The sequence below is a fragment of the Gilvimarinus agarilyticus genome (genome assembly GCF_000832015.1).
Classification (GTDB): Bacteria; Pseudomonadota; Gammaproteobacteria; order Pseudomonadales; family Cellvibrionaceae; genus Gilvimarinus; species Gilvimarinus agarilyticus.
The window spans coordinates 1,135,206-1,192,876 of record NZ_JXCJ01000001.1; the positions used below are offsets into that span (position 1 = coordinate 1,135,206).

A 57,671-nucleotide genomic window follows, 5' to 3' on the forward strand; every position below is an offset into this window, starting at 1 on the left:
AAATTGCTGATTAAAGGACGACTTGTGTATCTCTACACAAAAGTCCGGCGAATTTATCATGTCGTAACAAATCAGTCGCTTGTGTTATATGGTCAAGCGACTAAGCGCACACGGTGGATGCCTTGGCAGCTGGAGGCGATGAAGGACGTAGGAGCCTGCGAAAAGGTACGGGGAGCCGGCAAACATGCTTTGATCCGTACATGTCCGAATGGGGAAACCCACCTAGCATAAGTTAGGTATCGTGCACTGAATACATAGGTGTACGAGGCGAACGAGGGGAACTGAAACATCTAAGTACCCTTAGGAAAAGAAATCAACCGAGATTCCGTTAGTAGCGGCGAGCGAACGCGGATTAGCCCTTAAGCAACTTATGTCTTAGTGGAAGGCTCTGGAAAGTGCCGCGATACAGGGTGATAGCCCCGTACACGAAAAGTCATTTGTTGTGAAATCGAGTAGGTCGGGACACGTGTTATCTTGACTGAATATGGGGGGACCATCCTCCAAGGCTAAATACTCCCAGCTGACCGATAGTGAACCAGTACCGTGAGGGAAAGGCGAAAAGAACCCCTGTGAGGGGAGTGAAATAGAACCTGAAACCGTGTGCGTACAAGCAGTAGGAGCAGACTTGTTCTGTGACTGCGTACCTTTTGTATAATGGGTCAGCGACTTATTGTCAGTAGCAAGGTTAACCGTTTAGGGGAGCCGTAGGGAAACCGAGTCTTAATAGGGCGCTCAGTTGCTGGCAATAGACCCGAAACCCGGCGATCTATCCATGGGCAGGTTGAAGGTTAGGTAACACTGACTGGAGGACCGAACTCACTAACGTTGAAAAGTTAGGAGATGACCTGTGGATCGGAGTGAAAGGCTAATCAAGCCGGGAGATAGCTGGTTCTCCCCGAAAACTATTTAGGTAGTGCGTCATGTCTCACCCACGGGGGTAGAGCACTGTTTGGGCTAGGGGGTCATCCCGACTTACCAACCCCATGCAAACTCCGAATACCGTGGAGTGCAATCATGGCAGACAGACAGCGGGTGCTAACGTCCGTTGTCAAGAGGGCAACAACCCAGACCGCCAGCTAAGGTCCCAAATGTTAGTTAAGTGGGAAACGATGTGGGAAGGCTCAGACAGCTAGGAGGTTGGCTTAGAAGCAGCCACCCTTTAAAGAAAGCGTAATAGCTCACTAGTCGAGTCGGCCTGCGCGGAAGATGTAACGGGGCTAAAACTAGCAACCGAAGCTGCGGATGCTTTCGAGCATGGTAGGGGAGCGTTCTGTAAGCCGTTGAAGGTGTGTTGAGAAGCATGCTGGAGGTATCAGAAGTGCGAATGCTGACATGAGTAACGATAATGGGAGTGAAAAACTCCCACGCCGGAAGATCAAGGTTTCCTATTCAACGTTAATCGGAATAGGGTTAGTCGGCCCCTAAGGCGAGGCAGAAATGCGTAGTCGATGGGAAACAGGTTAACATTCCTGTACTTGTTATTACTGCGATGGAGGGACGGAGTAGGCTAGGCCAGCACGGCGTTGGTTGTCCGTGTTTAAGGTAGTAGGCTGAGAGTTTAGGTAAATCCGGACTCTTAAGGCTGAGAACTGATGACGAGTCTCATTATTGAGACGAAGTGGTTGATGCCATGCTTCCAGGAAAAGCTTCTAAGCTTCAGGTAGTAACGAACCGTACTGTAAACCGACACAGGTGATCAGGTAGAGAATACCAAGGCGCTTGAGAGAACTTGGGTGAAGGAACTAGGCAAAATGGTACCGTAACTTCGGGAGAAGGTACGCCGGCCTTGGTGATGGGACTTGCTCCCTAAGCTGAAGTCGGTCGAAGTGATCAGGTGGCTGCGACTGTTTATTAAAAACATAGTACTGTGCAAACACGTAAGTGGACGTATACGGTATGACGCCTGCCCGGTGCCGGAAGGTTAATTGATGGGGTTAGCTTCGGCGAAGCTCTTGATCGAAGCCCCGGTAAACGGCGGCCGTAACTATAACGGTCCTAAGGTAGCGAAATTCCTTGTCGGGTAAGTTCCGACCTGCACGAATGGCGTAACGATGGCCACGCTGTCTCCACCCAAGACTCAGTGAAATTGAAATCGCTGTTAAGATGCAGTGTTCCCGCGGCTAGACGGAAAGACCCCGTGAACCTTTACTATAGCTTTACACTGAACTCTGAACCTATTTGTGTAGGATAGGTGGGAGGCTTTGAAACCATGACGCTAGTTGTGGTGGAGCCAACCTTGAAATACCACCCTGGTATGTTTGGGGTTCTAACGCAGGTCCCTTATCGGGATCGCGGACAGTGTATGGTGGGTAGTTTGACTGGGGCGGTCTCCTCCCAAAGAGTAACGGAGGAGCACGAAGGTTGGCTAATCCTGGTCGGAAATCAGGAGGTTAGTGTAATGGCACAAGCCAGCTTAACTGCGAGACTGACACGTCGAGCAGGTACGAAAGTAGGTCATAGTGATCCGGCGATTCTGTATGGAAGGGTCGTCGCTCAACGGATAAAAGGTACTCCGGGGATAACAGGCTGATACCGCCCAAGAGTTCACATCGACGGCGGTGTTTGGCACCTCGATGTCGGCTCATCACATCCTGGGGCTGAAGCCGGTCCCAAGGGTATGGCTGTTCGCCATTTAAAGTGGTACGCGAGCTGGGTTTAGAACGTCGTGAGACAGTTCGGTCCCTATCTGCCGTGGGCGTTGGAAAGTTGAGAAGAGTTGCTCCTAGTACGAGAGGACCGGAGTGAACGAACCTCTGGTGTTCGGGTTGTCATGCCAATGGCATTGCCCGGTAGCTATGTTCGGACGGGATAACCGCTGAAAGCATCTAAGCGGGAAGCCTCCTTCAAGATAAGCTTTCCCTGGGATCTTGAATCCCCTAAAGGGCCGTGGAAGACTACCACGTTGATAGGCTGGGTGTGGAAGCGTTGTGAGGCGTTGAGCTAACCAGTACTAATTGCCCGTGAGGCTTGACCATATAACAGAAACGACTGATGGGTTACGAGAGAAAACGTAACATGATCAATCGACGGACTCGAGTGAGACATACACAGACTGTCCTCAGCAATTTATAGAGTAAGTAACAACTTAATTCATCACCCTATTTGGTTGCGTGAGTAGGCCCGGCAAACGCCGATAAGACCGAAAACACACCAAGCCTGTTTGCTTGACGACCATAGCGAATTGGAACCACCTGATCCCATTCCGAACTCAGTAGTGAAACGATTCAGCGCCGATGGTAGTGTGGGGTTTCCCCATGTGAGAGTAGGTCATCGTCAAGCTTCTAATCTAAACGCCCTGTAGGTTATCCTGCAGGGCGTTTTTCTTGTCTGGGTTTTATCCACGTTAGGTGRGGCTTGACGATGCACTACTCTCACACGGGGCCGGCGTTCCTGCGCATCCATGCGCCTGCGGCATTAGTGAATCCATTCACGTCAAGTAGGTCATCGTCAAGCTTCTAAATAAATAAGGCCCATCCTGAATAGGATGGGCCTTTTTTATTTTGAATACGCTGAATTACTTTCCCTACCTCGCACGAAGTGCCATGTGGACCCAAAGCACTCGCTGCGCTCATGGGGCCTACTAAAAGCCTGTGTTCCGTAGGAACGAGTGCTAGGGCGCCCTAGCGTCGCGAAGCGATTACGAGCACCGCTCGTAACCCACTGTAGGTCATCGTCAAGCTTCTAATCTAAACGCCCTGTAGGTTATCCTGCAGGGCGTTTTTCTTGTCTGGGTTTTATCCACGTTAGGTGGGGCTTGACGATGCACTACTCTCACACGGGGCCGGCGTTCCTGCGCATCCATGCGCCTGCGGCATTAGTGAATCCATTCACGTCAAGTAGGTCATCGTCAAGCTTCAAAATAAAAAAGGCCCATCCTGAATAGGATGGGCCTTTTTTATTTTGAATACGCTGAATTACTGCCCCTACCTCGCACGAAGTGCCATGTCACTCAGCACACCCTATGCTTCACCCTACGGGCGGCTGCGCGGTGTAAAATAACAGCTCCAGCCGCTTCAGGTCTTCGCGGCGCCTTCGACCCAGTTATTCTGTGACAACCTCTGTTCCGCACAGGTTTTGCTCCTGCAAAGCCCGGGTACATTACATCCCTGTAAATAAGGAGCGAGTGCTGTGGGTCTGACCTATGGTCATAAAGCAGTGTCTACTTTTAAGGGGCCACTCCACTGGTATCATTTTTGAGCTCCGACCTCCGACCTCCGCGGGAGCCGGGGCGTGAACAAGAAGGAGGAGTACCTTTCTTAATTATTCTTTATCCTCGGTTAAGGTTAAATGGACTTTATGTTGTTATAGTAGCTATCTATATTTCATTTGTGACATTTCTTTCCGTATGTGAAAATCACAGTGTCGCTACGTCACCGACTATATTTTTAGCTAAGCCCATATTGATACTAATAAGTGAGAGACCGATGAAGATAACTCAGTTAGTTGTCCTGGCTGTTTCAGCCGTAACCGCCGCTACCAGCCTGCCGCTGTATGCCGCAGAAAAAGAACCTTGGCAGCAAGCACAGGAAACCGAAGTTTGGGAGCCAGTACCCGCAAAAGTCTCCGTTAATGAGGCTGGGATTCCCTCTGATGCCACCGTTTTGTTTGATGGCTCTGATCTGTCTGCCTGGGAGTCGGCAAATGATAGCTCAGCCGCGCCCTGGAAAATTAACGGTGATGTGTTGGTGGCAGAACCAAAGTCTGGTGATATTCGCACTAAGCAAGAGTTTTGCGATGTCCAGCTACACATCGAGTGGCAACCACCCGCCGAAAAAGACATGGAGGGGCCAGAGGGGCAGGGGCGTGGCAACAGTGGCGTGTTTTTTCAGGAGCGTTACGAGGTGCAGGTACTCGACTCTTTTGGCGGTAAAACTTACTCCAATGGCCAGGCGGCTTCGGTTTATAAGCAGCATATCCCCCTTGTGAACGCGACCAAGCCTCTGGGTGAGTGGAATGTTTACGACATCATCTATAAGGCGCCGCGCTTTGCGAGTGATGGTGAGCTGGAAGCTCCGGCTTATATTACGGTATTGCACAATGGTGTACTGGTGCAAAACCATGTCGAGGTGCAGGGGCCTACCGGGTGGATCGGTCATCCGCCTTACGAGGCGCACGGCTGCGCCCCTTTGCGGCTGCAAGATCATGGCAACCCATCGGAGTTTCGCAATATCTGGGTGCGCGAGCTATGAGGCTGGCCAGTAGACATTATAATTAGAGAGCCCAATTCATGAAATTTAATAAGAAACTGCTCGGCGCTATGTTTGTGCTGAGTGTTAACCCTGCTTTTGCGGCTGATAGCGCTCCCGTAGATTTCTTTCCCTATTTGCAAGCTAGCGAGTCGCTGGAGCGATCAAGTGTTGAGTTTAGCGCTGGCAAATTGCGGCGGGCCGGTGACGGCGACCAATTATTACTGAGTGCCGGCGATAGGGTTGAGTCCAATGTTCACCTGGGCGACAGTGTATTAACCATTGAGTTTTTGGCCGCGTCGGGCACTAATGCCGGGATTTACTTGCAGGGGCGCTACGAAGTGGCGCTTGCGGCCCAAGGTGCCGGAGTGGGTATTGGAGGTGTGCGCGGTCGCGGCGATGAGGTGAGCGCGATTGCCCCCGCCGAAGACGCTGCAAAGCCTGTCGGCGACTGGCAGACGCTCGAGGTTAAGTTTCGCGCGCCGCGCTACGACGAGGCTTCAAATAAAGTGGCCAGCGCCATGATTCTTGAAGCGCGTCTGAACGGTACATTAGTGCAAAAAAATACGGTGTTACCGGGGTTTAGTGCCGAGCCAATTAATATGTGGGAAACCACTAGCGGGCCGACCATGCTGCGGGTGCGCGCCGGGCAACTGGCGGTGCGTTCGCTGAGTGTTCACCCCGCCGATTTTGCCAAAGTAGCTTTACCTGATGAAAGCGGCGGCCCCAGTAATGAGACCGAGCTGGTGGATTTTGTCGCGGTCGGAAAAAAAGCTTTTCATTCCCTGGGCTGCAAAGAGTGTCACGCAGTGGCGGCCGGTGACTCCAGCATGAAAACCGGCCCCAACCTTTTTGGTTTATTTAAAAAGACGCCCCGTGACCGGCAGATTATTGAGACGGCGGAAAACCACCACTTCACGGTAAAGGCCGACTTTAGCTACCTCGAGCGCAGTGTCAGAAGCCCGGCGGCCGAGCTGGCTATTCACGAAGGTGGTGACAAACAGGGCGAATCATATATGCCCATTATGCCTCCCTACATGAAGCAAACTCTGCCGGACAAACAACTGGATGCCATTGGCTATTATTTGCAAACGTTAAACACCCCGTGGGAGCAGGGCCCGGTGGTTAAGTTGGTAGAGTCCTCCGGCCCGGAAAAATACGATCCGCTGCAGGACGACCTACAATTTTTGGTAACCGATAGCGTGCGTTTACAGCGTGGCCCGATGGAGGGTTTGTCGGCGCGCAGTATTCACGTCGGGCAGCCCAACGCGGTTAACTACAGTTTTGACCCGCGTATTTTAGGTGTCGCCAAGGTTTGGCAGGGCGGCTTTTTGGATATGACTGGTGAGCTGACCAACCGCGGGGGCGATGGGCTGAAGACGGGTTTTGAAACCCGTGAGATTGATCTGGGGGATGCCGGGGTGTTGTTTGCACCGCTCAATACCCGCGGCGAGCCAATTGACTTCTCCTTTAAAGAATCTGTATTTCGCGATATGGCGGCGGTTAAAAAAGCCCTGTGGAGCGACAAAGATCAGGCTGAGCTGATAGCGCAACAAAACGCACAGTTTTTGGGGTACGAGCGCCCTTCAAAAGATAAGACCGCCGCCCCGGTTTTCCGCTATCGGGTGGGTAAGAATACGCTGGCGGTTACCACTGAAATTGCCGAATCGGGAGCTGTTACTGTCTCCGTGGCTGGCGAGCGCCCCGCCGAGCAGCGCTTTGTGGTGGGTGTTGATGCTTTAAGTGGTGTGCAGGTGTCGGCAGGGCAGTTGGTCGACGGGGTGTGGGTGTTGCCTAAAGGCGATGCCAGCGCGGAACTCTCGGCCACATTAGCGTTGGCGGGCAATGCCTGGAGCCCTAAGCCCAGCGCTTTTAATTATCGCCAACAACCTTTGACTCGGATCGAGGCTGTGGCGGATTTGCCGGCCGGTTACACCATTGAAAATTACCTGCCGCCGCAGGATAACTATGGTCGCGACCAGCTGTTTGAAGCTCTGGGCTTGGCTTTGGCCGATGACGGCACTATTGTCGTAGCTACGCGCACCGCGGGTATCTGGCGGATCAAAGATGGTCAGTGGCACCTCTTTGCCGAGGGTTTGTTCGATAGCCTGGGAGTCCAGGTTGAGGACGAGCACGGTTTACAGCTGGTGGTTGGGCAAAAGGCCGAGTTGACCCGTATTACCGATACCGACGGTGACGGAATGGGGGATAAGTTTGAAACACTGTTTGACGCCCACGGCTATCACGGTAATTACCACACCTATATGCATGGCCCCGAGCGCGCGGACGATGGTGCTTACCATGTCAGCCTAAACCTCGCCCATACCGATGAAGCCGTTTTTAAGGCCGACGGTTTGTATATGGGCTCTCAGGGTGGTTACAGTGGCTGGAATATCCGCGTAACGCCTGAGGGCGAATACAGTTTGTACGCCAGCGGTTTACGCAGTCCGGCCGGCCTGGCAACTGGGCCCGAGGGCCAGCTTTGGTATACAGAAAACCAAGGTGAGTTCGTCGGTACATCCAAGCTGTTTGTGCTCGAAAAAGGTAAATTCTATGGTCACCCCAGCGGCTTGGTTGACCTGCCAGGTAAGAAGCCCGATTCGCCGGATATTCAGTGGGATCAGGTGGCCGACTCGCGCGAGCGAGCCGCCGTGTTGTTCCCGCATAATATAGTGGCCAATGCGCCGGGCAACCCGGTGTGGGATACCACCCAGGGCAAGTTTGGTCCTTTTGCCGGGCAGATGTTGGTGGGCGATCAAACCCAGTCAAACCTGTTGCGGGTGGTGACCGAGGATGTCGATGGGCAGCGCCAAGGGGTGGTTATCCCCTTTATGTCCGGCCTGGAGTCGGGTGTTATGAGGGGGCTGTTTTTGCCCGACAGCAGCTTATTGGTGGGGCAAACCGGCCGCGGCTGGCAGGCTAAAGGTGGCCATGTGGCGGCGCTGCAACGGATACGTTGGGATGGCCAGACAACCCCTCTGGCTATTTACAATGTGAGTGCCAGTAGCGATGGTTTTGTTGTGCGTTTCACGCATGCATTGAGCACAGCTGATGCCGATGCGGTGTCGCGGGCGTTATCGGTTAATTCATGGTTGTATCGCGATGCGCCAGATTACGGCTCTGCGGAGCTGGACATGCGCGATGAGTCCTTTGCCGTGACACTGGCGGATGACGGGTTATCGATTAACGTAACGCTGGCCAACACCGAGCAGACTACTGTTCATCCGCAGCAGAGCGCTCGCGTTTACCACCTGGCGCTAAATCCGGCAGGGCTCTTTGCATCGCAAGCTTTTAGCCCACTACATGCCTACTACACGCTGTATCAGTTTGCTGACTGAGTATTAACGCTAGGGTGTGGCGGCTCTTTGGCTTTACCGCGAGCTGCCACGCTGGATTTTACCGGAGAGTTTTGTAACTATGCGCGTTTGCTCTTGTCGGCGTGCCTATGAACGAGAATACCGGAACACTTACCATTAATCTCGCCGCTATCGTCGCCAACTGGCGTACGGTAGCGGCGTATGCTGACTCTTCTGTTACCTCGGCCGTTGTTAAAGCGGATGCCTACGGCATGGGCGTTGAGCAAGTTGCACCTGCGCTGTATCGCGCCGGTTGCCGACACTTCTTTTTTGCCACTCTCAGCGAGGCCGTGGCAGGCCGCTCTCTGGTGGGGGCCGACGCGCAGTGTTACCTGTTGGGGTGTGTGCCCGGCGGCTCCGAGGCCGATGTTGTTCGGCATCGGTTGGTGCCTGTTTTATCGTCTTTGGTGGCTGTTAACCGCTGGCTCGCCTGGCGAGCTGGCGCCGGTTTTGATGCCAGCAGCGCGCCGGCAGCGGTTAAATTTGACACCGGGATGACCCGCTCGGGGTTGGCGGTCGCCGAGTTGCAGCACTTATTGGGCGACGCCGAGCGCTGGGCGGAGTTGTCTCCCGTTCTGCTGATGAGTCACTTAGCGGTGGCTGACGAAGCGAGCAATCCACAAAACCGTCGTCAGCGCGATGCATTTTTTGCGTTGGGGACACTGGCTAAACGTTTGCAGCCAGATCTTTTATTAAGCCTGGCCAACTCTTGCGGCACCTACCTAGGGCGGGACTATCACGCCGACCTGGTGCGACCGGGCGCTGCTCTGTATGGGTTTAATCCTGTTGTTGGCGGCGAGTCGCCCATGCTGCCGGTAGTCCGGCTGTCCCTTCCGGTCATGTCTTTACGAGCACTGACGCAGCCGTCGCAGGTTGGTTATGGTGCTGAGTATACAGCCCTGCCTGGGCAGGTGTTGGCTGTGGTGGCGGGAGGTTACGCCGATGGTTTACACCGCATTTTGGGGCGCGAGGGTTACGGTTATTGCCTGGGTGTCAAAGTGCCGGTAGTGGGGCGTATTTCTATGGACAGCACGGTTTTTGATGTAACTGCGGTGACCGATCTCCATGAGATTGATGGGCGACAAACACTGAATATTGATGTGTTGGGCGAGGGCGACTTGTCGGTCGATGCGCTCACCCGGCGTAATCAGGCGCTGGGGTACGAGGTGCTGACCTGCGTGCGCTCGGGCCGTTATCGCCGAATTTATCAGGGGGAGTAGGCTCGTGCAGCAAGATCAACTTCAAAGTTTACTGGCGGTATTGGCCGACGGCGAGTACCACTCCGGCAGTGAGCTGGGCGAGCTGCTTGGGGTTAGTCGGGCGGCGGTGTGGAAGCATCTGCAAAAATTATCCGAGCTCGGAATCGAGCTGGATTCTAGCCGGGGGCGGGGTTACTGCTTGCCAGGCGGCCTGGAGTTGCTGTCCGAGTCTAAAATTGCGGCGTGTATGAGCGCGAACGCGGCGCTCCTATCGTTGGAGGTGTTACCGTTGGTGGATTCCACCAATACGCGGCTGATGAGTCGTGCCGAGCAGCTACCATCGGGGGTTGTCTGCATTGCCGAACAGCAAAGTGCGGGGCGAGGCCGCCGGGGCCGGGCTTGGGTAAGCCCTTTTGCACGCAATCTGTACTTTTCGATGTTGTGGCGTTTTGATGGCGGTGCAGCAGAGTTGGAGGGGTTAAGCTTGGCGGTCGGTGTCTGCATCGCCGAGGCGTTGGAGTCGTTAGGTGTTGTCGGAGTGAGCCTTAAGTGGCCTAACGATGTGTTGGCCGACGGTAAAAAGCTTGCCGGCATTTTACTGGAAATGAGCGGTGATCCTGCCGGCGCCTGCCATCTGGTTATAGGGGTGGGAATTAATGTCGATATGGCCGCCGCGCAGGCGTTAGATATTGATCAGCCTTGGGTTGACGTTGCCTCGTTGGCGCGCGCGCAAGGGCTGGCTCCGATTTCCCGAAATGTATTGTGCGCGCGTGTGCTGAGCAATCTTTGTGATTTGCTCAGTGAATATCCGGAGTATGGTTTTGCTCGTTGGCGCGAACGCTGGATGGCACGGGCGGCCCACCTAAATAAACCCGTCCGTCTCACCACAGCAAGTCAGCAAATACAGGGTGTGCTTGTGGGTGTGGATGTCAGTGGGGCCTTGAAGCTCGCCACCGATGCTGGTGAGCAGCTGGTGTACGGGGGTGAAGTGTCTTTGAGGTCTGAGTCATGATTTTGCAGATTGACATCGGCAATACCCGGATTAAATGGCGCTTGCGTGATCAGTGCCGTACTCTTGACAGGGGTGTTAGCGCCCACGGTGATTATCCCTGGCTGGCAGAAAAAAATATCGTGCGAGTCTGGGTGAGTTCGGTGGTTGTTGCGGAGTCCGAACGCCTAATTGAGGCGCTTGGCGCGGCGGGGTTGCCGGCGCCGGAGTTTGCCTCAGCTCAGTTTTGCCTTGGAGATGTGGTTAGTGGTTATCAGGAGCCGCACACCTTGGGGGTTGATCGCTGGCTGGCGTTGTTGGGCGCGCGACAGCGTGTTGCTGAGGCGGTGTTAGTGGTGGACGCAGGTACGGCGCTCACGGTCGATCTGCTGGCGAGTGATGGGCGCCATCTGGGGGGCTATATTGCGCCGGGCCTCGCTCTTATGCGGCAGTCGTTGGCGCTCAAGTCTCATGCCTTAGCTGTCGACTCCGCTTCCTGTGATACGGCTTTGCCTGGCAGGAGTAGTGCGGAGGCAATCGAGGCGGGGCTGACGGCCATGGGGCGGGGTGTGATTGTCGCCGGTTGTGACTCGCTAAGAAAGGCGGGCTCAGAGCCGACGATACTCTTTACCGGTGGTGATGGCCCGCACTGGCAAAGGGTGTTGGGTGAGGGTGAGGTTGTGCCTGAGCTTTTGTTCGCGGGGTTGGAGCGTTATTTTCTGGCGCAATAATAATGTGCGGTGGCGACTGGGGAGAAAGTTGTGTTTAAGGATAGGGCTATGAGACGGCTATGAGGATACTTTTATTTGCACTGCTCGGCATCAATGTGGCGGTGTTTATTTTACAGGTGACGGTGTGGCGCCCAGGGGCGGCTGACGCTGCCCCTGGGCGCTACTCAGAGGTCGCGGGTGAGAGGCTGCAGTTGCTGTCTGAGGTGGAGCGGGCCGAGGCCCGCAAGCCGCTCGCGTCAGGCCGGCGCGAGGCGTCGTCAATGCCTGCTGGGGTGGCGGTAGATGGTCTGTGTGACATGGTGGGGCCATTTTCAGCGTTGCTGCAGGCTGAATACCTGCAGGAGAATCTGGCTGCGCTGGATGTAGGGGCTGAAGTGCGTGAGATCGAGGTGCCCGAGGGGGTAGGCTACTGGGTGCACCTGCCGCCGGAGCCCAGCCGAAAAGAGGCCCTAAGGCGTTTGCATGAGGTGCAGGCACAGCAGATCGATAGCTACCTGATTCCCCGTGGGGAGCTGGCCAACGGTATATCGTTTGGTATGTTTTCGCGCAAGGCTCTGGGTGAGGCGAAGCTGAGCGAGATGAAGGAGTTAGGCTACGCCGCCGAAATGCGGGAAGTGGCCCGCACTCATAAAGAAATATGGGTGGTGCTGGCGGCCGGGCAAGGTCAAAAAGTAAGCGAGAATGCGTGGTCTGAGTTGCTGGAGGCAGAAAATGGCATCGAGAAACAACAAAAATACTGTCAGGGTGTTGCACCTGAGTAAAAGTTTCTCTAGAATCCCGCCTCCACGTTGAGACGTGCTTAGAGAAAGTGCTGGCGTAGCTCAGTTGGTAGAGCAGCTGACTTGTAATCAGCCGGTCGGGGGTTCGACTCCTCTCGCCAGCTCCATTTTCTCTGATGTTGTTGCTGTAAGCAGGTGAATTTCTTAGGAAAACCGGTTGACAGTGATAGGCCAGAGCCGGACAATGCCGGCTTGTTTTTCGCAGGGGTTCCCGAGTGGCCAAAGGGATCAGACTGTAAATCTGACGCGCAAGCTTCGGTGGTTCGAATCCACCCCCCTGCACCATTTTATTACCGCTTAGCGGTAGCGGCTAAAATCCGCTGCGGCTGAAGGCTCTCCGGTTTGCTGGAGATGCTTTGCGGAGCAAGAACTCAGCGGGCATAGTTCAGTGGTAGAACGTCAGCCTTCCAAGCTGAATATGCGGGTTCGATTCCCGCTGCCCGCTCCAGTTGCTGTGGTTTTAAAGCTCTTGTAGCTCAGTTGGTAGAGCACACCCTTGGTAAGGGTGAGGTCGGCAGTTCAAATCTGCTCAAGAGCTCCATTTTCTGGCTGCGGAAGAAGTGCTTTCGCGGCTGTTTTTGTGTGTAAGTAAACGGCTTGTTTGATGGCTAGTTGAGGAGGCGCTCGCAATGGCGAAGGAAAAGTTCGAACGTAATAAACCCCACGTCAATGTGGGTACCATCGGTCACGTTGACCACGGCAAAACCACTCTGACAGCGGCTCTGACCCGCGTGTGTGCAGAAGTTTGGGGCGGCGCAGCCGTTGCCTTTGACGGTATTGATAACGCACCGGAAGAGCGTGAGCGCGGTATCACCATCGCCACCTCACACGTTGAGTACGATTCACCGAATCGCCACTACGCGCACGTGGATTGCCCCGGTCACGCCGACTACGTTAAAAACATGATTACCGGTGCGGCGCAGATGGACGGCGCTATCCTGGTGTGTGGCGCGACCGACGGTCCAATGCCACAAACCCGTGAGCACATTCTGCTGTCTCGTCAGGTTGGTGTACCTTTCATTGTGGTATTCCTGAACAAAGCAGACCTGCTGGCGGAAGATTGCGGCGGCGTTGGTACTGAAGAGTACGACGAAATGCTGGAGCTGGTAGAGATGGAGCTGCGTGAGCTGCTGTCTGACTACGACTTCCCAGGCGACGACACTCCGATCATCCCAGGTTCTGCCCTGATGGCTCTGAACGGTGAAGACGACAACGAGCTGGGTACTACCGCTGTTAAGAAACTGGTAGAAACTCTGGACGAATACATCCCAGAGCCAGAACGTGCTATCGATCAGCCGTTCCTGATGCCAGTAGAAGACGTATTCTCGATCTCAGGTCGTGGTACCGTTGTTACCGGTCGTGTTGAGCGCGGTATCGTAAACGTGGGCGACGAGCTGGAAATCGTGGGCATCAAAGACACCACCAAGACCACTTGTACCGGTGTTGAAATGTTCCGCAAAATGCTGGACGAAGGCCGTGCTGGTGAGAACGTTGGTGTTCTGCTGCGTGGTACCAAGCGTGACGAGATTGAGCGTGGTCAAGTGCTGGCCAAGCCTGGCTCAGTAAACCCACACGCCAAGTTCGAAGCCGAAGTGTACGTTTTGTCGAAAGACGAAGGTGGCCGTCACACGCCTTTCTTTAAAGGCTACCGTCCACAGTTCTACTTCCGTACTACCGACGTAACGGGCGCTTGTGAGCTGCCAGAAGGCGTTGAAATGGTAATGCCAGGCGATAACATTCAGATGAGTGTTACCCTGATTCACCCAGTAGCCATGGAAGACGGTCTGCGCTTTGCGATTCGCGAAGGTGGCCGTACCGTTGGTGCCGGCGTGGTTGCCAAAATCATCGAGTAATAACTCGGTGTTAAAGGCGGGCTTTGCCCGCCTTTAATTGTTTCTAGGCCAGTAGTTCAATTGGTAGAGCGTCGGTCTCCAAAACCGAAAGTTGGGGGTTCGAGTCCCTCCTGGCCTGCCATTTTTGTCGTTTGTTTGATTGGGTTGTGAGCAGAATGAGTACAAAAGCCGAGCCAAAAGAGTATCGCCTTGATGTCGTAAAGTGGCTGTTGGTGATTGCTGTCGTGGCGGTAGGTGTAGTGGGTAACTCCATGTACTCTGCGCAGCCGTTGTTGTATCGGGTTCTGGCGCTGTTGGTGCTTGGGGCCGTTGCATTGTTGGTTGCTTTGCAAACTGCCAAAGGCAGCGCGCTGTGGCGTCTACTTCAAGAGTCTGTGGTTGAGGTGCGCAAAGTTGTGTGGCCTACGCCGCAAGAGACAAACCAAACAACTCTATTGGTGGTTGTGGTGGTCGTTATAATGGCGTTGATTCTTTGGGGGCTGGACACTCTGTTCGGTTTCATTGCAGCCAAAATAATAGGGTAGGTGATTCATGGCGAAGCGTTGGTACGTAGTACACGCCTATTCTGGTTATGAAAAAAAGGTAGCTGCCTCTCTGCGTGAGCGGATTGAGCGCCACCAGATGGAAGAGTTGTTTGGCGATGTGTTGGTCCCCACTGAAGAAGTGGTGGAAATGCGCGGCGGACAAAAGCGCAAGAGTGAGCGCAAGTTTTTCCCAGGCTATGTGCTGGTGCAGATGGAGTTAAATGATGACTCTTGGCATTTGGTGAAAGATACGCCTCGGGTGATGGGTTTTATCGGTGGCAAGGCTGATCAGCCTGCCCCTATTACAGATAAAGAAGCTCAGGCTATTCTGCAGCGGGTCGACGACTCGATTGAGAAGCCTAAGCCTAAGACCATGTTTGAGCCAGGCGAGATGGTTCGTGTGACTGATGGTCCCTTCAATGACTTTAATGGTGTTGTTGAAGAAGTTAATTACGAGAAGAGTCGCCTGCGTGTGGCGGTGCTTATTTTCGGTCGTTCTACTCCTGTAGAGCTGGAGTTTGGTCAAGTCGAGAAGGCTTGATCTGCTCTGACAGTAAGATTTTTATTGCCCTTCCTTTGCTTATGGCAGAGGGGGGTTTTTGCGTCCTTGAGTAGTAAATCTGCTCGGGTAATCGGGGAGCCAGTGACGGGTGATGCAAATTGCCTTGAGGCGTTAACCACCCATTTTTGGAGAGTGATATGGCTAAGAAAGTAACAGCCTACATCAAATTACAAGTTGGTGCAGGTAAAGCAAATCCAAGTCCGCCAGTTGGTCCAGCGTTGGGTCAACACGGTGTGAACATCATGGAGTTCTGTAAAGCGTTTAACGCGCAGACTCAAGGTATGGAAGCTGGTGCACCAGTTCCTGTTGTGATCAGCGTGTACAGCGATCGCAGCTTTACCTTCAGCATGAAGACTCCGCCGGCTTCTTACCTATTGAAGAAAGCCGCTGGCATCAAATCTGGTTCTAGTAACCCTAACACCAAAAAGGTCGGCAAGGTAACCCGCGCTCAGTTAGAAGAGATCGCAACTACTAAAGAGCCTGACCTGACCGCGGCCGATATGGACGCCGCAGTGCGTATCATTGCCGGCTCTGCCCGTTCAATGGGTCTTGATGTGGAGGGTGTGTAACATGGCTAAATTATCTAAGCGCCAGCGCGCTATCGCTGAAAAAATTGACCGCAATAAGCTGTACAGCGTAGCGGATGCCGTGAGCCTGCTGAAAGAAATTTCTAGCGTTAAGTTCTCTGAAACTATCGACGTTGCGGTAAACCTGGGCATTGACCCACGTAAATCGGATCAGTCTGTACGTGGCGCCACTACTTTGCCTAACGGTACTGGTAAAGATGTACGCGTTGCTGTTTTTGCGCAGGGCGCAAACGCCGATGCGGCAAAAGAAGCCGGTGCTGATCTGGTAGGTATGGATGAGCTGGCGGCCGACGTTAAAGCGGGCAAGATGGATTTTGACGTGGTTATTGCGTCTCCGGATGCCATGCGTGTTGTTGGTCAGTTGGGTCAAATCTTAGGTCCACGTGGCCTGATGCCAAACCCTAAAACTGGCACCGTAACCCCAGATGTTGCTACCGCGGTTAAAAATGCTAAAGCCGGTCAGGTGCGTTACCGTGCCGATAAGGGCGGTATCATCCACGGCGGCATCGGCAAACTGACTTTTGAAGCCCAGGCGATTCAAGAAAACCTTGAAGCGCTGCTGAATGACCTGAAAAAGGCCAAGCCAGCAACGGCTAAAGGTGTTTATTTGAAGAAGATCGCTCTGAGCACGACCATGGGTCCAGGCTTGGCGATCGACGTTTCTTCACTGGCTGTATAAAGCCAGAACGAACTTTGGGGTCTGCGCTTGCGCAGGCCGTCAAAGACCGTAGGTGATAGCTCGCAGTTAGGGATGTCTTAATATTAGCCTACGCAGACGGTGGACCCTCTTCGGCTGAGCCGAATGAATTCACCGATTCATGGCTGCAAGATGATGTTTATCTTGCGGTAGTTAAGAAAACGACAGTTTATCACTGTCAAACCCAGGAGAAATCCCGTGGCATTAGGACTTGAAGGTAAGAAAGCGATTGTCGCTGAAGTCCAGGAAGCTGCGAAGGGCGCTCTGTCAGCGGTTGTTGCCGATTCACGCGGCGTAACTGTAGACAAAATGACTGCCCTGCGTAAAGAGGCTCGTGAGAACGGCGTTTGGTTGAAAGTCGTTCGTAACACATTGGCCCGTCGCGCTGTTGAAGGTACCGATTACGAGTGCTTAATTGAGAGCTTCGTTGGTCCTACCCTGATTGCGTTTTCTAGCGAGCACCCAGGTGCTGGCGCGCGTATTTTACGTGAGCACGCTAAAGGAGACGATAATCTTGAGCTTAAGTCTGCCGCCTTTGAAGGCGAGTTGGTTGACGTTGCAATGTTGGCATCACTGCCGACTTACGACGAAGCCTTGGCTAAGCTGATGAGCGTGATGAAAGAAGCTTCTGCTGGCAAGTTGGTTCGCACTTTGGCGGCCGTTGGCGACAGCAAAGAACAGGAAGCCGCTTAATTTAGCTGCTTTACTCAACGTTTAATTGAGCCGATGGCTCAACACAGATGGGAATTTGAACATGTCTGTTTCTAAAGAAGATATCATCGAAGCGATTGCTGAGATGTCAGTAAAAGATGTTGTAGAGCTGGTTTCTGCAATGGAAGAAAAGTTCGGCGTATCTGCAGCGGCTGCTGTTGCTGCTGGTCCTGCTGGCGACGCTGGCGGTTCTGCTGAAGAGCAAACCGAGTTTGACGTTATCATTACCGGTGCTGGCGAGAAGAAAGTTAACGCCATTAAAGCCGTTCGTGAAATCACCGGCCTTGGCTTGAAAGAAGCTAAAGCAATGGTTGAAGAAGCGCCTAAAGCTATTAAAGAAGGTGTTTCTAAAGAAGACGCTCAAGCTGCTCTGGCTAAGCTGGAAGAAGCCGGTGCAACTGGTGAGCTTAAGTAAGCTTACTTGCGTGCACTACGTCTGACACATGCGGTTAGACGTTAGGCTGGTGGGTTTTCCCGCCAGCCTTTTTCCGTTTTCGGCCATTAATTTGGTCAGGTAACAGCAAGGTTACCGTTGGCTGTTGAGCACCGAGTTTACCGGTCCGCTTGCAGCTAGGATAGTTTAGCGAAACGCTGCGGCGTTTCAGAGGCTTCACCGCCCGATCCGTGAACAAGCTGGGGAATACAGATGGCTTACTCATATACTGAGAAAAAACGTATCCGCAAGGACTTTGGCAAACTGCCACACGTCATGGATGTCCCTTATCTATTGGCGATTCAGCTGGATTCTTACAGAAAATTTACCCAGGCCGACGCGTCTGGTGAAGAGCGTTTTGATGTAGGGCTACACGCTGCCTTCCGCTCTGTATTCCCAATTGTCAGTTACTCTGGCAATGCCGCCCTAGAATACGTTAGCTACGTGTTGGGCAAGCCCGCATTTGACGTTAATGAATGTATTCTGCGTGGCGTTACCTACTCTGCGCCGCTGCGCGTAAAAGTTCGACTGATTATCTACGATAAAGATTCAGCGAACAAAGCGATCAAGGACATTAAAGAACAAGAAGTCTACATGGGCGAGATTCCGCTCATGACTGAGAATGGCACCTTTGTGATCAATGGTACCGAGCGTGTTATCGTGTCTCAGCTGCACCGTTCACCTGGTGTGTTCTTTGATCACGATAAAGGTAAGACACACTCATCTGGCAAGCTGCTGTATAGCGCCCGGATTATTCCTTACCGCGGTTCGTGGCTCGACTTTGAGTTCGATCCTAAAGACCTCGTGTTTGTACGTATCGACCGCCGTCGTAAATTGCCTGCGTCTATCTTGTTGCGCGCGCTGGGCTTTAGCACGCAAGAAATGCTCGATATGTTCTTTGAGACCAGCTCCTTCACCTTGGGTGCCGATGGTCAGTTTACCTTTAAAGTGGTTCCATCACGCCTGCGTGGTGACGTAGCGACTTTTGATATCAAAGACAACAAAGGCAAAGTGCTGGTTGAAGAGGGGCGCCGTATTACCGCGCGTCACATTCGCCAGTTGGAAAAAGCCGGTGTTGACGAGATGGCCGTTCCCGCCGACTACTTGTTGGGCCGTGCCTTAGCAAAAGACATTATCGATTCCGATACCGGCGAAGTGTTGCTTGAGTGTAACACTGAGATTACCGTCGATACTCTGGATGTATTGGGTAAAGCCGGTGTCGATACTATCGAGACTCTGTACACCAACGAGCTGGACTGTGGCCCATTTGTTTCTGAAACACTGCGCGCCGATCCAACCCGTACGCAGCTAGAAGCCCTGGTAGAAATCTACCGCATGATGCGTCCGGGCGAGCCGCCAACCAAAGAGTCGGCCGAAGCTCTGTTCAACAACTTGTTCTTTACCCAAGAGCGTTATGACTTGTCGGCTGTAGGCCGCATGAAGTTTAACCGTCGCCTTGGTCGCGAAGAAGAGTTTGGCGAAGGCGTATTGTCTAATGACGATATCGTCGACGTCATGAAGACTCTCATCAATATCCGTAACGGTGCCGGCGTGGTGGATGACATCGACCACTTGGGTAACCGTCGTATCCGATCTGTGGGCGAAATGGCCGAAAACCAATTCCGCGTTGGTTTGGTTCGTGTTGAGCGCGCGGTTAAAGAGCGCTTGTCTATGGCCGAAAGCGAAGGCTTGATGCCGCAAGACTTGATTAACGCTAAGCCGGTTGCCGCTGCTATTAAAGAGTTTTTCGGCTCTTCACAGCTGTCGCAGTTTATGGATCAGAACAACCCGCTGTCTGAGGTGACGCACAAACGTCGTGTCTCGGCGTTAGGGCCTGGTGGCCTGACCCGTGAGCGTGCCGGCTTTGAGGTACGTGACGTGCATCCGACTCACTACGGTCGGGTTTGCCCAATTGAGACGCCAGAGGGGCCGAACATTGGTCTGATTAACTCGCTGGCGACTTACTCGCGCACTAACAGCTACGGCTTTTTGGAAACCCCATATCGCCGTGTTAAAGATGGTCAGGTCACTGACGATATCGAGTTCTTGTCTGCGATCAACGAGGCCGAGTTTGTTATTGCCCAGGCATCGGCCAAGCTGGACGAAAACGGCAAGCTTATCGAAGACCTGGTTTCAGTGCGTCACCGCAGTGACTTTACTCTGAAAAGCCCAGCCGAAGTTGAGCTGATGGACGTTTCGCCACGTCAGGTAGTTTCGGTGGCCGCGTCTTTGATTCCGTTCCTCGAGCACGATGATGCCAACCGCGCCCTGATGGGGTCAAACATGCAGCGTCAGGCGGTGCCAACCCTGAAGGCTCAGAAGCCTCTTGTGGGTACTGGTATGGAGCGCAACGTTGCAGCCGACTCCGGTGTGTGTGTGGTGGCTAAGCACGGTGGCGTGATTGATCGTGTAGATGCTGGCCGTATCGTAGTTAAAGTGCACAGTGATGAAGTTGAGGCCGGTGACGCTGGCGTCGATATTTACAACTTGATCAAGTACACCCGTTCAAACCAGAACACCTGTATCAATCAGCGCTCTATCGTCAATGTTGGCGATATTGTACAGCGTGGCGACATCTTGGCCGATGGTCCATCGGTCGACATGGGTGAGCTGGCGCTGGGGCAGAACATGCGCATCGCGTTCATGCCCTGGAACGGTTATAACTTTGAGGACTCGATCCTGGTTTCTGAGCGCGTGGTTCAGGAAGATCGTTTCACCACCATTCACATTCAAGAGCTGACCTGTATCGCTCGTGATACCAAGCTTGGTAGTGAAGAGATTACCTCGGACATTCCAAACGTTGGTGAGAACGCTCTTAATAAGCTCGACGACTCTGGCATTGTTTACATTGGTGCCGAAGTCGGTGGCGGTGACATCCTGGTGGGTAAAGTTACCCCTAAAGGTGAAACCCAGCTGACGCCAGAAGAGAAACTACTGCGCGCGATCTTTGGCGAAAAGGCCTCGGACGTAAAAGATACCTCCCTGCGTGTGCCTTCCAGCACCAAGGGTACGGTTATCGATGTTCAGGTGTTTACCCGCGACGGTCTGGAAAAAGATCAGCGCTCGCAAGAAATTGAAAAAGCTCAGCTGGACGAAGTTCGCAAAGATCTGAACGAAGAGTACCGCATCATGGAAGCGGCAACTCTGGATCGCTTGCGCTCTGTTATTCGCGGCGAGAAAGTTGCCGCCGGTAAGGGCGTTAAGAAAGGCGACGTACTGACCGACGAAGTGCTTGAGGGTCTCGAAACTGAGCAGTGGTTTAAGCTGCGTGTTTCTGACGATGCACTTAACGAGCAAATTGATCTGGCGGAAGAGCGCCTGGCCGAATGTCGTAAAAACCTCGACGAGCGCTTTGAAGACAAGAAGCGTAAGCTTTCTACCGGCGATGATTTAGCGCCAGGCGTGTTGAAGATCGTTAAAGTGTACCTTGCGATCAAACGTCGCATTCAGCCGGGTGACAAAATGGCTGGTCGTCACGGTAACAAGGGTGTGATCTCGGTGATTATGCCGATCGAAGATATGCCATACGACGCCAACGGTGAGCCGGTAGATATCGTGCTAAACCCTCTGGGTGTGCCATCGCGGATGAACGTGGGTCAGATTCTTGAGACTCACTTGGGTATGGCGGCCAAAGGTCTCGGTGTGAAGATTGACGAGATGGTTCGTCAGCAAAAAGCGGTTAACGAAGTTCGCGGCTTTTTAGAAACGATCTACAACGAAACCGGTGATGTGTTTGCCAAAGAAGACTTGGCAAGCTTCAGTGATGATGAAGTAATGGATCTTGCCAATAACCTGCGCGGTGGTGTGCCAATGGCCACTCCGGTATTTGATGGTGCCAAAGAGCACGAAATCAAAGCGTTGCTACGTTTGGCTGATATCCCTGATTCGGGCCAAATGCAGTTGTACGATGGCCGTTCGGGGGATCCGTTCCAGCGTCCGGTAACCGTGGGTTACATGTACATGTTGAAGTTGAACCACTTGGTTGACGACAAGATGCACGCCCGTTCAACTGGCTCTTACAGCTTGGTTACTCAGCAGCCGCTGGGTGGTAAGGCGCAGTTCGGTGGCCAGCGCTTCGGTGAGATGGAGGTTTGGGCTCTGGAAGCATACGGCGCCGCCTACACCTTGCAGGAAATGTTGACCGTTAAATCGGATGACGTAGCGGGTCGTACCAAAATGTACAAAAACATTGTTGACGGTGACCACCGTATGGAGCCGGGTATGCCTGAGTCCTTTAACGTACTGGTTAAAGAGATTCGTGCCCTCGGCATCAATATGGAACTGGAACAAGACGATTAATCGTCCATCTGATACTTAATCGGTAAGCGCGGGGGTAAGGCCCCCGCCCATTGTGCAAATTGCACTTACTGGAGCCCACTGGAGGAAGTGCCTTGAAAGACTTACTTAATCTGCTCAAGTCCCAGGGACAAGTCGAAGAATTCGATGCGATCCGTATCGGTCTGGCATCACCAGAAATGATTCGCTCTTGGTCGTTTGGCGAAGTTAAGAAGCCTGAGACCATTAACTACCGTACCTTCAAGCCTGAGCGTGAAGGGTTGTTCTGTGCCAAAATTTTTGGCCCGGTAAAAGACTACGAATGTTTGTGCGGCAAGTACAAGCGCATGAAGCACCGCGGTATTATCTGTGAGAAGTGCGGTGTTGAAGTTACTTTGGCCAAAGTGCGTCGTGAACGCATGGGCCACATCGAGCTGGCAAGCCCGGTTGCACATATTTGGTTCCTGAAGTCTTTGCCAAGCCGTATCGGTTTGTTGCTGGATATGACCCTGCGCGACATCGAGCGCGTGCTGTACTTTGAGTCATATGTTGTGACCGATCCTGGTATGACCACGCTGGAGCGCGGTCAATTGCTGACGGACGAGCAGTACTTTGAGTCGATGGAAGAGTTTGGCGATGAATTCGAAGCTCTGATGGGCGCCGAAGCAATCAAAAACCTGATGTCGGCGATCAATCTCGAAGAAGAGATTCAGTATCTGCGGGAAGAGATTCCGAACACCAACTCTGAAACGAAAATCAAGAAGTTCTCTAAGCGCCTTAAGCTGCTTGAGGCTTTCCACTTCTCTGGCAACGATCCAGAGTGGATGGTGATGGAAGTTTTACCCGTGTTACCGCCGGATTTGCGTCCGTTGGTGCCGCTGGATGGTGGTCGTTTTGCGACCTCAGACCTGAACGATTTGTATCGCCGGGTGATTAACCGTAACAACCGTCTTAAGCGCCTGCTGGATTTGAATGCGCCAGACATCATCGTGCGCAACGAAAAGCGCATGTTGCAAGAGTCGGTTGATGCGCTGCTTGATAATGGTCGTCGCGGTCGTGCGATTACCGGTTCTAACAAGCGTCCGCTGAAATCTTTGGCCGACATGATCAAAGGTAAGCAGGGTCGTTTCCGTCAGAACCTGCTGGGTAAGCGCGTTGACTACTCGGGCCGTTCGGTGATCGTGGTAGGTCCAACTCTGCGTTTGCACCAGTGTGGCTTGCCTAAAAAGATGGCTCTTGAGCTATTTAAGCCGTTTATCTTTAGCAAGCTTGAGTTGCGTGGCCTGGCCACAACGATTAAAGCCGCCAAGAAAATGGTTGAGCGCGAAGAAGCTGTCGTTTGGGATATCCTGGACGAAGTTATTCGCGAGCACCCGGTACTGCTTAACCGTGCTCCGACCCTTCACCGTCTTGGTATTCAAGCGTTCGAGCCGGTACTGATTGAAGGTAAAGCGATTCAGTTGCACCCGCTGGTTTGTGCCGCGTATAACGCTGACTTTGATGGTGACCAAATGGCGGTGCACGTACCGCTGACATTGGAGGCGCAGCTAGAAGCTCGTGCTCTGATGATGTCAACCAACAACATTCTGTCGCCCGCCTCTGGTGAGCCAATTATCGTACCGTCGCAAGACGTGGTATTGGGCCTTTACTGGATGACCCGTGAGCGTATCAACGCTCAGGGTGAAGGCATGGTGTTTGCCGATATTGAAGAGGTTTCGCGCGCTTATTACGGTAAGCAGGTTGACCTTCAGGCGCGTATTAAAGTGCGTATCCACGAGACTATCATCGGCACTGAGGGTGAGAAGCAAGATGATGTTCGCATCGTCGACACCACCGTTGGTCGCATGTTGCTGTGGGATATCGTTCCAGAGGGTATTCCCTTTGAGATGGTAGATCGTCCGATGGTTAAAAAAGCCATCTCGGCCGTTATCAACCACTGTTACCGCGTGGTTGGTTTGAAATCGACCGTTATTTTTGCGGATCAATTGATGTACATGGGTTACGACTTCTCGACTAAGTCCGGCTCGTCGATCGGTGTGAATGACTTTGCCATTCCCGATGAAAAGTATGAAATTGTTGCGCGCGCTGAAGGCGAAGTAAAAGAAATTGAAAGCCAGTTTGCTTCTGGTCTGGTAACCGCCGGTGAGAAGTACAACAAGGTAATTGATATTTGGTCGCGTGCTAACGACTTGGTTGCTAAGTCGATGATGGACGGTATCAGCTTTGAAAGCGTTATCAATCGCGATGGCGAAGAGGAGCAGCAAACCTCGTTCAACTCGGTTTACATGTACGCCGACTCAGGTGCTCGTGGTAGCCCGGCGCAGATTCGTCAGTTGGCCGGTATGCGTGGTTTGATGGCTAAGCCAGATGGCTCGATCATTGAAGCGCCTATTACGGCTAACTTCCGTGAAGGTCTGAACGTTGGTCAGTACTTTATTTCGACGCACGGTGCGCGTAAAGGTCTGGCCGATACCGCATTGAAAACCGCTAACTCCGGTTATTTGACTCGTCGATTAGTAGATGTGGCGCAGGATTTGGTTGTTACTCATCAGGATTGTGGCACCGACGAAGGTCTTGAAATGGCGCCGGTCATTGAAGGTGGTGACGTTATCGAGTCGTTGGGTGATCGTATCCTCGGTCGTATTGTTGCCCGTGACGTTGTACGCCCGGGCAGCGACGAGATTTTGGTGTCAGCCGGCACCATGATTGATGAGGCCTGGGTGGAGCGCGTTGAAGGCATGGGTATCGATGAAGTGCTGGTGCGCTCGCCGATCACCTGTGAAGCGCGCACGGGTATTTGCTCTATGTGTTATGGCCGTGATCTGGCCCGTGGTCACCGCGCCAATATTGGTGAGTCGGTGGGTGTTATCGCGGCGCAGTCTATTGGTGAGCCGGGTACCCAGCTGACCATGCGTACCTTCCACATTGGTGGTGCGGCATCGCGAGCGTCTGCAGCTGATAACGTGCAGGTTAAACAAGAAGGTACTGTCCGTCTGATCAACATTAAAGTTGTGACGAATAAGGCCGGTAACCTGGTGGCGGTATCTCGCTCTGGTGAGTTGGCCGTAGCCGATGCATCGGGCAGTGAGCGTGAGCGTTATAAGATTCCTTACGGCGCGGTCATCTCTGTAAAAGATGGCGAGAAAGTCGATGGCGGTCAGGTTATTGCTAAATGGGATCCGCACACTCACCCGATTATTACTGAAGTGGCCGGTAAGGTTAACTTCTCGGGTATGGAAGATAACCTCTCTGTGCGTCGTCAAACTGACGAGCTGACAGGCCTTTCATCGATCGAGGTTATGGACCCGTCGGAGCGCCCGTCAGCGGGTAAAGACATGCGTCCTGCTATTACCCTGACTGATGGCAACGGTAACGACCTGTGCTTGCCGAACACCACGATGCCTGCGCATTACTTGCTGCCTGCTCACGCTATTTTGAGCATCAGCGATAATGACGACATCGAAGTGGGTGACGTACTGGCACGTATTCCGCAAGAAGGTTCTAAGACGCGTGATATTACCGGTGGTCTGCCACGTGTGGCCGACCTGTTTGAAGCGCGTAAGCCTAAAGAGCCGTCTATTTTGGCGGAGATCTCGGGCACAGTAACCTTCGGTAAAGAGACCAAAGGCAAGCGTCGTCTGGTGATTACCCCAAGCGATGGTCAGCCGCTGGAGGATGGCTCAACCCATTACGAAGTGCTGATTCCTAAACACCGTCAGTTGACTGTGTTTGAAGGTGAGCAAGTTGTGAAGGGTGAGGTTGTATCGGATGGCCCGAGTAACCCGCATGACATTCTGCGCTTAAAAGGTGTCGAGGCTCTGGCGAGCTACATCACCAATGAGATTCAGGACGTTTACCGCTTACAGGGTGTGAAGATTAACGATAAGCACATCGAAACCATCGTGCGTCAAATGCTGCGTAAGGTTGAGATCACTGGTATGGGGGACTCTAGCTTCGTAAAAGGTGAGCAGGTTGAGTTTACCAATGTGCTGATCGAGAACGAGCGTTTGCGCGCCGAAGATAAACAACCTGCGCGTTTCGAGCGTCAGCTGTTGGGTATCACCAAGGCATCGTTGGCGACCGAGTCATTTATCTCGGCGGCCTCGTTCCAGGAGACCACTCGGGTACTGACCGAAGCGGCTGTAACAGGCAAGAAAGATGGCCTGCGCGGTCTGAAAGAAAACGTTGTTGTTGGGCGCCTGATCCCAGCCGGTACTGGTCTTGCCTATCACGCCGAGCGTAAGCGTGTGCGTGATGAGCAGCTCGAATTGGCTGAAACAGGGGTAAGTGCGGAAGATGTCGAAGCGGCATTGACCGAAGCGCTTAAGTCTAGCAGCGAGTAAAATTGGCCCCGCGGGGCCAACGGGGCCGGGTTGCGTGGTCGCCCATAGGGTGATTTTTGCTCAATTCTGCCTTGACGAGAGTGGGTGGCGTCATTACAATGCGCCACCCACTTTCTTTGAAGTGGGGGGATGGCACGTTTGTCCTCTATTAACGAGCCTCATTTGAGGCGTTTATATATCTGTGGAGTTTATTTTCATGGCAACGATCAACCAGTTGGTTCGTAAGCCGAGAAAACGTAAGGTTCAAAAGAGCGACGTTCCTGCTCTACAAGCTAACCCGCAAAAGCGTGGCGTATGTACCCGCGTTTACACCACTACACCGAAGAAGCCGAACTCAGCACTGCGTAAAGTATGTCGTGTTCGTCTGACCAACGGTTTTGAGGTGACCTCCTACATTGGTGGTGAAGGGCACAACTTGCAAGAGCACAGTGTAGTACTTATCCGTGGCGGTCGTGTAAAAGACTTGCCTGGTGTGCGCTACCATACTGTTCGCGGTTCACTGGATACTGCCGGTGTTAACAACCGTAAACAGGGTCGTTCTAAGTACGGTACCAAACGTCCTAAGTAAGCCTCGCGCTGACTCAAGACATACGTTTTCGGTCTAGAACCGAGTAAGGCTAAGCGCAGACCACGTAAAGTGGAAGTCGTCTTAGACAAATCCTGAAGAGAGGCTATTAAAATGCCAAGAAGAAGAGTTGTCGCGAAACGCGAAATCTTGCCGGATCCCAAATACGGCAATGTTACTCTGGCAAAGTTCATGAACCACGTGATGATCAGTGGTAAAAAAGCCGTTGCAGAAAGCATCGTATACGGCGCTATGGACATTGTGAAAGAAAAGCTTAACCGCGATCCTATCGAAGTTTTCGATGAAGCGTTGGAAAACATTGCTCCACTGGTTGAGGTTAAATCTCGCCGTGTGGGTGGTGCTACCTACCAAGTGCCTGTTGAAGTGCGTCCAGCACGTCGCTCGGCGCTGGCAATGCGCTGGTTGGTGGATTACTCGCGTGGCCGGGGTGAAAAATCTATGCCCCAACGTCTGGCGGGTGAGCTGATTGACGCTTCGCAGAACAAAGGTTCTGCTGTTAAAAAGCGTGAAGATGTACACCGCATGGCCGAGGCCAACAAGGCGTTTTCTCACTTCCGCTTCTAAGTTTGTAAGCGATGAGAAACAAAAGGCAGCTATTATGGCTGCCTTTTACCATTTGAGAATCAGAATTCGGGGATTACAGCCGTGGCACGTAAAACTCCAATTGCACGCTACCGCAATATCGGTATTTGTGCCCATGTGGATGCTGGCAAAACAACGACCACCGAGCGCGTTCTCTTCTATACGGGGCTATCCCACAAAATTGGTGAAGTACACGATGGCGCCGCGACCACCGACTGGATGGCGCAGGAGCAAGAGCGTGGCATCACCATTACCTCCGCTGCGGTAACCACCTTCTGGAGTGGTATGCGCAAACAATACGATGAACATCGTATTAACATCATTGACACCCCCGGACACGTTGATTTCACTATTGAAGTAGAGCGCTCGTTGCGCGTGCTGGACGGAGCTATTGTGGTTCTGTGTGGTTCTTCTGGTGTGCAGCCGCAAACCGAGACTGTTTGGCGCCAAGCCAATAAGTACCACGTGCCGCGCATGGTGTTTGTCAATAAAATGGATCGTACCGGTGCTAATTTCATGCGCGTTGTCGAGCAGCTGCGCGAGCGCCTCGGTGCTAATGCCGTCCCCCTACAGATGACTATCGGCTCGGAAGACGAGTTTAAAGGGGTGGTTGATCTGGTTAAAATGCAGGCGATTCTCTGGAATGAAGACGATCAGGGCATGACCTTTGATTACGCGGAGATTCCAGCCGGTTTGCAAAGCACTTGCGACGAAATGCGCGAGTATTTGGTGGAGGCCGCGGCCGAAGCTGATGACGAATTAATGAATAAGTACCTGGAGGGTGAAGAGCTCTCTGAGGACGAAATTAAAGCCGCACTGCGTAAGCGCACGCTAGCAAATGAGATTGTCCCGGTACTGGGCGGCTCAGCCTTTAAAAATAAAGGTGTGCAGGCGGTGCTGGATGCGGTTGTTGAGTATTTGCCGGCACCCAATCAGGTTCATGCCATTGAGGGTGTGCTGGAAGACGGTGAGACTGTAGAAGCGCGAGAGGCTGATGACGACGCTCCCTTCGCGGCCTTAGCATTTAAAATTGCCACCGACCCATTTGTCGGTACCTTAACCTTCTTCCGGGTATATTCTGGTACCTTAAGTACCGGCGATACTGTGTTTAATCCGGTAAAAAGTAAAAAAGAGCGTGTCGGTCGAATGGTGCAAATGCACGCTAACGATCGCCAGGAAATCAAAGAAGTTCTCGCCGGCGACATCGCGGCCGGCATTGGCTTTAAAGATGTAACGACGGGCGATACTCTGTGCTCACCCAAAAGCATCATTACGCTTGAGCGTATGGAGTTTCCCGAGCCGGTCATTCATGTGGCGGTTGAGCCAAAAAGCCAGGCCGACCAAGAGAAAATGGGTGTGGCATTGGGTAAACTTGCCCAAGAGGACCCTTCGTTTAGCGTTAAAACCGACGAAGAAACAGGTCAAACCATTATTGGTGGCATGGGTGAGCTGCACTTAGATATTATTGTCGACCGTATGCGCCGCGAGTTTAATGTCGAGGCCAACATCGGTAAGCCGCAGGTGGCCTATCGAGAGCGCATAACCAACACCTGTGAAATCGAAGGTAAGTTTGTGCGCCAGTCAGGCGGTCGCGGTCAATACGGTCATGTATGGCTCAAGTTTGAGCCAGCTGACGATGACAACGCTGAAGGCCTGGAGTTTGTTAACGAGATCGTAGGTGGTACTGTACCTAAAGAGTACATTCCAGCCGTTAGCAAAGGCATCGAGGAGCAAATGCAAAATGGCGTGTTAGCTGGATACCCACTGTTGGGTTTAAAGGCGACGTTATACGATGGCTCGTTCCACGATGTAGACTCGAATGAAATGGCCTTTAAGATCGCGGCATCTATGGCCACAAAAAAATTGGCAGAAGACGGCGGTGCAGTTTTACTCGAGCCGATGATGAAGGTTGAAGTAGTAACGCCTGAGGCCAATATGGGTGACGTGGTGGGTGATTTAAATCGCCGCCGTGGTGTCATTCAAGGTATGGAAGAAAGCTCCATGGGCAAAGTTATTAATGCTGAAGTGCCGCTGGCAGAGATGTTCGGGTATGCTACCGATTTGCGCTCCGCAACGCAGGGTCGTGCGACTTACAGTATGGAGTTTTTGGGTTATGTTGAAGCGCCTAAGAACGTCACCGAAGCGGTAATGGCAAGTTAGCAACGTGTAAGTGAATAATTGATTCTGATTGATTCATTTTAGAGGAAAGTAAAGTGGCTAAAGAGAAGTTCGAACGTAATAAACCCCACGTCAATGTGGGTACCATCGGTCACGTTGACCACGGCAAAACCACTCTGACAGCGGCTCTGACCCGCGTGTGTGCAGAAGTTTGGGGCGGCGCAGCCGTTGCCTTTGACGGTATTGATAACGCACCGGAAGAGCGTGAGCGCGGTATCACCATCGCCACCTCACACGTTGAGTACGATTCACCGAATCGCCACTACGCGCACGTGGATTGCCCCGGTCACGCCGACTACGTTAAAAACATGATTACCGGTGCGGCGCAGATGGACGGCGCTATCCTGGTGTGTGGCGCGACCGACGGTCCAATGCCACAAACCCGTGAGCACATYCTGCTGTCTCGTCAGGTTGGTGTACCTTTCATTGTGGTATTCCTGAACAARGCAGACCTGCTGGCGGAAGATTGCGGCGGCGTTGGTACTGAAGAGTACGACGAAATGCTGGAGCTGGTAGAGATGGAGCTGCGTGAGCTGCTGTCTGACTACGACTTCCCAGGCGACGACACTCCGATCATCCCAGGTTCTGCCCTGATGGCTCTGAACGGTGAAGACGACAACGAGCTGGGTACTACCGCTGTTAAGAARCTGGTAGAAACTCTGGAYGAATACATCCCAGAGCCAGARCGTGCTATCGATCAGCCGTTCCTGATGCCAGTAGAAGACGTATTCTCGATCTCAGGTCGTGGTACCGTTGTTACCGGTCGTGTTGAGCGCGGTATCGTAAACGTGGGCGACGAGCTGGAAATCGTGGGCATCAAAGACACCACCAAGACCACTTGTACCGGTGTTGAAATGTTCCGCAAAATGCTGGACGAAGGCCGTGCTGGTGAGAACGTTGGTGTTCTGCTGCGTGGTACCAAGCGYGACGAGATTGAGCGTGGTCAAGTRCTGGCCAAGCCTGGCTCAGTAAACCCACACGCYAAGTTCGAAGCCGAAGTGTACGTTTTGTCGAAAGACGAAGGTGGCCGTCACACGCCTTTCTTTAAAGGCTACCGTCCACAGTTCTACTTCCGTACTACCGACGTAACGGGCGCTTGTGAGCTGCCAGAAGGCGTTGAAATGGTAATGCCAGGCGATAACATTCAGATGAGTGTTACCCTGATTCACCCAGTAGCCATGGAAGACGGTCTGCGCTTTGCGATTCGCGAAGGTGGCCGTACCGTTGGTGCCGGCGTGGTTGCAAAGATTATCGAGTAATTTTGACTCTTTGATCGCACAAAAAAAACGCCCTCGTGGCGTTTTTTTTGTTTTTGTGGTATCAAGAAGTTCTTCGCAAAATAGCGGAAGGCTCTGAGTACCTTCGTATAATAATAAACGCCTTCAGCGGTTTTGCTCTGAACCATCACCTACGAACGGAATAGTAGATTCATGAGTACCAGAGAGCGCACGGGTAAAGCTAAGAAAGTCACCATGAAAGATGTCGCCAGCCGCGCTGGGGTATCGATAATGACGGTGTCTAGAGTGCTCAATAACGACAAGGTGTCAGAGTCCACTCACGAGCGGGTAATGGAGGCGGTAAGCGCCCTTAATTATCGCCTTAACGTTTCGGCGCGCAGTTTGTCTGGTTCGCAATCCTATGTTCTTGGCTTTTTTTACGATAACTCCTTAGGTAGCTACATCAGTCAGTACTTGATTGGTGTTTTGCAGCGTTGCAATGAGCTGGGATACCACTTGGTACTGGAGTCTTGCTCATTTGGTGCCGACAATGTCGAAGAGACCGTGAGTGAACTGACCAGCCGATATATGTTGGATGGTGTCATACTGCCGCCGCCAATGTGTGAGTTTTTACCCCTGCTCGATGCACTGGATGAGGCCGGGGTTCGCTATGTAAGGGTGGGCCCGGGGCTGGATCTCGACCGCTCTGCTTTTGTCTCAATTGACGACTATCAAGCTACCTATGAGATGACCGAGTATTTGATTAATGCTGGCCATAGGGATATCGGTTTTATTAAAGGCGATTGCCACCAGGGCGTTTCTGCTACTCGTTATCGCGGCTTTTGTGATGCTATGGCCGCGCATGGTCTTGTTACTAACGAGGCGCTGGTAACGGAAGGTGACTTTAACTTTGCGGGCGGCATGACCGCCTGTGAACAAATTCTGGACTCGGGAGAGCCGGTAACGGCGATCTTTGCCAGTAATGATGATATGGCCAGTGCGGTGATTGCGACTGTGCACCGACGCGGTTTGCGCGTGCCTGAGGATATTGCGGTGGCAGGGTTTGATGATACCGCCATCGCTCGTTCTATATGGCCGGCGTTGACGACGGTGAAGCAGCCCATTGATCAAATGTCTACAGACTCGGTAGACCTATTAATTGAGGCTATCAGAGCCGACAGTTTACTGGGAATCAAGCTCAATAAGCGAGATATTTTACCGCACTCCATTGTCGTGCGCAGTTCAACAATGGGTGACAGATCTGATTGATCCCCCTCATGCCTCAGAGTGGCTTGATTGGCGTGTGCTGCTCCTGCGGCGCAGAACAACACTTGTGCACTGTCTATAGTGCGCATATACATTAACGGGCCACTTGTTGGCCCGTTTTTTATGCCAGCCTTTCCTTTCTTCATGTCGCCAGGTTATTGCCTGATTCTCTGGTGGCGAGCTTGTTTGTGTCTCCTTGCGGTCCTAATACTTAATAAAAGTGGTCAGCCACCTCTTGTTTTTGGTAGTCCAATATGCAACTATTGCCTTGATTGGTCAGGCAGGTTGTTTGGCGGCTTGTGGCCTAGGAGTTGATGGTCTAGTCACTCCAAGGCTTTAGCATAACACTCTCTGGTCTGGCCAATTAATGTGGCTCTCCTAAGTCTTTGCTTAGGTTGTGCGGGCGATTCAGGGCTAGTAAAAAACTCTTATTGTCCTTTTGACTCTAATTCTGATAGCCCGCTCTTTTTATACTCTGTATGATTTCGGAGCCTACTAAATAAATATAAAAACCTGTGAGATGTAAGAATGGGTAAGAGCTGGATTAACGTAATTATGTTTTTGGCAGTCTCTGTGCTGCTTTCGGCCTGTGCCAAAGAGGCCGATGTTAAAACCCTAAAAATGGCCCATAGCCTGGATCAAACCCACCCGGTACACCGGGCAATCGTGTTTATGTCCGACCGGTTAGATAGCATCTCGGGCGGTAAAATGAGCATCGATATTTACCCCGGGGGGCAACTTGGCGACGAGCGTGAGCTGATGGAGCTGCTGCAAATTGGCTCGCTTGCTATGACCAAAGTCTCATCGAGTCCGATGGAGGGTTTTGTGCCCGCCATGAAGGTTTTTAATATTCCTTACGTGTTTCGCGATAATGACCACTTTTGGCGGGTGCTGAACAGTGCCGAAGGCGAGCGGTTGCTGCTGGCGGGCGATTCAGTAAATCTTCGTGGTTTAGGTTATTTTGATGCAGGTAGCCGTAGTTTTTACACGACTGATACCCCTGTACATTCGCCCGAAGACTTAAAAGGCTTAAAGATTCGTGTGCAGCAAAGCCAAACCGCATTGCGCATGGTACAGGCGTTGGGCGGCTCGGGTACGCCGATTTCCTGGGGCGAACTTTACACGGCGCTGTCCCAGGGGGTGGTTGATGGTGCTGAGAATAATCCGCCAAGCTTTTACACCTCTAAGCACTATGAAGTCAGTAAGTACTACACCTTAAATGAGCACACGTACGTGCCCGACATCGTATTAATCTCAAGTTACATCTGGAACAACCTTAGCGGGCAGCAGCGGCAATGGTTACAGCAGGCAATGGATGAGGCGGTTGTATACGAGCGCAAGCTCTGGGCTGAGTCTACCGCTGAGGCGTTGGCTGCAGTAGAGGCGGCCGGTGTAACGGTTATACGGCCCGATAAAAAACCTTTTATGGAGCGAGTGGAGCCGATGCACGACTCCTACAAAGGAACCGAGTTGTACGATTTGATCCAAACCTTTAAAGCGATGTAAACAAAGAGTCGACCATGAAGCAGTTAACCGCAATGATTGAAAAGTTCCTGGGCGCCTTTTTAGGGCTGCTAATGGCCATTATGGTACTGGATGTAACCTGGCAGGTTGCCACTCGGTTTATCCTGCAGGAGCCAAGCTCATACACCGAAGAGCTTGCGCGTTTTTTATTGGTATGGATTGGGCTTTTAGGGGCCGCGTACGCCTATCGTAAAAAGGCGCACTTGGGGCTCGATATTCTCTCGCAAAAGTTAGAGGGCGAGGCCAAGCGCAAGTTGGATATTTTTATTAGCGTGGTCTGTGCGCTATTTGCCTGCGTGATCATGATTTATGGCGGTGCCAAGCTGATGTTTTTGACGCTCGATTTAGGGCAAATGTCAGCTGCACTGCAAATTAAAATTGGTTACCTCTACAGTGTCATCCCGCTTAGTGGTGTATTGATTGTGCTCTTTTCTTTTGATCGTATTGTTAACGGCGACCCTGAGCCAGATCACGTCGAGTTTTACGAGTAACGCCGGGTTCAATTAGCGTTAAGCCAGACAAAATAAACATAATTTGAGGTAGAAAGATGGATTGGTCCGTAATTGTCTTGCTAGTGACCTTTGTGGTCCTGCTGGTGTTGAATGTCCCGATCTCTATCGGTATCGGCATTGCGACCTTCGCGGCCATGCTGTTCACTATCGACTTTGGCCCGGCTGCGGTCACAGTCGCCCAGCGAATGGCGGGTGGTATTAATAGCTTCGCGCTCTTGGCGATTCCATTTTTTGTGCTATCCGGGCTGTTGATGGGGCGTGGTGGTATCGCCCATCGCTTAATTGAGTTCGCGAAAGTCTTAATTGGTATGCTCCCCGGCGGACTGGCTTTTGTGAATATTATTAGCTGCACATTGTTTGGTGCAATTTCAGGTTCTGCCGTAGCCGCTACTTCGGCTATCGGTGGCTTTATGATTCCGACGATGGAAAAAGAAGGCTACGATAAAGACTTTACGGCCGCCGTAACGGTTGCCTCGTCAACCACCGGCCTGCTTATTCCGCCCAGCAATATTTTAATTGTGTATTCGCTCGCCAGTGGCGGGGTGTCTATCGCGGCGCTATTTATTGCCGGTTACCTGCCTGGGATTTTAGTGGCCTTGAGCTTGATGGCTGTTTGTGCTGTTTATGCCAAAAAGCACGGCTACCCAGTGGGGCGTGTGCCGACGATAAAAGAGCTGGCTAAAAAATCATTTGATGCGGTGCCCAGCCTGTTCTTAATTGTGCTGGTGATTGGCGGTATTGTTGGTGGCTTTTTTACCGCGACCGAGGCGAGTGTGATTGCCGTTCTCTACTCGTTGCTGCTATCGGTATTTGTTTACAAAGAGGTTAAGCTGCCAGAGCTGCCCGAGATTTTTATTAAGGCGGTCGAGACAACGGCCATTGTTATGCTCTTAATTGCCACCTCTACTGCTATGAGCTGGATGCTGAGCTACGAAAATATTCCGCAAAATATTAGCGCCGCCCTGATGGGCTTGAGTGACAATCCGTTTATTATCCTGCTCACTATTAATATCATTTTACTGTTGGTGGGGATCTTTATGGATATGACCCCAGCAGTACTTATTTTTACCCCAATCTTCTTACCGGTGGCGATGGAGTTGGGTATGTCACCCCTGCACTTTGGCATCATGATGGTACTCAACCTGTGTATTGGCCTTTGTACACCGCCGGTAGGTGCGGTCTTATTTGTGGGCTGCGGTATTGCCAAAACCTCCATTGCCAGGCTGATTAAACCCTTAATGCCTATGTATGCCGCCATGGTAGTGGTTTTATTGTTGGTCGCCTATGTGCCAGCGATTAGTGAGTTCTTACCTACTTTCTTTGGCTTGTACGAAAAATAATATTGGGGCCTTGTGATGCGAATTGAACACTTTGCGTTTAATGTAAAAGATCCAATCGCGGTGGCCGAATGGTACTGCCAAAATTTAGGTTTTACGGTAAAACATAAATTTAATAAAGCGCCACATACTCACTTTTTGGCAGACAGCACCGATAACGTGATGATTGAAATTTATAACAATCCGCCCGGTGAGGTGCCTGATTACCCGTCGATGAATCCATTAACACTGCATTTGGCTTTTGTTTCGGCGGACCCCGAGGCTGATGCAGAGCGCCTGTGTGCGGCCGGTTGTAAAGTGGTAGATGATGTGCGCCTCAATGACGGCTCAGTGTTGTTAATGCTGAAAGACCCCTGGGGTTTTGCGATTCAGCTGTGTAAGCGCGGCAACCCTATGGTGTAGCGTTGGGGGTGCAATTCTAAATTCGGTGAGGCAGTGTTATGGCTCGGTCTGGATCTTGTTTTAAGCGAGCTCATTGCCTCGCGTTGTTGTTATTGTCGCTGTGTACGATGTCGGCGCATGGGATAGACCTCTCTGCCGTGGAAGGCTTTGGCGCTGATACGCCGGCAGGCCACGGGGGCGAGGTCGTTAAAGTGACTAGCTTGGCCGCCAGTGGGCCAGGCTCTCTACGAGCCGCGCTCGCTCAAACAGGCAAGCGAATTGTCGTCTTTGAGGTGGGCGGCGTTATCAATTTGGCTGGGCGTAGCCTCGAAGTCGCCGAGCCATTTGTTACGGTCGCCGGCGAAACCGCTCCAAGCCCCGGCATCATCATTATCCGCGGTGGTATTAGTATACGCACCCACGATGTACGCATTAGTCACATTGCTGTTCGCCCCGGCACCAACGATCAACCGGCGTTATCCGGCTGGGAGCCAGATGGGGTTGGCATCTCCCGGGCGAAAGCGCGGGACGTCCATATCGATCATGTCTCTACCAGCTGGGCGGTGGACGAAAACATGTCGGCCTCGGGCGAGCGCTACGAGGGGCCCGCGGCGACCTCGGGCAGGATAACCTTCAGTAACTCTATTATTGCTGAGGCGCTGGACTACGCTACCCATAAAAAAGGTAAGCACTCAAAAGGTATTCTGATTCACGATTATGTTCAGGACGTGGCGGTAGTGGGCAATTTGTTTGCTCACAACGATCGTCGCAACCCCTATTTTAAGGCGCATGCCACAGGGGTGGTGGTGAATAACCTCATGTACAACCCGGGCAATGCCGCCGTTCAGCTTGGCTATATCGACCATGAGTGGGAGGGACGCGAGCGGCAGCCCGGGAACCCTCAAGTGGCGGTAGTCGGCAATCAGCTTATTTACGGCAGAGATACCTATTCCGATTTAGCATTGGTGGCCTATCAGGGGGATGTTTATCTAAGCGATAACCAAGTCCTAAACCTTGATGGCGGCGATATGGCACAGGTTCAGGGGGATATTAAACTACTGAAGAACGCGCCGGTTTGGCCGCAAGGTTTGCAGCCACTTGCACTCACTAAGACGTATGAGCATGTGTTGACTCATGCCGGCTCGCGACCCTGGGAGCGCGACCAAGTCGACCAAAGAATTGTGGATTCAGTGCGGCGCAAAACCGGGCGAATTATCGACTCGCAAGATGAGGTTGGTGGCTACCCTGATTATCCCGCTGTACGCCGGCCGTTAGAGGTGCCCGCCAATTCAGATGAGGTGGCAGGTTGGTTGCTGAGCTTTGTTCCGAAGGCGTATCGCTAGCGTGGGCTTTAATGAATAAAAAAAACGGCGCCGATGGCGCCGTTTTTTTTACAGTGGCTTTATTACTGACTTGCCAGTTCGCTAAGGTAAAGCTCACGATCAATAACGCCGCCGCGGTGCTGAATAATAACTCGCGCACAGCGACAAGCTTGCTGAGCGGCGGCCTCGGCAGATTCGCCGGCACTGCGCGCTGCCAGATACCCGGCATTAAACGTGTCGCCTGCAGCCGTGGTATCGACGATGTTTTCTACCTTGGGTACCGCTACACGCGTTTGTTGTTCACCGTTTAAGATAATCACATCTTGGGCGCCGCGCTTGAGTACAATCTCTTCGATATTGTAAGCGGCGTAGCGCTCTTTTACCGCCTCGACCGAATCGGCCTCTTCATCGCCCCACAGCAGCTCTTCGTCATCGAGTGTTAACAGCGCCAGATCAGTGACAGAGAGTAACTCACTCATGGCGTCTTGCGCCTGCTCCGGGGTTTGCCAAAGTCGCGGGCGGTAGTTGCTGTCAAAGGCAACTTTCCCGCCTCGTTCTTTAAAGCGGCGTAAAAAAGCCAATAAATGCTGTCTGGCGTCCGCGCTGATTATGGCCAGGGTAATGCCCGAAAGGTAGATCATATCGTAGTCGCTGAGGGCGTCTTCGAGCATAACGATCTCTTGCTGCTGGCTAAATAAGGCTCGGGCCGGTGCCTGTGAGCGCCAGTAAAAAAATTCGCGTTCGCCATCGGGGCTGTTGTGAATCATGTAAAGGCCCGGCACGGTGCTCTCTTGATGGACAATGGCCTGGGTGTCGATTTGTTCGGCTTGCAGGCGCGCGACGATCGCGTCGCTGTAGTGGTCGTCACCCAGCCGGGTGATATAAGCGGTGCCGGTACCGAGGCGGGACAGTGTGACCGCTGTATTGTAGGTGTCACCCGCGTAGGACAGGGCTTTAAATTCGCGACCATCGCTGCTGGGCTCGCTAGCGGCAAGCTCGATCATAACCTCGCCGATACAGGCAATCTTTGCCATGGTGTCTACACTCTCTTATGTATTTTGGGCGCCAAAAAACAGGATGGGCGCTCTGGTTAAATGTATGCTTGCGTCGGATTTTACAATTGGTCAGGCCGGTGTGCAAGCGGAGGTTGGATTATGGGGCTAGTAGGCGTTGTTGGGTCTCCATATATGATATAGTCCTAAAAACTATAAGGTTGCTTATAGGCGTCGTATGATATTGCTTCAGTACGCGGCAGCCTTGCTCTGAATCCATTACGCCCGAGGGGTAATGAATGGCGCCATTGACATAGGCGCAGACATTTGTAACTATAAATTGGTCATACCTTAGTGCGTAAAAATCCTACAGCTGGTCAGGCTGATTTTTGCCCAACCTTTTAACAACGGTAATAATATCATCATGAGTGCACTGAATTTACACCCAGATCGTCTGTTTCCTGCCGATGAAACTACCCGCGCTATCGCGCGTCGACTCTATCAAGAAGTTAAGAGCCTGCCAATTGTTAGCCCGCATGGTCATACCGACCCGAGCTGGTTTGCTGAGAATCAGCCGTTTGGTAACCCGGCTGACTTATTAATCAAGCCTGACCACTACGTGTTTCGTATGCTCTACAGCTTGGGGGTATCGCTACCGTCACTGGGGGTGCCCAGTAAGTCCGGTATCGCGGTAGAGCAAGACCCACAAAAAATTTGGCGCTTGTTTGCCGACCACTACTGGGCATTTCGCGGCACGCCTTCACGTATGTGGCTCGATTATGTTTTTAAAGAAGTCTTCGAGCTGGATCAGGTGTTAAGTGCTGATACGGCCGACACTTACTATGAGCGCATTAACAGCTACTTGCAAAAGCCCGAGTTTTTGCCGCGCTCGCTGATGGAAAATTTCAATATCGAATATCTGGCCACCACCGAGTCGCCACTGGACGACTTGCGCCACCACAAAAAAATCCGCGAGAGTGGCTGGGGAGGTGGCGTCATCACCGCATATCGCCCCGACCCTTTGGTTGACCCCGACTTTGAAGGCTTTGCTGTAAACGTGGCCAAGCTGGGGGAAATTACCGGTGAAGATACCAATACCTGGTCTGGTTATTTAGCGGCCTTGATGAACCGACGTGAATATTTTAAATCGTTTGGTGCGACCTCCACCGATCACGGTCACCCGACGGCCACCACCTCAGATTTGTCGGTTGCCGAGTGTGAAGCGCTGTTTGCCAAAGCGTTGGCCGGTAAATGTACGGCGGCGGAGGCCGAGCAGTTCCGTGGGCAAATGCTGACAGAAATGGCCGGCATGAGCATCCAAGATGGCTTGGTGATGCAGATTCATCCAGGCTCGTTCCGCAACCACAATCCCAATGTGTTTCGCGATTTTGGCCGCGATAAAGGGGCTGACATTCCGTCGCAAACCGAGTACGTCAACGCGTTAAAGCCCTTGCTGGATAAGTACGGTAACGATACCCGTTTGTCGATTATTGTCTTTACGCTGGATGAGACCGTATACAGTCGCGAGTTAGCTCCGCTGGCGGGGCATTACCCCGTGCTTAAGTTGGGCCCCTCGTGGTGGTTCCACGATAGCCCGGAAGGGATGCGTCGTTTCCGCGAGCAAATTACCGAAACGGCCGGCTTTTATAACACCGTTGGCTTTAACGATGATACTCGCGCATTTCTGTCGATCCCGGCGCGTCACGATGTGGCTCGTCGTATGGACTGTAACTTTTTGGCGCGTCTGGTGGCCGAACATCGTTTACCAGAAGACGAAGCCCGTGAAGTGGCAATCGATCTAACGTACAAACTTGTTAAGCAAGCTTACAAGCTCGACTAAGGAATTTTCATGCAGCGCTTAAATAATCAAACGCTCGCGAATATCGCGGGCGTAGCTAGCACACCCAGTTACGATCGAGCGAACAGCAACGCCGGAATTGTTCACTTGGGTATAGGCGCGTTTCATCGCGCCCATCAGGCGTGGTACACCGAGGCTTTGCTGAATAGGGGAGCCGCGGGTTGGCAGATCATCGGGGCGAGTTTGCGCTCGCCCACCGTTAAAGATCAGCTGGCCACGCAGGATGGTTTGTATACCATTGTTGAACGCGGCCCGGAGGGTGAGAAGTTTCAGGTGGTCGGCGCGGTTAAAGATGTGCTGGTGGGGCCCGAGTCTCCGGCGAGCTTGTTGTCAGTTATGGCTGATGCTCAGATTAAAATCGTGTCCTTAACCGTGACCGAAAAAGGTTATTGCCACGATCCGGCCAGTGGCAATCTAAATCTTAGCAATGCCGATATCAAACACGATTTGGCGAACCCTAACGCACCTAAATCGGCCATAGGTTTTATTGTTGCAGCACTCGATGCCCGGCGCCAAGCGGGTGTCGATAGCTTTACGGTATTAAGCTGCGATAACTTACCCAACAACGGCGAAGTGTTAGAGAAAGTCACTTTGCAGTATGCCGAGCAGGTCAGCGCTGAGTTGGCGGCTTGGATTCGCGCCAACACGACATTTCCGTGCACCATGATTGATCGCATTGTGCCCGCTACCACCGACGCCGATCGGCAGGAGCTGGAGGGTAAGCTTGGGCTGCGCGATGAAGGTATGGTGTTGGCCGAGCCCTTTAGTCAGTGGGTGATTGAAGATAAGTTTTGCTCTGACCGGCCCGCCTGGGAGGATGTTGGCGCGTTACTGGTAGACGATGTCCACGTCTATGAAATCATGAAGCTTCGGCTGCTAAATGGCAGTCACTCTCTGCTGGCTTACTGTGGTTATCTGGCCGGTTTTGATTACGTCAGCGAGGTTATGCGCGAGCCGGTGCTGGCTCAGCTGTGTCAACGCTTTATGGATCGAGAAGTGAGCCAAACTCTGACAGTGCCCGCGGGATTTGATATGGAGCACTACAAGGTAGAGCTGCGCGAACGATTTGCCAACCCGGGTTTAAAACACCGCACCTGGCAAATTGCGATGGATGGCTCGCAGAAAATTCCCCAGCGCTGGCTGCAAACATTGCAGGCGCAGCTAGAGGGTGAAGGCAATATCGACCTTTTGTGTCTTGCGCTAGCGGCGTGGATTCGGTACGTATCTGGCGTTGATGAAAAAGGCGAAGCCATTGATGTGCAAGATCCACTCGCCTCTGAGTTAAAAGCGCTGTGCGACGCCAGTGATACACCGGAGGCAACCGTTCGCGCCGTCCTTAACGTCAAAGAGGTGTTTGGTGAGAGCTTGGCATGCAACGAGAAAGTACTGGCGGCTACCACCCAATGGCTGACGCGTATCAGCGAGCAGGGCGTTTTAGGTGCACTAAAAGCTGAGTTAGTCTAATGGTTTGGGGGCGTCGATCACTAGGACAAGTTAACGTCGGCTGGTCTAGAGTTGCTCAGTTTGTGTTGGTGATTGCGGTGATGTTAGTGGGGGTGGACTTGGCGCGAGCCGAGCCCGCCTACCATGCGCTGGTGTCGCCTGTGCCTGCCTCTGAGTTGACTGAAATTTCGGATCAGTACCGTAACGTACCTCGCTATGAGTCGGTAACAAAGGCGCTAGCCGCTGCGCCCAAAGCGGGGCGTTATCGTGTGGCTATTTGGCCCGGTGATTACTACGAGAAAATTACCATTCAGCGTGACAGTGTATCGCTGATTGGAATTCCCGCGAAAGATGCACTGCCCCGTATCCACTTTGACGCCTATGCCGGAATGGCATCACAGTATCACCGCGATGAATGGGGTACGCCCGGTTCGGCAACGGTAACCGTTAATGCGCGCGGTACGGTATTAAGCAACTTGCATATCGAAAATAGTTTTGACTTTCTGGCTAACGATGCACGGCCCAAAGATCATCCTAACCGGGTGCGCCACTCACAGGCCGTGGCCTTATTGCTCGATATTGATAGCGACTTGACCTACGTTGAGCACTCCAGGATCGATGGCTTTCAAGACACGGTATTTGCCGATGGGGGCCGGAGTTATTTTTATCAATCGCTAGTCAGCGGCAATGTTGATTTTATTTTTGGTGATGGCGTAGCCGTGTTTGAACAGTGCGAGATCGTATCGCGCGTGCGAGGCAAACACTTTGATGCCGGCGACATTCAAGGGCATGTGACGGCACCGTCTACCAATATTCAGCAACCATTTGGCTTGGTGTTTTTAGATTCTAAGCTAATTCGTGAGGCGGGCGTGCCGGACCAGAGCACCTCCCTGGGGCGGCCTTGGCACCCAACCACCACCTTTTCTGATGGTCGCTATGCCGACCCTGATGCAATAGGCTCCGCAATTTACGTTAATACCTGGATGGATGCACACATAACGCCCGACGGCTGGGCGAGTATGAGCGGCACTGCCCGTGATGGCACCAAGAGCCGGGTGTTTACGCCGGCCGAGTCGCGCTTTTACGAGAGCCATTCAGCAGGCCCCGGGGCTCTTCAAAGCTCAGGGCGGCGCACCTTGCCTGATGACAATGCACAAGAATTAGAAGCGTTTCTAGTGCGCTTTAAAAGCGAGTTTGACTTTTAATCTGGCGCATCGAGGCCCTCCGTTCACTTTTTCAATCCTTTTGCCTACGCCGCTGGTGTAACCTCGCCACTCGTCATCCTCGTATAATAGGTTTACAGTAAGGGTAGTTATACTTACCTCTCGAATCACCGTATAGGAGCCGTTTATGGAGTCGCCCGTCCACCCTTTGTCTGCATTGTTTGATCAGCTGGGGTTGCCCAGTAACCCTGAAGCGATTGAGCAATTTATCGCGAGCCACCGGCCAATGGCCGCGGACGTTAAACTGGCTGACGCCCCGTTTTGGAGTGACAGCCAGCAACGTTTTTTGCAGCAAGCGATAAGCGATGACGCCGACTGGGCCGAAGTTGTCGATGAGCTGGACGCCTTGCTGCGCCACGGATAACCCGATTTGCTTACTCTTGTGAAATAACATTCTCCCCGAATCTCATGGCTTATTATTGCTAAAGGAACTTTGCGCGCCACGCTTGCAGTAACTATGGTTAAAGCGTTGGTATCGATCATTCGCGTGAGGTACGGGTTATGACTACAGCAACAGTAATGCGTTTTACGGCAATTCCCATGGGCATGCTGGCTACGGCTGGTTTGCTTTTGGTGATGGCCACCCTGATTCAAACGGACTATGTCGCTATGGAGCCGCCTGAGTCGGTGACCATTGGCAAGATTGTTATGCCGGAGGCGGAGATTATCGTGGATTACGAGTCGCCCCTGGCCAGGCCTGAAGCGCCCCCGGCACCTCCCGAAATGCCCCTGATATCGACTGAGGTTCAAGTGGACCCAGCCGCGCCCACGGGCACCGGGGTACAGTTTACTGACCCGGTCGATAACACGCTTAGTGTTGGCCTGGTACAACCGGGCGATTACTTGCCCATTGTTAAAGTCGCGCCGCAGTACCCGCGCACGGCTATTCGCCGCGGTTTAGAAGGAGAGGTTGTGGTCTCCTTTACGGTAACCCGCACGGGTGCAACACGGGATATTGCGGTGATCAGTGCGCATACTCTCGATGGTAATCCAACCAGCGTATTTAACAGCGCGGCGATAAAAGCGGCCGAGCGATTTAAATACAAGCCCCGCATTGAAAATGGCGTACCACTGGAAGTGCACGGTGTGCAAAATCGCTTTATCTTTGAATTAGCCGAATAGACGGTATTAATACTCATACCCTCCTGCCGACCAATCGCTGGTCGGCTTTTTTGTTTTCCCGCTTGGTTGAAATACGACGCTCCATTTATTTCTCCGCTCTTATTGTGTTTGCCCCTCCGGCTATTACGCGTACCGCTTTTCGTTAGATTGGGCTGGCAGGGCGACAGTACGGACATCACAGCCCGTTAATACTCGTTCTATTTGGTTATAATTTGATCTCAGTAACGTCATGTAAAGCGTCGGGAATAAGGCTAATAAAACCGTCCGCGACTGAGCTTGTCTCTCGTTAATTGTTGTGTGAGCGGTTTCTCATTCTGGCCGATAAGCGGCCTTGGCTATTTTGTCAGGCGTAGGTGCTAAGTCTTTGAAACGGCCACGCTTTTAAGTGTCGTTTCAGTTCCGCTAGGGGTTGGTGCTGATATTTACCATGGCGGATATCGCAAAGCCGCTCGTCTTGAGTGTCAGGTCTATGCGCCCGGTTTTAGTGGGGCGCGACAAAAGCAATAACAACACTATTGCGCAACGAGTGAGAGCCACACAGGGAAGCGCGCAAAGCAATCGCACTGGAGAACACAATATGAAGAAGCCAGATAAATACTCTGACGCGACGGGGGCGCTGTCGCGTTGCAGTCGTATAGGATGGAAATCGTTGCTTGGCGCTTGTGCGCTTATGTCCCTAGGCGCCACTACTGCATTTGCTCAGTCGTCGCCCACCGAAGATGACTTTCAGCGCCAGGTGGTTGCGGAAAACCTCGACCTGCCGATGGAGTTTGAAATCTCTCAGGATGGGCGTGTGTTTATCGCCAGTAAATGTGGCGCTCTTTACGCGTGGAATATTGACAATGGCACGCCCACCCAAACCGATACAGTGCCCAATGTGCGCTGCGCGTTTGAAGATGGCTTGCTGAGTGTTGCGCTAGACCCTAACTTTACGCAAAACAATTACATTTACTTTCAGTACACCTCGCCCGGCAGTATCACACGGGTTTCACGCTTTACGGTTAACGCCGACAACTCGCTTGACCACAACTCCGAGTCGATTTTACTGCAGTGGATCACCGGCGATGAAGCGCACGGCCACATGGGTGGCTCCATGCAGTTTGATACAGCCGGAAATTTAATTATTACTACCGGCGACAATAAGGCCGCGGGTGGTTATTTTCAGCCCTCGGCACAGGGCACCTCGGGTAATACCAATGATTTACGCGGTAAAGTGCTGCGTATTACCCCCACTGCTAACGGGGGTTTTACCATCCCGGCGGGCAACTTATTTACAGGCGACGCGCTGCATCGGCCCGAAATTTACGCCATGGGTTTTCGCAACCCCTTTCGCTTGAATGTGGATCCGCAAACCGGTTGCTTGTACGTTGGCGACATTGGTCCAGATGCTTCGGCCGATAGTGCCGAGGGCCCGGGCGGCTTAGATGAACTGAACGAGATATGCAGCTCGGGTAACTACGGCTGGCCTTATATTATCGGCTACAACCAGCCGTACGCAGGGTTTGACCCCAATAATATTGTGAACAACGCCTCGGATAATACTGGCGCGACTAACTTGCCAAGCTCAACGGGTGCCATTTGGACTGTTCGCCACCAGGCCACTATGGCCGGCCCGGTATACCGCTACGATGAAAGCATCGAAAGCGAGTTTAAACTGCCTCCTTACTACAGCGGTAAATTGATTTTTTGGGACTTTAACAGCAGTCGCTTTTCGGTGCTCGACCCTGCATCTGGTAGCAATCCGCCGGTGGCCGAAGACTTCCCGTTGAATACCGCCGGGTTTCAGGGGGCGATCGATGTTGAGCTAGACCCGCGCACGCACCAGCTCTACGTGCTGCAGTGGGGCTCGGGCTGTTGTGATAAAGAGCCATATGGTGGCGGTGCGCTCTATCGCTTTGACTATGTGGGCGATCGTGATGACGGCCCTTTGCTGCCTGTGGTTAGCGCCTGGGCCAGCAGCGAAACCGGCGGCAACTTAGCGATGGACGCGTTTGATGGCGATCTCGATGCCACCCGTTGGGAAAGTGAAGCCTCTGACCCGCAGTGGCTAAAAGCCGAGCTCGATCAAAGCTCTGTCATCAGTACCATTAAAATTAAATGGGAAGGCGCTTACAGTGCGCGCTATGTGCTGGAGGGCTCAAACGATGACGTCAACTGGGATATGTTGGCGCAAGAGCTAAACGGTGTTGGCGGTACGGCATTGCATATTATTGAAAACACCAATGCCTATCGTTACGTACGTTTAACCAGCACCCAGCGTGGTACCGGCTATGGCCACTCGCTATTTGAAATGCAAATGTTCGGTGCCGAGGGCGATGAGCCCGAGCAATGCGAGCCGACAGGCTTTGCCTACCTGAATATGCCTTGCAAGTTGGACGCAAATTTTACCAATGTGCCAACGCTGTTGTCGCAAACCGGTGTCTTTAGCGATACCGCCAATATGGTGCCGACACAAAATTTGATTTCATTTAAACCCAACACCAAACTCTGGTCGGATCGAGCGCTTAAATCGCGCTGGATCTCACTGCCAACCGGCACACAAATTGGCTGGGATGAAAAAGAGTTTTGGGAGTTTCCGGCCGGTACCGTGGCGGTGAAACATTTTGAGTTGCCGTTGGTGGGCGATGATGGCGCGGTGACCAAGCGTCTGGAAACACGTCTGATCGTGATGCAGCAAAACGGTAAGGTCTATGGCCTGACCTATAAATGGCGTGCCGATAACAGCGATGCTGACTTGCTGACCACCGAGGTGTTGGAAGACATCGATGTGGTTGATACCAACGGTAATAGCTGGACGCAAACCTGGGCTTATCCAAGCCCGACTCAGTGTATTGATTGCCATAATGCCGGCTCTAGCCAAATCCTGGGTATGAGCACGCGTCAGTTAAACAGCGACTACGCTTACGCCGGCGGAAGTGAAAATCAGCTGGTTCACTTTAACAATATGAACCTCTTTAACCCGGGCTTTAATAATGCGCAGGTAGATACTTTTGATCGCATGGTGGCGATTGATGATACCAGTGCCAGCTTAGAGACGCGGGTCAAGTCGTACCTCGATGCTAACTGTGCCCATTGCCATGGTACCGGTAACGGTGGTTCGCAATGGGATGCACGCTTTAATACGCCGCTTGCCAATATGCAGGTTGTCAGCGAGTTAACCACCGGCATTCGCAACTACGAAAACTATTATGGAATAGCCGATGCCGAAGTGGTTACCCCCGGTGCACCCCATCAGTCGGTATTGTTTATTCGCGATAAGAGCGAAGACCCGGATGATCGTATGCCGCCTATCGGGCGGGCGCTGGAGCACACAGCGTACATCGATGTGTTAGAACAGTGGATTAACTCGCTCGAAGGCGGCCAAGACACAGGCGTACGTTTGTTGTCCGACGGTGCAACCGCGCAGGCATCATCGGTACAGGACGCATTCGTTGCTGACTTTGCAACCGATGGCGACCCGACAACGCGCTGGTCGAGCCTGGCCGAAGACCCGCAGTGGCTTCAAATTGATTTAGGTGGTGTGTATGCCATCGATTCGATAACGCTCAACTGGGAAACCGCGTACGGCAGTGCCTACACCATCGAAGGCTCCACCGACGGTGTCACCTGGACTGAGGTGCTGGTCAATAATAACGATCAGGGCGGCGTAGAAGAGCTGTCCAACTTATCCGGAAATTATCAGTACATTCGCCTGACGGGTACCGAACGCGGCACGCAGTGGGGCTACTCGTTGTTTGAAGTTGCAGTGTACGGCACAGACGCTGTGGCTACTGAGGCCGGCTTGCTGTCGCTTAATAAGCCCGCCAGCAGCTCTGATATTGAGGGCGACATGGTGGCGGCGAATGCCTTTGACGGCGACCCGGCAACGCGATGGGCCAGTGAGTTTGCCGACCCGCAGTGGTTGCAGGTGGATTTAGAGAAGGTGTCCACCTTAACCGCCGTTAACTTGAGCTGGGAGGCCGCGTACGGCAGCAGCTACACCATTGAAGGCTCGGTGGATGGCAGCAACTGGACCGTGCTCGCCAGCGTATCCGGCGGTAATGGGGGGAGCGAGTCGCTGAATGTCTCGGGTGATTACCGCTATGTGCGTATGGTTGGCACTGAGCGGGGCACCGAATGGGGCTACTCGCTGTTTGAAATGGAGGTGTGGGGCTACGGCGATGTTCAGGCGCCAACGGCCAGTGTCACCATTCAGTCCCCAAGCGCGGGTCAGGCTCTGCAGGCTGGCCAGGCTGTTAATCTGGCGTTGTCAGTCAGCGATGCTAACTGGTTTACGGCCGGTGGCAGCGTGCGTTACAGCGTCGATGGTGGCCTTGATACGACGACTACCAGCTCGACGGTAAACCTTGGGGTACTGCCCGCCGGGGCACATAGCGTCACGGTGGTGTTGCTGGACGGCGCCGGTGATACCGTGGGCGCAACGCGCCGTGTGAACTTTACGGTGCAGGCCGGTGAGACGAATGATGCTGAACTTTTGAGCTTAAACAAGTCGGCCACGTCGTCTGAGGTCGAAGGTCCGCACGTTGCCGGCAATGCGTTTGACGGCGATATGAATACCCGCTGGAGTAGCGAGCATACCGCGACTCACTTTTTACAAGTGGACTTGGGTGCAAGCTACGCTATTGGCAGTCTTCAAATTGATTGGGAGCCGGCCTACGCCACCGCTTATACCATAGAGGTGTCAGAAGATGGCAGTGCCTGGTCGCCGGTTTACAGCACGACTAGCGGCGCCGGTGGCAACGAAACGCTCGAAGTTTCCGGCGTTGGTCGTTACGTGCGTTTAAACGCAACGGAGCGTGCCACGGTTTACGGTTACTCCATTTGGGAGATGCGAATTTACAGCGAAGGCGATGTCGCCGTGGATGCTGGCATTGATATAACCGCCCCGTTTAACAATCAGGCCTTTATTGAGGGTGACGCTGTTAACTTATCGGTGGCTATCGATGACGCCGACTGGTTTAACAACGGTGGAAGCTATCGGTATTACCTGGACGGTAACGGCGCGGTTAGTGTGGCTCAAACCGGCAGCGTAAACCTTGGTGTGCTAAGTGTTGGCAGCCACTCGGTAAGTGTCGACTTGTTGGATGCCAATAACACGGTGGTGGGCGACGGAGACGCAGTTCAGTTTGTGGTAAACACCGATGGCGGTAATAACGGCGGCCCAACCGGTTCTCCCGAGCAGTTAACGCCCATTGATGTCACCGCCTCTAGCATTGTTGGCACGGGTGTCGCCGCGAATGCCATTGATGGCAACGAGGCTTCGCGCTGGGAGAGTGAGCAAAGCGATCCGCAGTACCTGCAACTGGATATGGGGGAGTTAACCTACTTTACCCGTATCTTGCTGGATTGGGAGGGCGCTTACGCCAACGTTTACACCATTGATGTTTCGGATGATGGCAACACTTGGACCACGGTTTACTCGACCGACAGCGGCGATGGCAATGTCGATGACATCACGCTCAATGGTGAGTCGGGGCGTTACATCCGTATGCACGGCACCGGTCGCGCTACCGGTTACGGCTACTCGCTATTTGAAGTGGCGGTATACGGTATGGCGGCCGACCCGGATCTGGCGCTGGTGAATATTCTCTCGCCCGCAGCGGGAGCCAGTATTGCCGAGACGGACCCGGTGAATCTGCAGGTAAACATTACCGATAGCGGTTGGTTGGCGAACGGTGGGAAATATCGTTACCGTCTTGATGGTGGCGCGCCGGTGGATGTCACTAACTTAAATACCGTTAATCTCGGTAATCTGGCCACCGGCCGGCATACTCTGCAGGTTACCTTGGTTGATGCCTCTGGTGCCGAAGTGAGTATTCCTCGCACGCGGGAGTTCTCGGTTAACTGCGGTAATGACTGCCCCAATGTGTTGGTGTTTTCAAAAACATCGGGCTTCCGTCATGGATCGATCCCCGCCGGTATCGCGATGGTTGAAGCGATCGCCGCCGACTATGGCTACGGTATTACCGCCAGCGAAGATGCGAGTCTGTTCAGTGCGGCTAACCTTGCGCAGTACAGCACCGTGGTGTTTATGAACACTACCGGTGATATTTTTACACCCGCGCAAAAAGCAGCCTTCCAAAGCTATATCGAAAATGGCGGCGGTTTTGTCGGGACACACTCGGCCGCCGATACCGAACACGGTTGGGACTGGTATACCGATACTCTGATGGCCGGTGCGGAGTTTATTCACCACGGTGACGGCATCCCTTACGCCCGTGTCGAGATCGAGACGGTCAATGATCCTTTGGTCGATCATATCGGTTCCGATTGGTACCTGGCCGATGAGTGGTACTTCTGGGAGGGAAACCCCCGTGGTGTGGGTAATGTTCAGGTATTAGCTAACCTCGATCGCGGTAGTTATAACTCAAACTACCCGGTAGAAGATCACCCTGTGGTGTTTAAAAACACTGTAGGTGCCGGTCGTGCGTTCTACACCGCCGTCGGCCATGTGGATGAGAATTTCTCTGACCCCAATATGGTTGAGATGATCCGCAAGGCTATTGAATGGACGTCTGAAGACTAGCCGTGCTCTGATGGCCGCAAGGCAACCGAAAGCCCGCCGCCAGGTTCTGGTCGCGGGCTTTCTTATAGGGATTAATGGCCTTCTCTGTACAAGGCTTGTTTGTTTCAGCGGTTACGATTTCCGAGAGAGGTGATTTGGCTGAGGCTCTGAATAAGCTCTTGGCTAAATGACTCTATTGTGTCAGGCGCAACCGCTGTAGCTATCAACCAATATTGGCGCTCCTTTACGTTGAGTAAGTGATACAGCGCCTGATGCTTTACGCCATCTTCCTGCCAGCTAATAAGCTGATAGCTGCCTTCGCTATCGGTCATGGTTTTAATCTGGTATCGCTTTGGGCGCTGCGGCCTAACGCTCACTCGCGAGTGTTGTTGTTTAATTCGCTGAACTAAATCCAACCACAGGCGCTGTTGATTAAGCGTTTCTTCTATTTGGATTACCTGCAGCAAATATTGGCTGTCTTTTTTCTCATCTTCTGTACCAGCGCTATTTTTACGGGCAAAAATTGTGACGTTAGCGGGTGTGTTGCTGGTGATAGGCCGTAACTGTATCGGCGCGGGAAAAGTGACACAGACCTCAGCTTGCACGCAATAAACGCCATCACTATTGCCACTTTGCGCAAAAGACAAACGTGGACTGATCAACGCCGAGATTATTGCTATACCGATGCACAAGGATATCGATGGCGAACGCGCCAGCGGTTTGGCCGCTTTATTGTTAAGCCGCTTGCGTGATTTAAGGTCGTGTTGCCAATGGCTGCTCACAGTGAGTCACTCAGGTATCCAAAATATCGTTGGTGGAAATTGCGCTCGAATTCGTCATGGTAATTAGGCCAGAAGAATATTGCCAGCGGTCTCAACCGAGCGGCCCTAATAATAAGTACAGCCAGGTATGAGCATGCACTATTCAAATGGTATGGAACGCATCTACTTTAAGGCCCTCGGATTAATGCGCCGCACTGTGGGCAGAGTGGTACCACCTGACGATGTGGAAGATATAGTGCAGGAAACTTATGTAAAAGCCTGTCAAATTCGGGATTTGGGGCACATACGCAACCCTCAGTCATTTTTACTCAAAATGGCGCGCAACCTTGCTTTAGATCACATAAAGCGAGCGGAATACCGTTTGGCTACATCAATCACTCAGCTATCCGGCGATAGTGACTTTGAACTTGGCTCTGAGCACGACAGTACCCTTGACTGTGTTACCGGTGATCAGGAGTTTTCGCTTTTTTGTGAGGCCGTGCGGCAGCTGCCGCAACAGTGCCGGCGCGCCTTTGTGTTAAAAAAGGTCTACGGCTACAGCCAAAAAGATATCGCTGAGCGCTTGGGGATTAGTGAGAGCACGGTAGAAAAGCACATAGCCACGGGGCTGCTTAAGTCACGTCGGTTTATGCGGAATAAAATGGGTGCATCGCTGGAGCCGGGTCGCTATGAGTAATGTATTGCGCTTTGAGAGCCGAGATGACATTGACCAGCGCGCGTGTCGCTGGGTGGCCGCCATGGATCGCGGCTTGAGTGCCGCTGAGCGCAGCCAATTAAGCCGCTGGTTAAAGCAACACCCAGCCCATGAGCGAGCGCTGTATGAATGTGCCCAGCTGTGGGACAACATGGATCAACTGAGTCGATTGGCCGGGCTGTTCCCGGAGATGAACCCATCCCCCTGGCGCCGCCCGCTAATGTTGAGTGCCGCGGCTTCGGTGCTGCTCGTGGTTTGCCTGAGCATCGCCTTAATGATGACCGGTGTGGCGCAGCCCGGTTGGTTTAACCAGGCGCTACTGTCCTCCGCTCCGTCCAAGGGCGTACTGACCACGGCAAAAGGTGAGCGTCGCAGCATCGCCTTGAGTGACGGCAGTCGTTTAACGTTAAACACCAACTCGCAACTTGAGTTGGATTTTAATGCCCGTTACCGCGATATTCTGCTGCGCCGTGGTGAGCTCAATGTCCAGGTGGCTCATGATAGCTCGCGCCCCTTGCGGGTTTTTGCCGGTGGTAAATTAGTCGAAGCGGTGGGTACAGCATTTAATGTGCAGCTTTTGGAAGGCAACCGTGTTGAGCTGATTGTTACTGAGGGTAAAGTGCTGGCGGCCCATGCACGTGCTGCGGATGCACCTCAAACCCGTGCGAATACAAATTACAGCCGTATCGACCCCGCGGTAAAGCCGGTTGGTGCGCGCGAGCGATTGGTGCTTGCCCAGGCGGATACTGACGTAGAGCGAATGAGTGACGCCGACGTTAATACCCTGCTGAGCTGGCAGCGCGGCGAATTAGTGTTTCGTGGCGAGACCCTGGCGCAGGCGATTGCCGAGGTAAGCCGCTATACCGATACCAGGATTACCTTTGCCGATCCGGAGCTAAAATCGATACGTATTGCCGGGCTGTATCGCGCCGGCGATGTCGACGGCTTGTTGGCTGGATTACAAAATAATTTTTCAATTGGTCATCGCTACCTGGATGACAACTCCATTGAGCTTAATGCCCTAACCGACTAGCACCTAAGTAACCATCTTGCCTTGATCGACAATAAAACTCAGGCCAAACCGATGAGAAAATAATAATGAAAGATTGGTTTTGGGGGAAATTAAAAGCAGGTTCGTCTTTGACCTTGGTGAGAGTAATACTCGCCGGGATTACAAAAAGTGTTGCGTTTTTTTTGTTGGCGGCAATGGTGTTTGCACGCGCTTATGCTGTGAACCTTGACGAAAAACATCACTTTGATATCCCCGCAAGCCGAGCTGACATCTCTCTGACTGAGTTTGCTTTGCAGGCCAATATAACTTTGGTTTTTCCGTTTGATCGAGTGAAGGGCGTCACTACCAACCCGCTAGTAGGGACTTACAGTCTCGCCCGGGCACTGGATCAGATTTTAGCCTATACGCCATTGACCTATAGCGTCAGCGAAGACGGTCAGCTCGCGATAATGAACGAGCCATCTACGCAAGAGAGCGATAATATGAATAAAAAGTATCTGTCTGTGGCGGTAGCTACCGCCCTTGGCACCTTAGCAAGCGCAGCCAGCGTTGCTCAGCAGGCCGCAGAGCCTGAAGCCCACGGCCTGGAGGTGGTTACTGTGACCGCCCGCCGTAAAGAAGAGAATTCACAGCAGGTTCCCGATACCGTTATTGCCTTTTCTGGTGATGCGGTAGAGCGTGCGAATATCCAGGCCGCACGGGATGTAACGGTTAGAATCCCCAATGTGGCTATCACCGAATCCTTAAGCCCGTCGTCAACGTTTTTAATTGTGCGCGGCATCTCGTCAGTACGTAACTCTGAGCCGGCGGTGGCCGTTGTTGTCGATGGTGTTCAGGTGGGTAGCGCGTCCGAAATTTCGCAGTCGTTTTTTGACGTAGAACAAATTGAATTGCTAAAAGGCCCTCAGGGCGCTCTGTATGGGCGCAATGCTTTAGGCGGCGCCTTGATTGTCACCTCAAAGAAACCCACTGAGGATTTCGAGGGCCGCTTTAGCGTGGGTGGTGGCAATGGCGATTTGTTTGAGGTGAACGGATCGCTCGCGGGCGCGATTACCGATGATTTAATGTTTCGCTTTGCCGGCAATCATCGCTCGTTTGGCGGGACCATCGAAAACCAGTACTTAAACGATGTCTACGAGCGAAATTCACGTGCGGTGACCGGAGATACCCCGAGCAGCAGCTACATGGATTTTGAAGAGAATCGCGATTTTCGTGCCCAGCTGCTCTGGGAGCCAACCGATCGCACCTCGGTGGATTTACGCTATTCGCAAAATGACCTCGAGTCGGGCGCCATGTGGTATCGCAATATCTACCGCTTAGAGACAGACCCAAACGAGGTTTACGAGTTTCCGATTAACTCCAACGGCAATCCAACCGCGAATCGCACCATCAATAGTGGCTCGTTAAAAATTGAGCATGGTTTTGATGATGTGACCTTAACCTCGATTACTGCTGCGACGGATACCAATGAGCGCTATGGCGTTGCCGGCGAAACCCGTGGTAATGATCGCACCGGTAACGTGTTGTTTTTTACCGAGCCCTACGTCAACGCGTTTATCGACAGCCTTGATAGCGACATCGATCGCGAATTTTTTAGCACCACACTGGCAGACTGGGCCGCGGGTAATTTTGTCGGCTCCGATCAGTACTATGATGTACAAACCGTATCGCAAGAGCTGCGTTTGTCTGGCAGCTTCTCGGACGAGCTTGAGTACGTGGTTGGCGCCTACGGTTTGTTAACCGATCGCGCCGATACGCTGCGTACCACCTGGGAGCGGCCAGAGGGGCAACCCTTTGACTGTCAGCCAGCTTACCCCGGCGGCCCGATAAAAACCGACTTTAGTACCTGTAACGGTTTAATTGATGCCACCCAAAACGAGCAGGACAATACCGCCTGGGCGGTGTTTTTTAGCACTGATTACCACATGACTGACACCTTAACCCTGACCCTGGCCGGCCGTTACGATGAAGATAAGCGCGAAGTCACCCGTATTGATGGGCCAACGGTGGACACCTTTGGTTTGGGAGTGGGCAGCTGTGATTCTGTCGCTGACCCAGAGAACTGTTCGCCCGCAGGCTCCACCATTAGCCGGACTTTCTCGGCGTTTCAGCCGAAAGTTTCGCTGGCTTATACACCAAGCGATGACTGGACCTTTTACGGCACGGCGGCGCGTGGTTTTAGAAGTGGTGGCTTTAATGCCTCGGGCGCGTTATTGACGGACAGTTATGATCAGGAGACGCTGGATAGCTTCGAGCTTGGTTTTAAGTCAACTTTGTTGGGAAATCGATTGCGCGCCAACGGTGCGATCTTTCACCAGCGTTACGAGAACGCCCAGCAATTTGAGTTTGATGGTGCAATTTTTGTGCAGAGCCTGTACAACATTCCCAAAAGCGAAATCAATGGCGTTGAGCTGAGCTTAGACTTTGCCGCCACGGATAATCTATTGTTGAGCGCCGGTGTCGGTATTATGGAATCCGAGATTACCGAGTTCGACTCGGGTATTCGCGATCGTATGCAATCGGAGTTGCTGGCTCGTACCGCTAACACCGTTAAATTGCCCGCCGGTACTCAGGCTTCATTTGACAATAATTTTCACGGCGAGAAAATGCCCAACTTTCCACATCAGTCCGCCAATGTGTCGGCGCGACACGACTTACCCATTGGCCGGGACGACAACCTGATCACGCAAATTGAGTACAGCTACACGGCTGACCGTTATTGGTGGATCGATGGTCAGGATGTGCAAGACGATGTGGGGTTAGTAAACGGCAGTATCGCCTACGTGTTTGACGATAACCTTGAGTTTCAGTTGTGGTGTAAAAACTGTACCGACGTCGATTACGACTCTGAGTATGCTCCCACCGAGAAAGAACTCTTTGGCGGCGCGGCAAAAGATGTGGCCTATCAGGCCCGCGGCCGTACTTTTGGCTTAAAGGCAAAGTATAAGTTTTAGTGCTTGGAGTCCTCTGGCATGGGGTTTCGATACCCTCACTTGGCGGGCCGTTATGGCCCGCCTTTTTTATGCCAGTAGTGACATTATTTATCCGACATAAAAAAGCCCGCGAGGCTATCGCGGGCTTTTGGGTACGGTGGCTGTTACTGATAAACCCGAACGTAATCGACGTACATGCGCTGAGTGCTAAAGTTGGCGTGATCCGGATCACCCGGCCAGTTGCCACCAACCGCGACGTTAAGCAAGAACCAGAAAGGTTGGTCGTACACCCACTGGCCGTATTGCTCGACTTGCGCACGAGTCACACTGTAAAAATTAATGTCGTCTACGTACCAGCGAATACCGTTTGCATCCCACTCGACCGCGTAGATTTTATAGGATTGCTCGATAGGTGTGGCATGATCGAGGTGTCCGGTGATAGGCGTGTTGCCTGAGTAACCCGGCCCGTGCAGCGCGCCCGAGGTGATGTTGTTGGTGCCAACATGTTCCATAATGTCCAGCTCACCACCCTGAGGCCAGCCCTGAGTATTAAAGTTGTCACCCAGCATCCAGAAGGCGGGCCAAATACCCTGTGCTTTAGGCAGCTTTAAACGAGCTTCCATCCGGCCGTATTTAAACGATTTTTTGTTGCGGGTGTTCATCCGGGTTGAGGTGTAGCCGCAGTTGCCACCAAACCAGCAGGCGCCGCCAGTCTCTTGTCGAGCTTCCAGCACCAGTACATTGCTGCCGGCCTGCGGATCGTACTGGATCGAGGCATTGTTGCCATTGGTGTAGTACTGCAGCTCATTGTTACCCCAGCCGTTGCCGCCGGTTTCAAAGTTCCAGGTGTTTAAGTCGATGCTATCGAACTCATCGCTCCAGGTAACCGTTGGGTTGGGATTTGGGTTGCCGCCGCCATCGGTGGGTGTGGCTTTAATCCAGTTGAGGTTCCAGCCGCCAGTGGTGGCATACACCCCAAGGCTGTGGTTACCGGCCGGTAGGTACGCATCAAGCGTCACCGTTTGCCAGGTTTGCCAGCCGCCGGTTACCGGAATGGCGACTTCGCCCAGTGACGTGCTGCCGCCGTTTACATCCAGCGACAGTACTCCGCCGCTGCCACTGGCGACTCGCACCTCAAATTGATAGTTGCCGGCGGTGGGGACATTGAAATCATTGTAGGCCAGCCACTCGCCGGATTCGGTCCAGCCAACATTGTAGCCGCCGCCCTGGTCACTGGTGGCTTCGATATCCACATCGCCGCTGCGATAAGTGCCCCCGGTGTTGCCTGGCGTGGTGTCGCTGGCGTTGTCGTAATCTTCGGCCTCAAAGGTTACGCTGCTGCCTCCGCCACCGGTGCTGCCCACGGGCTCGACTTCAATCCAGTTAAAGTTCCAGCTGCCAGTACTGGCGTAGACGCCCAGATTGTAGGTGCCGGCGCTCAAATCGACCTCTCGCTCTACGGTTTGCCAGCTTTGCCAACCACCCGTGGAGGGTATGGCGAGCTCGCCGAGCAGGATCGAGCCGGCATTGAGGTCGACTGACATGGCGCCGCCTGTGCTACTGGCGACGCGTGCCCGAACCACATAGCGGCCATTGGCGGGGATGTTAAGGCTGGCGTAGGTGAGCCACTCTCCGGCCTCTATCCAGCCCACATTATAGCCGCCGCCTTCGTCACTCGTGGCTTCAATATCGACGTCATCTGAGCGATAGGCGCCTCCGGTGTTGCCGGCGGAGGTGTCGGCAAAAGCGGTGTAATCTTCGGCCTGAAAACGCGCGGCCAGCGATGCATGGCTGCACAATATGGCGCTGGCACAGAGCGCGGCACTGAGCAAGCGTTTGGGATGTGAGTACTTTATTGTCATAGTGGTTTCTCTTGGTTTTAGTGCGATACCCCAGCGGGTGTAAGCGGGGCTGTGGCTTAGGCAGGCTAGTTGGCGCCAGTAGGGTGGGTCGCCACACTTTGCGACCGGGTGAAAGT

Annotated in this window: 37 protein-coding genes, 5 tRNA genes and 2 rRNA genes; 41 read left to right on the plus strand and 3 right to left on the minus strand. The window is 52.8% G+C overall.

Annotation, left to right across the window (positions count from 1 at the left end; translation table 11 throughout):
• Window positions 1–90 precede the first annotated feature (90 nt).
• From SD69_RS04935 to SD69_RS05090, 32 genes are all read left to right on the plus strand, one after another.
• Window positions 91–2,975: ribosomal RNA gene (locus tag SD69_RS04935) — 23S ribosomal RNA — on the plus strand.
• A 188-nt stretch (window positions 2,976–3,163) separates the two neighbouring features.
• Window positions 3,164–3,279 (plus strand): 5S ribosomal RNA (gene rrf, locus SD69_RS04940).
• 1,145 nt (window positions 3,280–4,424) lie between these two features.
• A complete protein-coding gene (locus tag SD69_RS04945) occupies window positions 4,425–5,189 on the plus strand; it encodes a 3-keto-disaccharide hydrolase (protein WP_041522331.1) in 765 nt (254 codons plus the stop codon).
• Between the two features lie 38 nt (window positions 5,190–5,227).
• A complete protein-coding gene (locus SD69_RS04950) occupies window positions 5,228–8,524 on the plus strand; it encodes a family 16 glycoside hydrolase (RefSeq protein ID WP_041522332.1) in 3,297 nt (1,098 codons plus the stop codon).
• A 107-nt stretch (window positions 8,525–8,631) separates the two neighbouring features.
• On the plus strand, window positions 8,632–9,762 hold the full coding sequence (alr, locus tag SD69_RS04955) for an alanine racemase (RefSeq protein ID WP_041522333.1): 1,131 nt from the start codon (window positions 8,632–8,634) through the stop codon (window positions 9,760–9,762).
• A 4-nt stretch (window positions 9,763–9,766) separates the two neighbouring features.
• Window positions 9,767–10,753, plus strand: coding sequence for a bifunctional biotin--[acetyl-CoA-carboxylase] ligase/biotin operon repressor BirA (gene birA, locus SD69_RS04960; RefSeq protein WP_041522334.1), 987 nt, complete (start codon window positions 9,767–9,769; stop codon window positions 10,751–10,753).
• Complete coding sequence (locus SD69_RS04965) at window positions 10,750–11,460, plus strand: type III pantothenate kinase (protein WP_052480902.1); 711 nt, start codon at window positions 10,750–10,752, stop codon at window positions 11,458–11,460. The genes birA and SD69_RS04965 overlap by 4 nt, the downstream gene beginning before the upstream one ends.
• Before the next feature lie 59 nt (window positions 11,461–11,519).
• Window positions 11,520–12,221 carry an SPOR domain-containing protein gene (locus SD69_RS04970; protein ID WP_052480903.1) on the plus strand — a complete coding sequence of 234 codons (702 nt, stop codon included), beginning with the start codon at window positions 11,520–11,522 and terminating at the stop codon, window positions 12,219–12,221.
• Window positions 12,222–12,270: 49 nt separating this feature from the next.
• A tRNA-Thr gene (locus tag SD69_RS04975) sits at window positions 12,271–12,346 on the plus strand.
• A 94-nt stretch (window positions 12,347–12,440) separates the two neighbouring features.
• A tRNA-Tyr gene (locus SD69_RS04980) sits at window positions 12,441–12,524 on the plus strand.
• Window positions 12,525–12,613: 89 nt separating this feature from the next.
• Window positions 12,614–12,687, plus strand: a tRNA-Gly gene (locus tag SD69_RS04985).
• Window positions 12,688–12,704: 17 nt separating this feature from the next.
• Window positions 12,705–12,780, plus strand: a tRNA-Thr gene (locus tag SD69_RS04990).
• A gap of 88 nt (window positions 12,781–12,868) precedes the next feature.
• Window positions 12,869–14,092: an elongation factor Tu gene (tuf, locus tag SD69_RS04995; protein WP_041522335.1), complete on the plus strand. Its 1,224-nt coding sequence runs from the start codon at window positions 12,869–12,871 to the stop codon at window positions 14,090–14,092.
• A 45-nt stretch (window positions 14,093–14,137) separates the two neighbouring features.
• Window positions 14,138–14,213 (plus strand) — tRNA-Trp (locus SD69_RS05000).
• A gap of 34 nt (window positions 14,214–14,247) precedes the next feature.
• On the plus strand, window positions 14,248–14,616 hold the full coding sequence (secE, locus tag SD69_RS05005; protein WP_041524456.1) for a preprotein translocase subunit SecE: 369 nt from the start codon (window positions 14,248–14,250) through the stop codon (window positions 14,614–14,616).
• A 7-nt stretch (window positions 14,617–14,623) separates the two neighbouring features.
• Window positions 14,624–15,157 (plus strand): transcription termination/antitermination protein NusG, encoded by a 534-nt coding sequence (nusG, locus tag SD69_RS05010; protein ID WP_041522336.1) that lies wholly within the window; start codon window positions 14,624–14,626, stop codon window positions 15,155–15,157.
• A 158-nt stretch (window positions 15,158–15,315) separates the two neighbouring features.
• Complete coding sequence (gene rplK, locus SD69_RS05015) at window positions 15,316–15,747, plus strand: 50S ribosomal protein L11 (protein WP_041522337.1); 432 nt, start codon at window positions 15,316–15,318, stop codon at window positions 15,745–15,747.
• 1 nt (window position 15,748) lies between these two features.
• The gene (rplA, locus tag SD69_RS05020) at window positions 15,749–16,444 is read left to right on the plus strand and encodes a 50S ribosomal protein L1 (RefSeq protein WP_041522338.1); all 696 of its coding nucleotides are present in this window, start codon (window positions 15,749–15,751) and stop codon (window positions 16,442–16,444) included.
• A 216-nt stretch (window positions 16,445–16,660) separates the two neighbouring features.
• Window positions 16,661–17,155, plus strand: a complete 495-nt coding sequence (gene rplJ / locus SD69_RS05025) for a 50S ribosomal protein L10 (protein ID WP_041522339.1) — start codon at window positions 16,661–16,663, stop codon at window positions 17,153–17,155.
• Window positions 17,156–17,216: 61 nt separating this feature from the next.
• The gene (gene rplL / locus SD69_RS05030; RefSeq protein ID WP_041522340.1) at window positions 17,217–17,588 is read left to right on the plus strand and encodes a 50S ribosomal protein L7/L12; all 372 of its coding nucleotides are present in this window, start codon (window positions 17,217–17,219) and stop codon (window positions 17,586–17,588) included.
• Between the two features lie 231 nt (window positions 17,589–17,819).
• A complete protein-coding gene (rpoB, locus tag SD69_RS05035) occupies window positions 17,820–21,905 on the plus strand; it encodes a DNA-directed RNA polymerase subunit beta (protein ID WP_041522341.1) in 4,086 nt (1,361 codons plus the stop codon).
• 92 nt (window positions 21,906–21,997) lie between these two features.
• Window positions 21,998–26,224: a DNA-directed RNA polymerase subunit beta' gene (rpoC, locus tag SD69_RS05040; protein WP_041522342.1), complete on the plus strand. Its 4,227-nt coding sequence runs from the start codon at window positions 21,998–22,000 to the stop codon at window positions 26,222–26,224.
• Window positions 26,225–26,420: 196 nt separating this feature from the next.
• On the plus strand, window positions 26,421–26,792 hold the full coding sequence (gene rpsL / locus SD69_RS05045; RefSeq protein WP_041524457.1) for a 30S ribosomal protein S12: 372 nt from the start codon (window positions 26,421–26,423) through the stop codon (window positions 26,790–26,792).
• 111 nt (window positions 26,793–26,903) lie between these two features.
• Window positions 26,904–27,374 (plus strand): 30S ribosomal protein S7, encoded by a 471-nt coding sequence (gene rpsG, locus SD69_RS05050; protein WP_041522343.1) that lies wholly within the window; start codon window positions 26,904–26,906, stop codon window positions 27,372–27,374.
• An 81-nt stretch (window positions 27,375–27,455) separates the two neighbouring features.
• On the plus strand, window positions 27,456–29,552 hold the full coding sequence (fusA, locus tag SD69_RS05055) for an elongation factor G (protein WP_041522344.1): 2,097 nt from the start codon (window positions 27,456–27,458) through the stop codon (window positions 29,550–29,552).
• Between the two features lie 53 nt (window positions 29,553–29,605).
• On the plus strand, window positions 29,606–30,829 hold the full coding sequence (gene tuf, locus SD69_RS05060; RefSeq protein ID WP_041522335.1) for an elongation factor Tu: 1,224 nt from the start codon (window positions 29,606–29,608) through the stop codon (window positions 30,827–30,829).
• 171 nt (window positions 30,830–31,000) lie between these two features.
• A complete protein-coding gene (locus SD69_RS05065; RefSeq protein ID WP_041522345.1) occupies window positions 31,001–32,056 on the plus strand; it encodes a LacI family DNA-binding transcriptional regulator in 1,056 nt (351 codons plus the stop codon).
• 525 nt (window positions 32,057–32,581) lie between these two features.
• Entirely contained in the window at window positions 32,582–33,559 is a 978-nt protein-coding gene (locus SD69_RS05070) for a TRAP transporter substrate-binding protein (protein WP_052480905.1), read from the plus strand.
• 14 nt (window positions 33,560–33,573) lie between these two features.
• On the plus strand, window positions 33,574–34,068 hold the full coding sequence (locus tag SD69_RS05075) for a TRAP transporter small permease (RefSeq protein WP_041522346.1): 495 nt from the start codon (window positions 33,574–33,576) through the stop codon (window positions 34,066–34,068).
• A gap of 56 nt (window positions 34,069–34,124) precedes the next feature.
• Window positions 34,125–35,429, plus strand: coding sequence for a TRAP transporter large permease (locus SD69_RS05080; protein ID WP_041522347.1), 1,305 nt, complete (start codon window positions 34,125–34,127; stop codon window positions 35,427–35,429).
• A 15-nt stretch (window positions 35,430–35,444) separates the two neighbouring features.
• The gene (locus tag SD69_RS05085) at window positions 35,445–35,828 is read left to right on the plus strand and encodes a VOC family protein (RefSeq protein WP_041522348.1); all 384 of its coding nucleotides are present in this window, start codon (window positions 35,445–35,447) and stop codon (window positions 35,826–35,828) included.
• A 191-nt stretch (window positions 35,829–36,019) separates the two neighbouring features.
• Window positions 36,020–37,150: a right-handed parallel beta-helix repeat-containing protein gene (locus tag SD69_RS05090; protein ID WP_198144056.1), complete on the plus strand. Its 1,131-nt coding sequence runs from the start codon at window positions 36,020–36,022 to the stop codon at window positions 37,148–37,150.
• A gap of 62 nt (window positions 37,151–37,212) precedes the next feature.
• On the opposite strand, the gene SD69_RS05095 is transcribed toward SD69_RS05090, so the two are convergent.
• On the minus strand, window positions 37,213–38,163 hold the full coding sequence (locus SD69_RS05095; protein ID WP_041522350.1) for a sugar kinase: 951 nt from the start codon (window positions 38,161–38,163) through the stop codon (window positions 37,213–37,215).
• A 382-nt stretch (window positions 38,164–38,545) separates the two neighbouring features.
• On the opposite strand from SD69_RS05095, the gene uxaC reads away from it, so the two are divergent.
• The 6 genes from uxaC (at window position 38,546) to SD69_RS17985 (ending at window position 50,293) form a co-directional block, all read left to right on the plus strand.
• Window positions 38,546–39,961 carry a glucuronate isomerase gene (gene uxaC, locus SD69_RS05100; protein WP_041522351.1) on the plus strand — a complete coding sequence of 472 codons (1,416 nt, stop codon included), beginning with the start codon at window positions 38,546–38,548 and terminating at the stop codon, window positions 39,959–39,961.
• 9 nt (window positions 39,962–39,970) lie between these two features.
• Window positions 39,971–41,443 carry a mannitol dehydrogenase family protein gene (locus SD69_RS05105; protein ID WP_052480907.1) on the plus strand — a complete coding sequence of 491 codons (1,473 nt, stop codon included), beginning with the start codon at window positions 39,971–39,973 and terminating at the stop codon, window positions 41,441–41,443.
• Window positions 41,443–42,627: a pectinesterase family protein gene (locus tag SD69_RS05110; RefSeq protein ID WP_041522352.1), complete on the plus strand. Its 1,185-nt coding sequence runs from the start codon at window positions 41,443–41,445 to the stop codon at window positions 42,625–42,627. The genes SD69_RS05105 and SD69_RS05110 overlap by 1 nt, the downstream gene beginning before the upstream one ends.
• A 145-nt stretch (window positions 42,628–42,772) precedes the next feature.
• Window positions 42,773–43,009: a DUF2789 domain-containing protein gene (locus SD69_RS05115; RefSeq protein WP_041522353.1), complete on the plus strand. Its 237-nt coding sequence runs from the start codon at window positions 42,773–42,775 to the stop codon at window positions 43,007–43,009.
• 137 nt (window positions 43,010–43,146) lie between these two features.
• Window positions 43,147–43,767 (plus strand): energy transducer TonB, encoded by a 621-nt coding sequence (locus tag SD69_RS05120; protein WP_041522354.1) that lies wholly within the window; start codon window positions 43,147–43,149, stop codon window positions 43,765–43,767.
• Between the two features lie 577 nt (window positions 43,768–44,344).
• Window positions 44,345–50,293: a discoidin domain-containing protein gene (locus SD69_RS17985; RefSeq protein WP_198144057.1), complete on the plus strand. Its 5,949-nt coding sequence runs from the start codon at window positions 44,345–44,347 to the stop codon at window positions 50,291–50,293.
• A gap of 104 nt (window positions 50,294–50,397) precedes the next feature.
• Here the strand turns inward: SD69_RS17985 and SD69_RS05130 are convergent, their stop codons facing one another.
• Window positions 50,398–51,054, minus strand: a complete 657-nt coding sequence (locus SD69_RS05130; protein WP_041522355.1) for a hypothetical protein — start codon at window positions 51,052–51,054, stop codon at window positions 50,398–50,400.
• A 133-nt stretch (window positions 51,055–51,187) separates the two neighbouring features.
• On the opposite strand from SD69_RS05130, the gene SD69_RS05135 reads away from it, so the two are divergent.
• The 3 genes from SD69_RS05135 (at window position 51,188) to SD69_RS05145 (ending at window position 55,714) form a co-directional block, all read left to right on the plus strand.
• On the plus strand, window positions 51,188–51,730 hold the full coding sequence (locus tag SD69_RS05135) for an RNA polymerase sigma factor (protein WP_052480910.1): 543 nt from the start codon (window positions 51,188–51,190) through the stop codon (window positions 51,728–51,730).
• A complete protein-coding gene (locus SD69_RS05140) occupies window positions 51,723–52,781 on the plus strand; it encodes a FecR family protein (protein WP_041522356.1) in 1,059 nt (352 codons plus the stop codon). The genes SD69_RS05135 and SD69_RS05140 overlap by 8 nt, the downstream gene beginning before the upstream one ends.
• 65 nt (window positions 52,782–52,846) lie before the next feature.
• Window positions 52,847–55,714 (plus strand): TonB-dependent receptor domain-containing protein, encoded by a 2,868-nt coding sequence (locus SD69_RS05145; RefSeq protein WP_041522357.1) that lies wholly within the window; start codon window positions 52,847–52,849, stop codon window positions 55,712–55,714.
• Between the two features lie 143 nt (window positions 55,715–55,857).
• Here SD69_RS05145 and SD69_RS05150 read toward each other — a convergent pair whose 3' ends face one another.
• Window positions 55,858–57,555, minus strand: a complete 1,698-nt coding sequence (locus tag SD69_RS05150; protein WP_041522358.1) for a carbohydrate-binding protein — start codon at window positions 57,553–57,555, stop codon at window positions 55,858–55,860.
• Between the last annotated feature and the right edge of the window lie 116 nt (window positions 57,556–57,671).

Excerpts from the sequence above, each read along its gene's own strand:
- SD69_RS04945 (WP_041522331.1), top strand. The coding sequence starts at position 4,425 with ATGAAGATAACTCAGTTAGTTGTCCTGGCTGTTTCAGCCGTAACCGCC.
- SD69_RS04950 (WP_041522332.1), top strand. The coding sequence starts at position 5,228 with ATGAAATTTAATAAGAAACTGCTCGGCGCTATGTTTGTGCTGAGTGTT.
- alr (WP_041522333.1), top strand. The coding sequence starts at position 8,632 with ATGAACGAGAATACCGGAACACTTACCATTAATCTCGCCGCTATCGTC.
- SD69_RS04965 (WP_052480902.1), top strand. The coding sequence starts at position 10,750 with ATGATTTTGCAGATTGACATCGGCAATACCCGGATTAAATGGCGCTTG.
- SD69_RS04970 (WP_052480903.1), top strand. The coding sequence starts at position 11,520 with ATGAGGATACTTTTATTTGCACTGCTCGGCATCAATGTGGCGGTGTTT.
- tuf (WP_041522335.1), top strand. The coding sequence starts at position 12,869 with ATGGCGAAGGAAAAGTTCGAACGTAATAAACCCCACGTCAATGTGGGT.
- secE (WP_041524456.1), top strand. The coding sequence starts at position 14,248 with ATGAGTACAAAAGCCGAGCCAAAAGAGTATCGCCTTGATGTCGTAAAG.
- nusG (WP_041522336.1), top strand. The coding sequence starts at position 14,624 with ATGGCGAAGCGTTGGTACGTAGTACACGCCTATTCTGGTTATGAAAAA.
- rplK (WP_041522337.1), top strand. The coding sequence starts at position 15,316 with ATGGCTAAGAAAGTAACAGCCTACATCAAATTACAAGTTGGTGCAGGT.
- rplA (WP_041522338.1), top strand. The coding sequence starts at position 15,749 with ATGGCTAAATTATCTAAGCGCCAGCGCGCTATCGCTGAAAAAATTGAC.
- rplL (WP_041522340.1), top strand. The coding sequence starts at position 17,217 with ATGTCTGTTTCTAAAGAAGATATCATCGAAGCGATTGCTGAGATGTCA.
- rpoB (WP_041522341.1), top strand. The coding sequence starts at position 17,820 with ATGGCTTACTCATATACTGAGAAAAAACGTATCCGCAAGGACTTTGGC.
- rpsL (WP_041524457.1), top strand. The coding sequence starts at position 26,421 with ATGGCAACGATCAACCAGTTGGTTCGTAAGCCGAGAAAACGTAAGGTT.
- rpsG (WP_041522343.1), top strand. The coding sequence starts at position 26,904 with ATGCCAAGAAGAAGAGTTGTCGCGAAACGCGAAATCTTGCCGGATCCC.
- SD69_RS05065 (WP_041522345.1), top strand. The coding sequence starts at position 31,001 with ATGAGTACCAGAGAGCGCACGGGTAAAGCTAAGAAAGTCACCATGAAA.
- SD69_RS05070 (WP_052480905.1), top strand. The coding sequence starts at position 32,582 with ATGGGTAAGAGCTGGATTAACGTAATTATGTTTTTGGCAGTCTCTGTG.
- SD69_RS05075 (WP_041522346.1), top strand. The coding sequence starts at position 33,574 with ATGAAGCAGTTAACCGCAATGATTGAAAAGTTCCTGGGCGCCTTTTTA.
- SD69_RS05080 (WP_041522347.1), top strand. The coding sequence starts at position 34,125 with ATGGATTGGTCCGTAATTGTCTTGCTAGTGACCTTTGTGGTCCTGCTG.
- SD69_RS05085 (WP_041522348.1), top strand. The coding sequence starts at position 35,445 with ATGCGAATTGAACACTTTGCGTTTAATGTAAAAGATCCAATCGCGGTG.
- SD69_RS05095 (WP_041522350.1), bottom strand. The coding sequence starts at position 38,163 with ATGGCAAAGATTGCCTGTATCGGCGAGGTTATGATCGAGCTTGCCGCT.
- uxaC (WP_041522351.1), top strand. The coding sequence starts at position 38,546 with ATGAGTGCACTGAATTTACACCCAGATCGTCTGTTTCCTGCCGATGAA.
- SD69_RS05105 (WP_052480907.1), top strand. The coding sequence starts at position 39,971 with ATGCAGCGCTTAAATAATCAAACGCTCGCGAATATCGCGGGCGTAGCT.
- SD69_RS05110 (WP_041522352.1), top strand. The coding sequence starts at position 41,443 with ATGGTTTGGGGGCGTCGATCACTAGGACAAGTTAACGTCGGCTGGTCT.
- SD69_RS05115 (WP_041522353.1), top strand. The coding sequence starts at position 42,773 with ATGGAGTCGCCCGTCCACCCTTTGTCTGCATTGTTTGATCAGCTGGGG.
- SD69_RS05120 (WP_041522354.1), top strand. The coding sequence starts at position 43,147 with ATGACTACAGCAACAGTAATGCGTTTTACGGCAATTCCCATGGGCATG.
- SD69_RS17985 (WP_198144057.1), top strand. The coding sequence starts at position 44,345 with ATGAAGAAGCCAGATAAATACTCTGACGCGACGGGGGCGCTGTCGCGT.
- SD69_RS05135 (WP_052480910.1), top strand. The coding sequence starts at position 51,188 with ATGCACTATTCAAATGGTATGGAACGCATCTACTTTAAGGCCCTCGGA.
- SD69_RS05140 (WP_041522356.1), top strand. The coding sequence starts at position 51,723 with ATGAGTAATGTATTGCGCTTTGAGAGCCGAGATGACATTGACCAGCGC.
- SD69_RS05145 (WP_041522357.1), top strand. The coding sequence starts at position 52,847 with ATGAAAGATTGGTTTTGGGGGAAATTAAAAGCAGGTTCGTCTTTGACC.
- SD69_RS05150 (WP_041522358.1), bottom strand. The coding sequence starts at position 57,555 with ATGACAATAAAGTACTCACATCCCAAACGCTTGCTCAGTGCCGCGCTC.